The sequence below is a fragment of the Salinisphaera orenii subsp. orenii MK-B5 genome (genome assembly GCF_003788635.1).
GTDB classification, from domain to species: Bacteria; Pseudomonadota; Gammaproteobacteria; order Nevskiales; family Salinisphaeraceae; genus Salinisphaera; species Salinisphaera orenii.
Window position 1 is genome coordinate 1 of sequence record NZ_AYKH01000010.1, and the last position, 56,793, is coordinate 56,793.

Annotated in this window: 51 protein-coding genes, 2 tRNA genes and 1 other RNA gene (1 of these 54 only partly in view); 16 read left to right on the top strand and 38 right to left on the bottom strand. The window is 68.1% G+C overall.

The features are described 5' to 3' along the window. Positions 1-233: 233 nt before the first annotated feature. From recR to dapA, 11 genes are all read right to left on the bottom strand, one after another. Entirely contained in the window at positions 234-830 is a 597-nt protein-coding gene (gene recR / locus SAOR_RS06115) for a recombination mediator RecR (protein ID WP_123630653.1), read from the bottom strand. Between the two features lie 67 nt (positions 831-897). Continuing rightward, the gene (locus SAOR_RS06120) at positions 898-1,221 is read right to left on the bottom strand and encodes a YbaB/EbfC family nucleoid-associated protein (RefSeq protein WP_123590313.1); all 324 of its coding nucleotides are present in this window, start codon (positions 1,219-1,221) and stop codon (positions 898-900) included. Continuing rightward, the gene (dnaX, locus tag SAOR_RS06125) at positions 1,218-3,287 is read right to left on the bottom strand and encodes a DNA polymerase III subunit gamma/tau (protein ID WP_123630654.1); all 2,070 of its coding nucleotides are present in this window, start codon (positions 3,285-3,287) and stop codon (positions 1,218-1,220) included. The genes SAOR_RS06120 and dnaX overlap by 4 nt, the downstream gene beginning before the upstream one ends. A gap of 203 nt (positions 3,288-3,490) precedes the next feature. Further along, an RNA gene (gene ffs / locus SAOR_RS06130) (signal recognition particle sRNA small type) lies at positions 3,491-3,587 on the bottom strand. 50 nt (positions 3,588-3,637) lie between these two features. Then, positions 3,638-3,728, bottom strand: a tRNA-Ser gene (locus SAOR_RS06135). Between the two features lie 48 nt (positions 3,729-3,776). Then, a tRNA-Ser gene (locus SAOR_RS16775) sits at positions 3,777-3,941 on the bottom strand. An 821-nt stretch (positions 3,942-4,762) separates the two neighbouring features. Then, complete coding sequence (locus SAOR_RS06140) at positions 4,763-6,910, bottom strand: YjbH domain-containing protein (RefSeq protein ID WP_123630655.1); 2,148 nt, start codon at positions 6,908-6,910, stop codon at positions 4,763-4,765. Further along, positions 6,903-7,733: a capsule biosynthesis GfcC family protein gene (locus SAOR_RS06145; RefSeq protein ID WP_185015568.1), complete on the bottom strand. Its 831-nt coding sequence runs from the start codon at positions 7,731-7,733 to the stop codon at positions 6,903-6,905. Before SAOR_RS06145 ends, SAOR_RS06140 begins: the two co-directional genes overlap by 8 nt. Continuing rightward, a complete protein-coding gene (locus SAOR_RS06150) occupies positions 7,727-8,416 on the bottom strand; it encodes a YjbF family lipoprotein (protein WP_123630657.1) in 690 nt (229 codons plus the stop codon). The genes SAOR_RS06145 and SAOR_RS06150 overlap by 7 nt, the downstream gene beginning before the upstream one ends. A 21-nt stretch (positions 8,417-8,437) precedes the next feature. Next, complete coding sequence (locus tag SAOR_RS06155) at positions 8,438-8,761, bottom strand: hypothetical protein (protein WP_123630658.1); 324 nt, start codon at positions 8,759-8,761, stop codon at positions 8,438-8,440. 137 nt (positions 8,762-8,898) lie between these two features. After that, entirely contained in the window at positions 8,899-9,768 is an 870-nt protein-coding gene (gene dapA, locus SAOR_RS06160; protein WP_425472098.1) for a 4-hydroxy-tetrahydrodipicolinate synthase, read from the bottom strand. A 152-nt stretch (positions 9,769-9,920) separates the two neighbouring features. Between dapA and SAOR_RS06165 the strand changes: the two genes are divergently transcribed. The 6 genes from SAOR_RS06165 (at position 9,921) to glcF (ending at position 16,371) form a co-directional block, all read left to right on the top strand. Next, positions 9,921-10,460, top strand: coding sequence for a glycine cleavage system transcriptional repressor (locus tag SAOR_RS06165; protein ID WP_123630660.1), 540 nt, complete (start codon positions 9,921-9,923; stop codon positions 10,458-10,460). A 49-nt stretch (positions 10,461-10,509) separates the two neighbouring features. Continuing rightward, positions 10,510-10,980, top strand: a complete 471-nt coding sequence (locus SAOR_RS06170; protein ID WP_123630661.1) for a peroxiredoxin — start codon at positions 10,510-10,512, stop codon at positions 10,978-10,980. Positions 10,981-11,088: 108 nt separating this feature from the next. Then, a complete protein-coding gene (locus SAOR_RS06175; RefSeq protein ID WP_123630662.1) occupies positions 11,089-12,498 on the top strand; it encodes a PhoH family protein in 1,410 nt (469 codons plus the stop codon). A gap of 63 nt (positions 12,499-12,561) precedes the next feature. Next, complete coding sequence (locus SAOR_RS16900) at positions 12,562-14,067, top strand: FAD-linked oxidase C-terminal domain-containing protein (RefSeq protein ID WP_221179892.1); 1,506 nt, start codon at positions 12,562-12,564, stop codon at positions 14,065-14,067. After that, positions 14,064-15,125 carry a glycolate oxidase subunit GlcE gene (gene glcE, locus SAOR_RS16905; protein ID WP_221179893.1) on the top strand — a complete coding sequence of 354 codons (1,062 nt, stop codon included), beginning with the start codon at positions 14,064-14,066 and terminating at the stop codon, positions 15,123-15,125. The genes SAOR_RS16900 and glcE overlap by 4 nt, the downstream gene beginning before the upstream one ends. Before the next feature lies 1 nt (position 15,126). Beyond that, positions 15,127-16,371, top strand: a complete 1,245-nt coding sequence (gene glcF / locus SAOR_RS06185; RefSeq protein WP_123630663.1) for a glycolate oxidase subunit GlcF — start codon at positions 15,127-15,129, stop codon at positions 16,369-16,371. Between the two features lie 39 nt (positions 16,372-16,410). Here glcF and SAOR_RS06190 read toward each other — a convergent pair whose 3' ends face one another. Next, positions 16,411-17,496, bottom strand: coding sequence for an AI-2E family transporter (locus SAOR_RS06190; RefSeq protein ID WP_123630664.1), 1,086 nt, complete (start codon positions 17,494-17,496; stop codon positions 16,411-16,413). Between the two features lie 183 nt (positions 17,497-17,679). Between SAOR_RS06190 and SAOR_RS06195 the strand changes: the two genes are divergently transcribed. Next, positions 17,680-19,197, top strand: coding sequence for a M48 family metalloprotease (locus tag SAOR_RS06195; protein ID WP_185015569.1), 1,518 nt, complete (start codon positions 17,680-17,682; stop codon positions 19,195-19,197). Between the two features lie 303 nt (positions 19,198-19,500). Here the strand turns inward: SAOR_RS06195 and lapB are convergent, their stop codons facing one another. From lapB to gyrA, 12 genes are all read right to left on the bottom strand, one after another. After that, positions 19,501-20,703, bottom strand: coding sequence for a lipopolysaccharide assembly protein LapB (gene lapB, locus SAOR_RS06200; protein WP_123630666.1), 1,203 nt, complete (start codon positions 20,701-20,703; stop codon positions 19,501-19,503). Continuing rightward, the gene (locus tag SAOR_RS06205; RefSeq protein WP_123630667.1) at positions 20,696-20,986 is read right to left on the bottom strand and encodes a LapA family protein; all 291 of its coding nucleotides are present in this window, start codon (positions 20,984-20,986) and stop codon (positions 20,696-20,698) included. Before SAOR_RS06205 ends, lapB begins: the two co-directional genes overlap by 8 nt. Positions 20,987-21,044: 58 nt before the next feature. After that, positions 21,045-21,332: an integration host factor subunit beta gene (locus SAOR_RS06210; RefSeq protein WP_123590330.1), complete on the bottom strand. Its 288-nt coding sequence runs from the start codon at positions 21,330-21,332 to the stop codon at positions 21,045-21,047. 125 nt (positions 21,333-21,457) lie between these two features. Further along, on the bottom strand, positions 21,458-23,143 hold the full coding sequence (gene rpsA, locus SAOR_RS06215) for a 30S ribosomal protein S1 (protein ID WP_123630668.1): 1,686 nt from the start codon (positions 23,141-23,143) through the stop codon (positions 21,458-21,460). A 117-nt stretch (positions 23,144-23,260) separates the two neighbouring features. Continuing rightward, entirely contained in the window at positions 23,261-23,932 is a 672-nt protein-coding gene (cmk, locus tag SAOR_RS06220) for a (d)CMP kinase (RefSeq protein ID WP_185015571.1), read from the bottom strand. 14 nt (positions 23,933-23,946) lie between these two features. Then, entirely contained in the window at positions 23,947-25,269 is a 1,323-nt protein-coding gene (gene aroA, locus SAOR_RS06225; RefSeq protein WP_123630670.1) for a 3-phosphoshikimate 1-carboxyvinyltransferase, read from the bottom strand. Between the two features lie 3 nt (positions 25,270-25,272). Then, positions 25,273-26,178 carry a prephenate dehydrogenase gene (locus tag SAOR_RS06230; RefSeq protein ID WP_221179894.1) on the bottom strand — a complete coding sequence of 302 codons (906 nt, stop codon included), beginning with the start codon at positions 26,176-26,178 and terminating at the stop codon, positions 25,273-25,275. Further along, positions 26,156-27,280: a histidinol-phosphate transaminase gene (hisC, locus tag SAOR_RS06235; protein ID WP_123630671.1), complete on the bottom strand. Its 1,125-nt coding sequence runs from the start codon at positions 27,278-27,280 to the stop codon at positions 26,156-26,158. The genes SAOR_RS06230 and hisC overlap by 23 nt, the downstream gene beginning before the upstream one ends. A gap of 47 nt (positions 27,281-27,327) precedes the next feature. Continuing rightward, a complete protein-coding gene (gene pheA, locus SAOR_RS06240; protein WP_123590336.1) occupies positions 27,328-28,437 on the bottom strand; it encodes a prephenate dehydratase in 1,110 nt (369 codons plus the stop codon). A gap of 48 nt (positions 28,438-28,485) precedes the next feature. Further along, a complete protein-coding gene (locus SAOR_RS06245) occupies positions 28,486-29,679 on the bottom strand; it encodes a 3-phosphoglycerate dehydrogenase family protein (protein ID WP_123590337.1) in 1,194 nt (397 codons plus the stop codon). Positions 29,680-29,844: 165 nt separating this feature from the next. Beyond that, positions 29,845-30,927 carry a 3-phosphoserine/phosphohydroxythreonine transaminase gene (gene serC, locus SAOR_RS06250; RefSeq protein ID WP_123630672.1) on the bottom strand — a complete coding sequence of 361 codons (1,083 nt, stop codon included), beginning with the start codon at positions 30,925-30,927 and terminating at the stop codon, positions 29,845-29,847. A 53-nt stretch (positions 30,928-30,980) separates the two neighbouring features. Next, positions 30,981-33,569 carry a DNA gyrase subunit A gene (gene gyrA / locus SAOR_RS06255; RefSeq protein WP_123630673.1) on the bottom strand — a complete coding sequence of 863 codons (2,589 nt, stop codon included), beginning with the start codon at positions 33,567-33,569 and terminating at the stop codon, positions 30,981-30,983. A 216-nt stretch (positions 33,570-33,785) separates the two neighbouring features. Between gyrA and SAOR_RS06260 the strand changes: the two genes are divergently transcribed. From SAOR_RS06260 to SAOR_RS06275, 4 genes are read left to right on the top strand one after another with little or no spacing between them, the layout of a single operon-like run. Then, complete coding sequence (locus SAOR_RS06260) at positions 33,786-35,141, top strand: TRZ/ATZ family hydrolase (protein WP_123630674.1); 1,356 nt, start codon at positions 33,786-33,788, stop codon at positions 35,139-35,141. Next, entirely contained in the window at positions 35,138-35,848 is a 711-nt protein-coding gene (gene ubiG / locus SAOR_RS06265; RefSeq protein ID WP_123630675.1) for a bifunctional 2-polyprenyl-6-hydroxyphenol methylase/3-demethylubiquinol 3-O-methyltransferase UbiG, read from the top strand. The genes SAOR_RS06260 and ubiG overlap by 4 nt, the downstream gene beginning before the upstream one ends. Beyond that, positions 35,845-36,531, top strand: coding sequence for an HAD family hydrolase (locus SAOR_RS06270; protein WP_123630676.1), 687 nt, complete (start codon positions 35,845-35,847; stop codon positions 36,529-36,531). Before ubiG ends, SAOR_RS06270 begins: the two co-directional genes overlap by 4 nt. Then, positions 36,528-37,268 (top strand): SDR family NAD(P)-dependent oxidoreductase, encoded by a 741-nt coding sequence (locus tag SAOR_RS06275; protein WP_123630677.1) that lies wholly within the window; start codon positions 36,528-36,530, stop codon positions 37,266-37,268. The genes SAOR_RS06270 and SAOR_RS06275 overlap by 4 nt, the downstream gene beginning before the upstream one ends. Here SAOR_RS06275 and SAOR_RS06280 read toward each other — a convergent pair. The 7 genes from SAOR_RS06280 to SAOR_RS06310 all read right to left on the bottom strand — a co-directional run bounded on the left by SAOR_RS06280 (position 37,259) and on the right by SAOR_RS06310 (position 43,095). Continuing rightward, the gene (locus tag SAOR_RS06280) at positions 37,259-37,948 is read right to left on the bottom strand and encodes an endonuclease III domain-containing protein (RefSeq protein WP_221179895.1); all 690 of its coding nucleotides are present in this window, start codon (positions 37,946-37,948) and stop codon (positions 37,259-37,261) included. The genes SAOR_RS06275 and SAOR_RS06280 overlap by 10 nt on opposite strands. A 1-nt stretch (position 37,949) precedes the next feature. Beyond that, positions 37,950-38,693, bottom strand: a complete 744-nt coding sequence (locus SAOR_RS06285; RefSeq protein WP_123590344.1) for a pseudouridine synthase — start codon at positions 38,691-38,693, stop codon at positions 37,950-37,952. Between the two features lie 31 nt (positions 38,694-38,724). Next, positions 38,725-39,507, bottom strand: coding sequence for a ferredoxin--NADP reductase (locus SAOR_RS06290; RefSeq protein ID WP_123630678.1), 783 nt, complete (start codon positions 39,505-39,507; stop codon positions 38,725-38,727). Positions 39,508-39,632: 125 nt separating this feature from the next. Next, positions 39,633-40,484 (bottom strand): SMC-Scp complex subunit ScpB, encoded by an 852-nt coding sequence (gene scpB / locus SAOR_RS06295; RefSeq protein WP_221179896.1) that lies wholly within the window; start codon positions 40,482-40,484, stop codon positions 39,633-39,635. An 11-nt stretch (positions 40,485-40,495) separates the two neighbouring features. Continuing rightward, positions 40,496-41,326, bottom strand: coding sequence for a segregation and condensation protein A (locus tag SAOR_RS06300; RefSeq protein ID WP_123630679.1), 831 nt, complete (start codon positions 41,324-41,326; stop codon positions 40,496-40,498). 40 nt (positions 41,327-41,366) lie between these two features. After that, complete coding sequence (gene trpS / locus SAOR_RS06305; protein ID WP_185015572.1) at positions 41,367-42,368, bottom strand: tryptophan--tRNA ligase; 1,002 nt, start codon at positions 42,366-42,368, stop codon at positions 41,367-41,369. Between the two features lie 88 nt (positions 42,369-42,456). Then, positions 42,457-43,095, bottom strand: a complete 639-nt coding sequence (locus tag SAOR_RS06310) for an L-threonylcarbamoyladenylate synthase (RefSeq protein ID WP_123630681.1) — start codon at positions 43,093-43,095, stop codon at positions 42,457-42,459. Between the two features lie 128 nt (positions 43,096-43,223). On the opposite strand from SAOR_RS06310, the gene SAOR_RS06315 reads away from it, so the two are divergent. From SAOR_RS06315 to SAOR_RS06325, 3 genes are all read left to right on the top strand, one after another. After that, positions 43,224-43,526 carry a YciI family protein gene (locus SAOR_RS06315; RefSeq protein ID WP_123590349.1) on the top strand — a complete coding sequence of 101 codons (303 nt, stop codon included), beginning with the start codon at positions 43,224-43,226 and terminating at the stop codon, positions 43,524-43,526. Further along, positions 43,523-43,789 carry a BolA family protein gene (locus tag SAOR_RS06320; RefSeq protein WP_123630682.1) on the top strand — a complete coding sequence of 89 codons (267 nt, stop codon included), beginning with the start codon at positions 43,523-43,525 and terminating at the stop codon, positions 43,787-43,789. The genes SAOR_RS06315 and SAOR_RS06320 overlap by 4 nt, the downstream gene beginning before the upstream one ends. A 127-nt stretch (positions 43,790-43,916) precedes the next feature. Next, positions 43,917-45,977, top strand: a complete 2,061-nt coding sequence (locus SAOR_RS06325; RefSeq protein WP_123630683.1) for a TonB-dependent receptor family protein — start codon at positions 43,917-43,919, stop codon at positions 45,975-45,977. Between the two features lie 248 nt (positions 45,978-46,225). On the opposite strand, the gene SAOR_RS06330 is transcribed toward SAOR_RS06325, so the two are convergent. From SAOR_RS06330 to smc, 5 genes are all read right to left on the bottom strand, one after another. Next, positions 46,226-46,627 carry a hypothetical protein gene (locus SAOR_RS06330; protein ID WP_123630684.1) on the bottom strand — a complete coding sequence of 134 codons (402 nt, stop codon included), beginning with the start codon at positions 46,625-46,627 and terminating at the stop codon, positions 46,226-46,228. 94 nt (positions 46,628-46,721) lie between these two features. After that, positions 46,722-47,027, bottom strand: coding sequence for a hypothetical protein (locus tag SAOR_RS06335; RefSeq protein WP_123630685.1), 306 nt, complete (start codon positions 47,025-47,027; stop codon positions 46,722-46,724). Beyond that, positions 47,024-49,159, bottom strand: coding sequence for an NAD-dependent DNA ligase LigA (gene ligA, locus SAOR_RS06340; RefSeq protein WP_123630686.1), 2,136 nt, complete (start codon positions 49,157-49,159; stop codon positions 47,024-47,026). Before ligA ends, SAOR_RS06335 begins: the two co-directional genes overlap by 4 nt. Positions 49,160-49,435: 276 nt before the next feature. Next, positions 49,436-50,350 (bottom strand): cell division protein ZipA, encoded by a 915-nt coding sequence (gene zipA / locus SAOR_RS06345; RefSeq protein ID WP_123630687.1) that lies wholly within the window; start codon positions 50,348-50,350, stop codon positions 49,436-49,438. A gap of 36 nt (positions 50,351-50,386) precedes the next feature. Continuing rightward, positions 50,387-53,905: a chromosome segregation protein SMC gene (smc, locus tag SAOR_RS06350; protein ID WP_123630688.1), complete on the bottom strand. Its 3,519-nt coding sequence runs from the start codon at positions 53,903-53,905 to the stop codon at positions 50,387-50,389. A gap of 175 nt (positions 53,906-54,080) precedes the next feature. Between smc and queF the strand changes: the two genes are divergently transcribed. Beyond that, positions 54,081-54,470 carry a preQ(1) synthase gene (queF, locus tag SAOR_RS06355; RefSeq protein WP_123590357.1) on the top strand — a complete coding sequence of 130 codons (390 nt, stop codon included), beginning with the start codon at positions 54,081-54,083 and terminating at the stop codon, positions 54,468-54,470. Positions 54,471-54,500: 30 nt separating this feature from the next. Here the strand turns inward: queF and SAOR_RS06360 are convergent, their stop codons facing one another. Further along, the gene (locus SAOR_RS06360; RefSeq protein WP_123630689.1) at positions 54,501-55,172 is read right to left on the bottom strand and encodes a glycine zipper 2TM domain-containing protein; all 672 of its coding nucleotides are present in this window, start codon (positions 55,170-55,172) and stop codon (positions 54,501-54,503) included. Between the two features lie 119 nt (positions 55,173-55,291). Here SAOR_RS06360 and cysZ point away from each other — a divergent pair, with 119 nt between their 5' ends. Then, on the top strand, positions 55,292-56,080 hold the full coding sequence (gene cysZ, locus SAOR_RS06365) for a sulfate transporter CysZ (protein ID WP_123630690.1): 789 nt from the start codon (positions 55,292-55,294) through the stop codon (positions 56,078-56,080). Here cysZ and SAOR_RS06370 read toward each other — a convergent pair. Next, a protein-coding gene (locus tag SAOR_RS06370; protein WP_123630691.1) for an HAD-IA family hydrolase crosses the window boundary here: on the bottom strand, positions 56,040-56,793 show its 3' portion. It continues 50 nt past the right edge of the window; 754 of the gene's 804 nt are visible here — the last part of the coding sequence; the start codon falls outside the window, past its right edge — the gene reads right to left on this strand; the stop codon is at positions 56,040-56,042. The two genes, cysZ and SAOR_RS06370, sit on opposite strands and share 41 nt — an antisense overlap.

A 56,793-nucleotide genomic window follows, 5' to 3' on the forward strand; every position in this document is an offset into this window, starting at 1 on the left:
CGCGGCTGAGCGTTCCGTAGGTCCATAGCTCCGTAGGTCGGATTAGCCGACGGCGTCATACGACGGGCCGAAGCCGCGACCATCCGGGCATCTGCAGATCGCATCGAGCCTGGCGGGCGTTTCCGTCGGCTTACGGCCTGTGGCCTAAGCCGACCTATGCGGCTGTGTGGCTCCGCTCGCCGCTGATCGCGTCAGTCGATAGCTCGGCGCTTAATCGGCCGCAGGCATGTCGCTCAGACCGGCCGCCGACCGGAAAACGCCTGACTGAGGGTGCCGGCGTCGACATACTCCAGCTCGCCGCCCACCGGCACGCCGTGGGCGATCCGCGATATGCGGGCGCCGTTCTGACGCGCCAGGTCGCCGACGTATTGGGCGGTGGCCTCGCCCTCGACCGTCGCGCCCATGGCGAGAATCAGTTCCTCGACCGTGCCCGCCGCCAGGCGCTCGCGCAGAATGCCGAGGCCGAGCTCCTCCGGGCCCACGCCGTCCAGCGGCGACAGTTTGCCCATGAGCACGAAATAGCGACCGCGATAGTCGGTGTTCTGCTCGATGGCCATGACGTCGGCCGGGCTCTCCACGACACAGACGAGCGCGGGATCGCGGCGTTCGTTGGCGCAGATCTCGCAGCGTTCGCCTTCGGTGAACATGCGGCATTCGCTGCAGTGGCGCACGGTGGCGATGGCGTGTTCCAGCGTCGTCGCCAGATGCCGCCCGCCCTGGCGCTCCCGCTGCAGCAGATGAAACGCCATGCGTTGGGCGCTCTTGGCGCCCACGCCGGGCAGGACCCGCAGGGCGTCTATGAGCTGGGTCAGGGCCGGTGAAAAGGCCACGGTCAGCCAGACCCCATCGGCCGCGCGGCGCCTGTGTCCAGATACCGAAGGGTGCGTGCCATCGCGCTCAGAACGGCAGGTTCATGCCCGGCGGCAGATCCATGCCGCCCGTGAGCTCCGACATCTTCTCCTTGCTGGCGGCATCCACGCGCTGGACGGCGTCGTTGATCGCCGCCGCCATTAGATCCTCCGCGAATTCGCGATCCTCCTCGAAGACGCTCGGGTCGATGATCACGTTCTTGACCTCGTGCTTGCCGGTCATGACGACCTTGACCAGGCCGGCGCCGGACTCGCCCGTGATCTCCATCTTGGCGAGCTCTTCCTGCGCCTCCTGCATCTTGCCCTGCATCGCCTGGGCCTGCTGCATGATCTTGCCTATGGAACCTTTCATCGCTCTTCTCGCTGTTGCGCCGCCGCGCTGCGGCGGTTGGGCTTGATGGTATCGGCGCGCAGCTGCGCGCCCAGCCGATCGCGCAGCCGATGCACGAACGGATCGTTCTCGATCGAGGCGATCGCGTCCCGCTGCCTCGCCTCGGCGTCCTGTTCCTGCCGCTGGGCGGGCGTGTCCCGGGCCTCGTCCACGAATTCGACCGACAGTTTCGGTGCCGGCTGCGGCGCCCAGTACGCGGCCAGTGCCGCCTCCAGCTTTCGCTTTGCGCCGGCTGTCGCGAGGAACTCGTTGCTGCGCGCCAGCTCGAGCACCACCTGTTTCTCATCGAGATGGCGACAGACCCCGTTGTTTGCAAGCTGCGCACCGAATCCCGACACCTCCAGCCGCGGGACCAGCGCGTGCCAGTCCTCGGGGTGATCGCGGCCCGCGGCGTCGTCCCCGGTCGACGGTTGCTCGACGTCGCTGCCGGCGGGCTCGGCCGGTGTCGCTTCAGTGGCCGGGTCGGGCTCGGCCGCTGGTGTCGTTTCGGGGTCCGGAGTCGGCTCCGGCTCCGGCTCGGCAGCGGGCATCGCTTCGGTCGGCGTCGATGCTGTGGCCGCATCCGGTTTCGACTCGGTTCGCGGTGCCGGCGCACCCGGCTCGCTGTTCTCTGCCGACGGTTCACTGGCAGCGGCCGGGGTCAGCGTCTCCCGTGCCGGCGGCTCAGACGGCGCGGGCTCGGCGGCGGACGGCGGCGATGTCTCCTGAGTAGACGATTGCCGCGCCACGGGCTGCCCGTTCGGTTCGCCCGCCTGTCCCTTCACCACCGGCTGTTCAGCCGTGGCCTGCGGCGCCGCGGGCGCGGCGGCTTGATGTGAGCTGGTCGCGGTCGAACGCCCCAGCTGCTCGCGCAGCGCGGCGGGGCCGCTGCGGGCGGGCTCGGCGCTAGGCTTTGCCGGGCGCTCCGATCCGCCGGGTGCGTTCGAATGACCGGTGGCCGCGCCGGCCGGCACGAAGGCCAGCATCCGCAGTACCGTCATCTTGACGCCCACCAGCGGATCCGGCGCGTGCGCGAGATCGCGCACACCGGCCAGCGTGATGTCGTACAGCACCTGAACCGTCGCCGCGTCCGCCCGGGCCGCGGTTTCGCGCCAGGGCTCGGCCTCCTCGTCGACCACGTCACCGACGATCTGAATCGTGGCGATGTGCTGCCAGGCGGTGGCCAGCGCATCCAGCAGATAGCGCATGTCGATCCCCTGGGCGTAGAGCGCGGCGAGTGCTTCAAGTGCCGTCGCGGCATCCGCGTCCACGATCGCCGTGACCAGTTCGGCGACGCGGGCCTGGCCGAGCGTGCCCAGCATCTCGCGCACGGCTTCGGACTCGAGCCGGCCGCCGCCGAAGGCGATCGCCTGGTCCAGCAGCGACAGTCCGTCGCGCATGCTGCCGTCGGCCGCGCGGGCGATTTCGGTCAGTGCGCCCTCTTCCACGCTCAGCGATTCGGCGTCGACGACGGTCTGCAGCTGGGCGCTGATCTCGGCGACGGGCAGCCGCTTGAGCGGGAACTGCAGACAGCGGGACAGGATGGTGACCGGGATCTTTTCCGGTTCCGTCGTGGCGAGCAGGAACTGCACGCGCGGCGGCGGCTCCTCGAGCGTCTTCAGCAACGCGTTGAAGGAATGTTTGGACAGCATGTGCACCTCGTCGATGAGATACACCTTGCTGCGGCCGCGCGTGGGCGCGTACTGGACGTTGTCCATGAGGTCGCGGGTGTCGTCGACACCGGTACGCGAGGCGGCGTCGACCTCGATCAGGTCGACGAAGCGCCCTTCGTCGATCTCACGGCAGGTGCCGCAGGCGTCGTCGCCCCGACACGGATGCGCGGTGACACCGTGCTCGCAGTTCAGGCACTTGGCGATGATGCGCGCCAGCGTGGTCTTGCCGACGCCGCGCGTGCCCGAAAACAGCAGCGCGTGGTGGAGCTGGTCCTGTTCGAGCGCGTGGGTGAGCGCACGCACCACATGCGTCTGCCCCACGAGCTCGTCGAAGCGCCGCGGGCGCCAGGTTCGGGCGAGCGCCTGGAAACTCATGCGGCGGGGCCGGAGCGTGCCGTGTCGGCCGCGAGGATATGCACCATGATCTGCCTGATGGCCGGGCGGTCGATTGATCCGCGAACACACACTATCGCGGCCCGCCGGTGGAGTTTCAAGCCGCCCGATCGCCCATCCCGTTTCGCGGGATGGCCCGGCCCGCGCGGACCGAAGGCCGCGCCGCGTGAGACAAGGGTGGCGGCCCGCACCAGCGACACCCCGGCGCCCGAGTCCGCCGCTACCGCTGCTCCCTTCCGGGCCTGACGGGATTTGCGGCATGTCGTCGCGGGGGCACCGACACGGGCCACCATTGATTGGTCGGCGCGCGGCTAAGGCCGCCGCGCCATGTCTGGCGGAGAGGGAGGGATTCGAACCCTCGGTACGGGGTTACCGCACACACGCTTTCCAGGCGTGCTCCTTCGACCGCTCGGACACCTCTCCTAAAAAACGGCTGCAGATTGTAACTTATGCGTCGCCCTCGCGGGCGACCGGAGAGGTCGGGATTGCGAAAATCGCTTTTGGCGATTTTCGTCCTTCGGACTCACATGCTCGGCATGTTCGCGCCAGCCGCAGTGCGGCTGGTCAACCCTCGGTACGGGGTTACCGCACACACGCTTTCCAGGCGTGCTCCTTCGACCGCTCGGACACCTCTCCGTAGAGCGCGGCATTGTAACGCATGTGATCGGCCTCCGGGGATGATCCGTCCTACGGGGTAACGGCAAGGCTACAACGGACAGACACGGAAGACTGGCGAGCGCAACATTTGAGTTGCGCGCTTGTACGTTACCAGCGCCTGCCTTGGTCTGATCGCGCACGCGGCGCTACCGCGATACACCGGCCCCAAAATGCGCGCCAGCGCAGCGTCACCGACCCTATGCCGTGTCGGGCTATATTTCCCGTATGTCAGCCGACCGTATATCACACCATCGATATGCTTCGGATCGCTGTGCACAACCCCGCAAATCGTGTGCAGGCCGTTGAGATCGAGCTGCGGCCAACGTCTGAAGCCGCTGCCAGCTACAACGCTCTGCCAGGTCTAGCTGCTCATCGCCGGCGGTGAGGTTAGACAACGGGCTCTCGGGTCACTGCTGACCGAGTGAGCCGGTGCCTCATCGTATTTACCTACGGGGCCGCGTTCGACTTCCGGGATTTGCATCGCCGAGTCCGGCTCGGGAACATCGAGACCCGGCGGACTCTCAAGCGGCGGAAACGATTTCGCGTCCATGTAAGCCTGATTCTCAAGGCAGTCCGGGGTACCGGCACAGGCCGTCAGGCCCGTGGCGACGATACCCAGCATAAAGAGGAGAGTTGCCTTCACTGATACTCCCGTAACCATTCATTAAGTATGAGATGTGGCGTCCGCTATACGTATTGCGCCTGGATACCGGCGACGAACCCTATCACTGGGGCGGCCGAACAGCATAAGACAAGACACCGTCACGGACCGTAAGCCACCACGTCTGCCTCCCATTCGGTCACTGGAAGTCTTCCCAGTAATTGCCGAGATTCCTCAGAGACGTAAGGCCGTAAAGCGAGTAGCGACGTGACAACCGCGCGCCACCATCTCGTGTCAGCGGCCGCCAAGCAATACCGGCGCGTTGTGAACTCGACTCCGTGAAAAACAAGTCCAGGGGCATGCTGAGATATATCCCCTTGTCGAAGCTGCCTTCACCATACGCGTCGCCTGCGTCAGTGAACGTCGCATAGGCTCCTAATCGGACGCCATTGTCGAACAGGCGCGAGAAATCGAGGGTCGCCCCGATGTCTTTCGCTAGATAGCGCCCTACGCTGAGCTGAGCCAGCACATCCTTGATGCCCGTGTCGACATACGCTGTCGCGTGCCCCGTCCAGGTCGAATAATCGCGCAGGCCGAACTGGGTATCGAATTCGCGTTGACGCACCCAGTTGGCATTGAAGCCAAACGCGATATCGCTGTTGAACGGGCGATACAGAACTTCGCCACCCGCCCCGGCGTACATCTGCTCTAGATAACCGCCATACGCCATGCCGAACCAGTTATCGGACAAACGCGCCGTACGCGTATATTGCAAGTTATATATGCCGACTTCGGTTTCATCCAGATACCGAGTTACGAAGGTCCGCACGCGCGGCAAGTCGGAAGGTGCGATGTAATCGGCGTTGTCCAGGTTGTCGAACAGCGTATAGCCGAGGCTGCCGGAGAACCACCCATGTTCGTCTGTACGGAACTGCGCACCGAGTTTAGCCAGAACTTGATAAAGATAACCGTCCGGGCCACCGTAGTTCTGATTCACGTCCGGCCACAAGCTCCAGGAAAAGCGATCGCCGAACGATTCGTAGAGCGCTTGTTCCTGAGACGACGACGCAGGCTCGCCAACCGTGTTCACTGCGGCGACACCACGCCGATAGTCGAGATCCGCAAAGGCGCTGCCGGGCTCGACCAATATCGGTGCATGCGGCAGCGGATCACGCGGCATGACGTCCTCGCGCAGATGGAACCCATTACTGATCCAACGATAGCGAAACGTATCAATATCGGGGCCGGCCGCGTTGTGCAGAATACGATTCGCCCGCATCTCGGCTTCTGGCATTCGACGGTACTTTGCCGCCACACCCTCTACGACGAGGGCGTTCCCATCCCGAGTGATACGGCTGGCGCGGATACCGGCGTTGTCAGCCAAGGCATCAGCGACTTCGGACCAATCATTCGTATTGTGATCCCGACCCGGTTTGGGAGGCACCGGAGCCGGATCATTCTTGGGTTGCGACAGTCCGGCAAGGTTCGCGCTGAGCGTCATACCGAACATTGCGGTGTTGCCCCGTTCCCATGCGGCCGAAAGCGTCACGTTGTCGTGGACGCGCAGCCGCGCACCCACATTGATCGGTGAATCCTGCTCCTGTGGATTATCGAGCGGCTCGCTCGAATAGTCATTGCCATCGTATTCGAGCTGCAACGTCAATGGTTCGAACGGAGTCTGATACTGGATCCCGCCGAATAAAGCCGCTTTGCCCGTAAACAATTCATTGAGATTGAAGTCACCGCCGCCATCAGCACTGCGCCCGGTGCGCTCCTCGAACCGCTCGCCGGCTACACGCAACGGATTCTCCAAATCCGCCCGCGAGCCGAGATAGCCCCACGCCAGCCCCAGGCTAAAATCGAAGTTATACCAACGCTTGTTTGCTACAACGTACTCGCTGCCAAACAAGCCAGTCCCGCCGAAATCGCGAAACCCCAACGCGACCTCAGGCACATACCGGCTCTCATCGATGAGCGATAGCTTTAAATCCACTCCTTTGTCGAGATATTCCAACTCCCGTTGCCCCGAAGCCGGGTACAGTCGGTCGGATATCTGAGTATAGCGAAAGCCGGCTTCCAACCACTCGAAAGGTTGCAGGCTGAATGCGTAATGCGTGTAAGGATCCACTTGGTCGTACGTGAACGACATCTGTGCGGTCGGCTTCATGCGGGCTGTCGGCGTCTGCATGAGCCCGACGCCACCAAAATCGCTCTGAAACAGGTTCAGCGAATAATCGCTACTGGCGGCCAACGCACGCCCCGACAGACAGGGCACTACAACCAAACCACTGATTACAGCGGCTCGCGCAACGCCCAAGGCGCAACCATAGATCCGGGTCTTACTCATGGCGGGCCGAATCCTGGCGGAATTCCGACTCTCGGCACTCGGTCCCCGTCGGGGTGCGCGCCGTTAGACGGGCGATCGCATCCCGTATCCACGGAAACGCATCCCCCTTAAACGGCAACGCTACGATCACCCTGGAGCCTGGCATCAAATCCATGTCTGTGTAATTCCAGGCTTGAATCCCCCGGTGTACTACATGGCCCATCGGTGTAACCACAGCGACTTGGCCATCGCCCGTCGCCGAAATTACATCGTCGTCGACAAGATCACCGAGCGAGCGCGCCGAAGGCCAATCCAGACGGCGAATGCCCTGAACATCCCAGACTTCCACCCAGTTCGGCGGCTGACAGCTTCCGATCGCTGAAATACGCGAAAGCGGGACATTGTGCTCAGGTTGAGCCAAAAGTTGCGCGGCACCCCAGTCGCCAGGCAATCGAAATGCCTGTAGCGATTCGATTCGTCTACGCCATGCGGCAACGGTCTCGACCGGCCTGACGTATCCCATTTCCTCAAGACGCCAGGACAGGTTATCCAGCTCCCCCAGCAGGTCACGTTTTATTCGCCGCGCTGTCTCTGCCGCATCGATCTCGCGTATGTAGGCGTAAGGCCAATCAACTGACGCCAGATCGGGGTATGCCAGCCATGCTTGCAACAGTCGTGGCCCGTCTGTTCTCGACGTCGCCGCTGCGGAGGTAAAGAAGACGCCACCGACTATGGCAATGAGCAAACCAGCCGAAGCCGCACGCAGACATCCGAAGAGAGACGACATCAAGCTCCCAGTAATCGCATGAATGCCGTTTACCGGCGCTGAAACAAACACTACCACCAGGGTCTGGCCACGCGCCAAGCAATAACAGGCCCGCCCGGCCACGGTACGACTTCTGCCGCCCAAATATGACGATCCCCGGGAGAACGCCAGATCACGGAGGCAGTCTGTTTGCCATTGGACCAGGAAACGACCTCGCGACAACGCTCAAGCCGTATCGCGGCCAGGGGCAGGTCAAGCTTCTCGCGCTCCGGGCCGCAAGTGAGGGTTGCGTTACCCTGCCCGGCTTTTTCGCGACCCTCGCTGTCTCGCCAGGATCTTTCAACCTTATAAGACACGGGATCACCCACCGCGCCGTGCCATGGCGGCGACGATTCCCCTACAACTCGTGCAGAAAGCAGATCTCGACTCAACCCCCTTGTGGCTTCAAGATACTCGTTAGCGAGAACAACAGTCTCGCCGGTACTTGTTTGCCAGAAGGTTACCCGATCGCTTTTCTCTGCGAGCACCAGCAGCCCGCCATGACCGGCGACTGATAACGCGATCGAAGCATAGGGGATTGATTCAGCCTGACGAGAATAATCGCCCTCGCCCGGAATGAATGTCGCGACCGTGGACGAAAACGGACCACCGTTACCACCGGCGCATGCGCTCAGCGCAATACCGACCCAAAAAAACCACCCACAAAGAAAGGCCGCCCGAAGGCGGCCTTTCGATTTGTTCGCGATATCTGGCAGCTGCATTAGACTGCGAACGTTACTGGGTCAGTTCGTGCCAACCGTCCCAGTCGTGCCTGTCGTACCCGTCGTACCCGTCGTACCAGTTGTACCCGTAGTTCCGGTGGTGCCACCCAAGTTCACGTCTTCATCACCACTGTCCGCCAGCGCGAGCGCGCCGCCGATGAGTGCAGCCGCACCACCGGCCGCCAGCGCGCCGTGCGCAACCGTCTGAGCATTGTCAGAACCCGCCGCGCCGCCAGAGGCAACCGGCTGCTCGTCACTGCTGTCTGCGTCGGAGCTGTTCTGTGCCATGGCGACTGGCGCCATCAGCAGCATGGCGATACTGGTTGCAGCCAGAATATTTTTCATCGTTCTGTCTCCCAAGAAGGGCATAAGTTTTTGCGCAGCTTGAAAACTACAACAGCCTGGGCTGAAACGCAAACCGCTGTACAAGACACTACGCCAAGGACAGGAGTCTTGCTCACAATTACTCCGAACGCAAGCGATCACGAACCGGTCAACAGCCTCAACTGGCGCAATGCCTCCCGCACCGGCTCGTGGAAATGCTCGGCCAGCGGCGTCATCGGCAGGCGGATGCCGGGCCCGATATAGCCCATCTCACCGAGCGCCCACTTGACCGCGATCGGATTGGGTTCGAGAAACAGTGCGTTGTGCAGCGGCAGCAGCTCGGCGTCGAGTGCCTCCGCCCGCTCGCGATCGCCGGCGACCGCGGCCTCACACATGTCGTGCATCAGGCGCGGCGCGACGTTGGCGGTGACCGAGATGTCGCCCTTGCCGCCGACGAGCATGGTCTCCATGGCCGTGCCGTCGTCGCCGGAGAAGATGCGGATGTTGTCGCCGACCTCCTCGATCAGCGCATGGATCCGTTCGATGGAGCCCTTGGCCTCCTTGAGCGCGACGATGTTGTCGATCTCGGCCAGGCGCCCGACCGTCTCGGGCAGCATGTCCACGCCCGTGCGGCTCGGCACGTTGTAGAGCACCTGTGGAATGTCGACGGCCATGGCGATGGCATGGAAGTGCCGGTACAGGCCTTCCTGCGTGGGCTTGTTGTAGTACGGACAGACGAGCAGACAGGCATCGGCACCCACGCGCTTGGCGTGGCGCGTCAGGCGGATGGCTTCGTCGGTGGCGTTGCCGCCCGTGCCGGCAATCACCGGTACGCGCCTGTCCACGATCTCGACCGCGCGCTCGATGACCTCATCGTGCTCGCGAAAGCCGAGCGTCGAGGATTCGCCGGTGGTACCGACCGCGACGATGCCGTCGGTGCCCTCGCTGATGTGCCAGTCGATGAGCCGTTCGAAACTCTCCCAGTCGACGCTGCCGTCGGCGTGCATGGGCGTGACGATGGCGACCATGCTGCCGCCCAGTTCCTGATTGCCTTTTACCACGTTGTCTCCTGTCGTACCCGTGCACGGGCGACGGATTGTAACCGCGTGTGCGCGTGCCTTGTAGTGCTAACATAGCCGGCTTTTCCAGTCGCCGACGTTCTTCGAGCCGAGCTCTGCCCATGCCGGAAATCAAGAAGTATCTTTCGATCGTGGCAGTAGGCGCGAGTCGCGACAAGCTCGCGCGCGATCTCGTCGATGCCGTCGTGCAGCGCGGCTGCGAGATTTCGGAATGCCGCATCACCCCGCTGGGGGATCAATTCTCGGCCGCGCTGCTGCTGTCGGGCAACTGGAGCGCCATGGGCAAGATGGAAAGTGCCCTGCCCGGGCTGGCCGAACAGCTCGGTCTGGCGATCCAGTCCCGACACAGCCGGCCGGCGGAACCGGAGACCGCGTATCGCCCCTATGCCGCCGAGGTCGTCGCGCCGCAGCAGACACGGCTGCTCGGCGAGTTGCTGGATTTCTTCGCCGAGCAGGAGACCCGCGTGGTCGAGATCAGCGCCCAGGCCTACGAATCCGGGCTGACCGGCGCGCCGATGTGCACGCTGCATATCGCGCTGCAGGTGCCGCTGAACCATCATCCGCAGACGCTGCGCGATGCCTTCATGGATATCTGCGACGACCTGCATGCCGACGGCCTGCTCGACCCGGTCAAGACCTGACGGCCCAATCGCGACAGCCACCATCGCGACATCCAGAGGAGACCCGCCGATGACCGCCGAAACCGGGGCGCAAGCGCCCGATTTCTCCGCTCCCGCGACGGGCGACAAGACACTGTCGCTGTCGGAGTTCGCCGGCCGCACCCTGGTGCTGTATTTCTATCCGCGCGACAACACGCCCGGCTGCACCCAGGAAGGCGAAGCGTTTCGCGATGCCTACGACGACTTTCGCGCCGCGGGTGCCGATATCGTGGGCGTCTCCCGCGACTCGCTGCGCAAGCACGAGAATTTCCGCCGCAAGTATGGCTTTCCCTTCGATCTCGTCAGCGACCCGGACGAAAAGCTCTGCCGCGCCTACGATGTCCTCAAGGAGAAGAACATGTACGGGCGCCGACATATCGGCATCGAGCGCAGCACCTTCGTGATTGACGGTGACGGCGTCATTCGCCACGTCTGGCGCGGGGTCAAGGTCGCCGACCACGCGCAGGAAGTGCTCGACGCGGTGCGCGCCCTGGCCGCTTAGCGGCACGGGTCGCCGCTCTGTCGCGACAAAGGCGGCATCGGTCGACGCCGTCTTCCGATAACACGGCCCGGCCGCGCCCGGGCTCCACTCGTCCGACCGGATCGCTCCATGTCCAAACGAGTCTTCGTTCTCGACACCAACGTGCTCATGCACGACCCGACGGCGCTGTTCCGCTTCCAGGAGCACGACATCTTCATCCCGATGGTCGTGCTCGAAGAGCTCGACGCCGGCAAGAAGGGCGTGTCCGAGGTCGCGCGCAACGTGCGCCAGGTCAGCCGTTTTCTCGACACGCTGATGGCGCGCCACACGCACGCCGAGATCGACGCCGGCCTGGCGCTCGACCAGGGCGTCGAATTCGCGGCCAGCGCCGACGAGGACGCCCCGCGCGCCAGCGGCCGGCTGTACTTCGAGACCCGCCCGGCCGAGGGCAGCCTGCCGACCATGCTGCCGGGCAACAAGGCCGACAACTCGATCCTGCTGTCGGCGCTGTCGCTGCGCGGCGTGTTCACCGGCGCCGAGGTCGTGCTGGTGTCCAAGGACATCAACCTGCGGATCAAGGCGTCGGTGATCGGCATCGAGGCCGAGGATTACATCAACGACAAGGTGCTCGAGGACCTCGACCTGCTCTACACCGGCTACGCCGAGCTGCCGGGCGATTTCTGGAGCACGCACGGCCAGAACATGGATTCCTGGCAGGAGGCCGGGCGGACCTTCTACCAGCTCAGCGGCCCGGAAGTCACCGACTGGCATCTCAACGAGCTGCTCTATTTCGGCCGCGAGAACGACATCGAGCTCATCACCCGCGAGCTCGACGGCGACACCGCCACCCTCGAACTCGCCGACGACTACCGCCCCGGCAAGGGCTCGGTCTGGGGGGTGAACGCGCGCAACCGCGAACAGAACTTCGCCCTCAACCTGCTCATGGACCCGGAGATCGATTTCGTCACCCTGCTCGGCGCGGCCGGCACCGGCAAGACGCTGCTCACGCTCGCCGCAGCGCTGGCGCAGACGCTGGACGAATCGCGCTATCGCGAGATCATCATGACCCGCGTGACCGTGCCGGTCGGCGACGACATCGGCTTTCTGCCCGGCACCGAGGAAGAGAAGATGACGCCCTGGATGGGCGCGCTCATGGACAACCTCGAGGTGCTCACCGGCAACGGCGGCGGCTCCGACTGGGAGCGCGCGGCCACCAACGAGCTGCTGTCCAAGCGCATCAAGATCCGTTCGGTCAACTTCATGCGCGGTCGCACCTTCCTCGAGCGCTTCATCATCCTGGACGAGGCCCAGAATCTGACCCCCAAGCAGATGAAGACGCTGATCACCCGCGCCGGGCCGGGCACCAAGTTCGTCTGTCTGGGCAATCTGGCCCAGATCGACACGCCCTATCTCACCGAGACCACCTCCGGGCTGACCAACGTGGTGGACCGGTTCCGGAACTGGCGCCATGCCGGCCACGTGACGCTCGCACGCGGCGAACGCTCGCGTCTGGCCGACTACGCCTCTGATAAACTCTGAATCGAATCAGGCTTCAAGAACCGCCTGCAACGCTCACAGCGCGCGCAGGCGCCAGGAGTTTCCATGGCCCATGCCGATCTTGCCGCGTCGACCGAGCAGGCGCTCGGTGGCGCGCCCCGGAAACAGCAGCTCATCGAGCGGCTCACGGCGGAGCTGCCCGCCGATATCGTGCTGCACGCGGACGAGGATCTGCGCCCGTTCGAATGCGACGGCCTGTCGGCCTATCGCCAGGTGCCGATGATCGTGGTGCTGCCGTCGACCATCGCCCAGGTCCAGACGACCATGCGCATCTGCCACGACAACGACGTGCCGGTGGTCGCCCGCGGCGCCGGCACCGGCCTGTCGGGCGGCGCGCTGCCGCTGGACGACGGCGTGCTGCTGTCGCTGGCCAAGTTCAACCGCATTCTGGACATCGACACCGACAACCGGCGGGCCACGGTCCAGCCCGGCGTGCGCAACCTCGCGATCTCCGAGGCGGTATCGCATCTCGGGCTCTACTATGCGCCCGACCCGTCCTCCCAGATCGCCTGTTCGATCGGCGGCAACGTCGCGGAGAACTCCGGCGGCGTTCACTGTCTGAAATACGGCCTGACCACCCACAACATCGTCCAGATCGAGATCGTGACCGTGGAGGGCGAGCGCCTGACGATCGGCAGCAGCGCCCTGGACAGCCCCGGTTTCGACCTGCTCGCGCTGATGACCGGCTCCGAGGGCCTGCTCGGCGTGATCGTCGAGGTCACGGTCAAGCTGCTGGCCAAGCCGGAGCTGGCGCGGGTCGCGCTGGTGGCCTTCGACGACGTCCGCAAGGCCGGCGACGCCGTGGCCGCAATCATCCAGGCCGGGATCGTGCCCGCGGGCCTGGAGATGCTGGACAACCCGGCGATCGTGGCCACCGAGGAATTCGTGCACGCGGGTTATCCCAAGGACGCCGCCGCCATCCTGCTCTGCGAGGTCGACGGCACCGAGGCCGAGGTGGAGGAGGATATCGAACGCGTGCGCGAGGTCGTCGAGCGCGAGGGCGCGACCGAGGTCCGCATCTCGCGCGACGACGGCGAGCGCGCCCTGTTCTGGGCCGGGCGCAAGGCCGCCTTCCCGGCCATGGGGCGTATCTCGCCGGACTACTACTGCATGGACGGCACGATCCCGCGCAAGGCGCTCGCCGAGGTGCTGATCGGCATCGGCGAGCTGTCGGAAGAATACGGCCAGCGCGTGGCCAACGTCTTTCACGCCGGCGACGGCAACCTGCATCCGCTGATTCTCTACGATGCCAATCAGGAAGGCGAGCTGGAACGCACCGAAGCCTTCGGCGGCGCGATCTGCCGGCTGTGCCTGGAGCACGGCGGCTCGATCACCGGCGAGCACGGTGTCGGCGTGGAGAAGATCGATCAGATGTGCGTCCAGTTTCCGTCGGCCGAGCTGACCCAGTTCCACGCGGTCAAGGAAGCCTTCGATCCGAAGGGCCTGCTCAATCCGGGCAAGGCCGTGCCCACGCTGCACCGCTGCGCCGAATTCGGTGCCATGCATGTCCACAACGGCGAACTGCCCCACCCCGAACTGGAGCGACTGTGAGCGAGCACGCCGATCTGAGCCGGGAGCTGAGCGAACGCGTCGCCGACGCCGCGGCCCGCGAGGCGCCGCTGGCGATCCGCGGCGGCGGCACCAAGGCGTTTCTGGGCGAGCGCAGCGAGGGCGAAGCGCTGGACGTGACCGGCCACCGCGGCATCGTGTCCTACGAGCCGGGCGAGCTGGTGCTCACCGCACGCGCCGGCACGCCGCTGACCGAGATCGAGGCCGCGCTCGCCGACGCCGGTCAGATGCTGCCCTTCGAACCGCCGCACCACGGCGCCAACGCGACCCTCGGCGGCACCATCGCCGCCGGCGTCTCCGGGCCCGGCCGGCCGTTCTTCGGTGCCGCCCGCGATCTCGTGCTGGGCACGCGCATCGTCAACGGCCGGGGCGAGGATCTGCGCTTCGGCGGCGAGGTCATGAAAAACGTCGCGGGCTACGATCTGTCGCGGCTGATGGCCGGCGCCCACGGCACGCTCGGCATGCTGCTGGAGATCAGCCTCAAGGTACTGCCGGCCCCACGCGCCCGCGCCACGCGGGTGTTCGAGCACGACGCCGCCACGGCCATCGAGCAGATCAACGCCTGGCAGCGCAAGCCGTGGCCGATCACCGCGGCCTACTGGGAGGACGGCCGGACCTATCTACGGCTGGCCGGCGCACAGTCCTCAGTGGACTCGGCCATCCGGGCCCTGGGGGGCGAGGCGCTGACCGACGACGGCACCTTCTGGCAGAGCGTGCGCGAGCAGACGCGCAAATTCTTCGAAGGCGACGACCCGCTGTGGCGCTTGTCCGTGGCCCCGGCCACACCCATGATGGATCTTGAGGGGCCGACGGCGCTCGACTGGGCCGGCGCCCAGCGCTGGCTGCGATCGGCCGCACCCGCGGAGACGGTCCGCGCGGCGGTATCGAGCCACGGCGGCCACGCCAGCATTTATCGCGGTGACGCGTCGCCGCGTTTTCATCCATTGCCCAAGGCGCTGATGGCGCTGCATCGGCGCGTCAAGCAATCCGTCGATCCGGCCGGTATTCTCAACCGCGGCCGGCTCTACCCGGACTTCTGATATGCAGACATCGATCATCCCGCAACTGCGCGACACCGCCGACGGCCAGGAGGCCGACCGCATCCTGCGCGCCTGCACCCACTGCGGCTTCTGTACCGCCACCTGCCCGACCTACCAGCTGGTAGGCGACGAGCGGGACGGCCCGCGCGGGCGCATCTACATGATCAAGCAGGTGCTGGAAGGCGAAGAGCCGACCGAGAAGACCCAGCGTCATCTCGACCGCTGCCTGACCTGCCGCGCCTGCGAGACCACCTGCCCGTCGGGCGTGGAGTACGCCAAGCTCGCCGACATCGGCCGCGAACTGGTCGATCAGAAGGTGCAGCGGCCGCTGCCGCAGCGGGTCGTGCGCTGGCTGCTGCGTCATATCGTGGCCTACCGGAACCGTTTCGGTTTCGTCTTCGCGCTCGGCCATTTCTTCAAGCCGCTGCTGGTGGGGCCGCTGGCGCCGCTGCGCCAGAAGATGCCACCGAAACAGGAGCGCATCGACTGGCCGCAGGCGGACAACACCCAACGCACCATGCTCGTCCATGACGGCTGCGTGCAGCCGGTGGCCGCGCCCAACACCAACGCCCACGCCGCGCGCATTCTCTCGAAACTCGGCGTGCGCCTGATCGCGCCGAAGGCCAGCGGCTGCTGCGGCGCGCTGTCCCAGCATCTGAGCCACCGCGAGGAGGCGCTGGATTTCGCGCGCGCCAACATCGATGCCTGGTGGCCGCATATCGAGGCCGGCGCCGAGGCGATCGTGATCACCGCCAGCGGCTGCGGCGCCTCGGTGGCCGAGTACGGCTACATGCTGCGCAACGACCCGGTGTACGCGGACAAGGCCGCGCGGGTCTCGGAACTCACGCGCGATCTAAGCGACGTGCTGGCGCAGGAGGACCTGACCTCGCTCGGCGACATCGGCGACGGCCGCAAGGTCGCCTATCATCCGCCGTGCACGCTGCAGAACGCCCCCGGCCTGCACGACAACGTCGCCGAGATCCTGACCCAGGCAGGCTATCAGCTCACCCACGTGCAGGATCCGCATCTGTGCTGCGGCTCCGCGGGGACCTATTCGATCCTGCAGCCGACCATGGCCAACGAGCTGCGCGACAACAAGCTCGCCTCGCTCAATGCCGGTGCCCCGGACGTGATCGTCACCGCCAACATCGGCTGCCAGCTGCATCTGGAAGCCGCCGCCGGCATCCCGGTGCGGCACTGGATCGAGCTGCTGGAACCGCGGATGGCCCAGCCCGCGGCGGCCTGAGACTCCGGGGGGCCTGAGGGCCCCTGGCGCCGCCGCGGCTCAGCCGGCCCCCAGGCCGCGCGTGTCACCCTCGAGCGGCGCGTGTGTTCGCGGCCAGGCCTTGATCACGGCGTGGACGACGGTCGCCAGGGGTATCGCGAAGAACACGCCCCAGAAGCCCCAAACGCCGCCGAAGAAGAGCACGGCCGTGATGATGGCCACCGGATGCAGGTCCACCGCCTCCGAGAAGAGCACCGGCACCAGTATGTTGCCGTCGATCATCTGCAATACGATATAGGCGACGAGCACGTACAGCGTCTGGGCCTCCATGCCCCACTGCGCGTAGGCGACCAGCATCACCGGCACGGTCATGCCGAAGGCGCCGATATAGGGCACGAGCACCGAGAACCCGACCAGGGCGGACAGCAGCATCGCGTACTTGAGCCCGAGCAGCGTGAACGTCGCGTAAGCGGCGACCCAGACGATGGCGATCTCCACCGCCTTGCCGCGGACGTAGTTGCTCAGCTGGGCGTTGACGTCGGTCCAGACCGACTGCACCAGCCCCCGGTTACGTGGCACGAAACCTGCGACCCACGTCAGAATCAGGTGCTTGTCGCGCAGCATGAAGAACACCATCAGCGGCACGAGCAGGATATAGACACCCAGATACAGCAGGCCCATGCCCACCACCAGCGACCGCGTGACCAGCGACTGGCGCCAGGAGGCGACGTCGATCGTGGTGGTGTTCAGCAGCGCATCGATCTGCTCGCCCGTGATCAGCGCCGGATAACGTGAGGGCAGCGACGCGATCCATGTCTGGATGCGATCGATCAACGCCGGCAGTTCCTGCACGATCTGGCCGGCCTGCCGGGTGAGCAGCGGCAGCAGCGCGAAGCTCACCCAGACCACGCTCAGCAGCAGGGCGGTCGAGAGCAGCGCGGCCGCCACCCAGCGCGGCACCCGCAGCCGCTCGAGCCGACAGACCGGGCCATCGAGCAGATAGGCGACCACCACAGAGGCCAGCACGGGCGTGAGCAGCGTGCCGAAGAGCATGAGCAGGACAAGGCCGCTGAGCAGAATCAGCGCCAGCGCGACCACCTGCGGATCGGAGAAATGCCGGGCGAACCAGGAGCGGATGATGTTCATGCCGCGAGCCCGTCGACCCGGCGCGCTCCGCCGGAGGCACCCCGCGGATGATGCCTGTTGCGCTGTTGACCCAACTCTGTCTCCTTGTCTCGCATCGGTGCAGACGCTTGGCGGGCAGTTTAATGGAATGAACGAATCACGCTAACCTGAGTCTCACTGGGACCGATGTCGGAAAGGCTCTTCGTGCGCGCGACCCCCACCCTCGTCCGCTGGCTCGCGGGCTGCCTGGCGTGTTTCATCGTCATGGCGACCGCCGGCGCGGCCCGCGACTATCAACTGCCGACCATCGGTCAGCCCGCCGACGCGTATATGTCGCCGGCCAAGGAGGACAAGCTGGGTCGGCAGGTCGTCTCCGAACTGCTCGGCCGCGGCATGATCATCGAGGACGCGCTGCTGTCCGAATACGTCAACCAGGTCGGGAACCGGCTGGTCCGTCACACCTCGGGCAACGCCGGCAACTTCCGGTTCTACGTCATCGACAGCGCGCAAGTGAACGCCTTCGCCCTGCCGGGCGGTTATGTGGGCATCAATGCCGGCTTGCTCACCGAGACCGATAACGAGAGCGAACTCGCCGGCGTCATGAGCCACGAGATCGCGCACGTCACCCAGCGCCACATCGCCCGCCAGATCGAGGCGACGTCGGGGATGGGCTGGGCGACCGCCGCAGCGGTTCTGCTCGCGGCCGTCGCCGGCGGCGGCGACCCCGATGCCATCTCGGCGGCCGTGGCCGCCGGCGTGTCCAACCTCGGCCAGCAGCAGACGAACTACACCCGCTCGCACGAATACGAAGCCGATCGCCTCGGCATCCGTACGCTGGCCGCGGCCGACTACGATCCCGACGCCATGTCGAGCTTCTTCGCGAAGATGCAGCGCCGCGCCCGGCTTTACGGGACCCAACTGCCACAGATCCTACTCTCGCATCCGGTGAGCACCACGCGCATGGCCGAGGCCGAATCGCGAGCCGCCGACTACGGCGCGATCGACGTTCGCGAGTCGCCCCAATACGCCCTGATGAAGGAGCGCGCCCGCGTGCTGGCCGGCCGCCAGCTGAGCGATCTTGCGCGTTATTACGAGAACCGGCGCGCCGACGGGCGCCCGGCGCCCGCGCTGGACTACGGCTACGCCCTGGTGCTGAATCGACTCGGCCGCAACCAGGAGGCGGCCGATCTGCTGCGGCCATTGGCGCGGGCCCATCCCGACATGCTCGCCTATCGACTGGCGCTGGCGCACACCTATTCGCGCGCCGGGCAGCTCGCCACGGCGCGGCGCCAGCTCGACGCCATCCGGGCGGATTTTCCCGACAGCGCAGCCGCCAAGCTCGACTACGCGCGCACGCTCATCGAAGCCGGCGAGCCCGGCGCCGCGCGCGACTACCTGCTCGGCGAGACCCAACTGCTGGCCAGCGCGTCCGAAGCACAGGAGATGCTCGCCCGCGCCGCCAGCCAGCAGGGCCGCCTGGGCGAGGCCTACTATCGCCAGGCCCGGTTCCACGAGATGCGCGGCGCCTACGCGCCGGCCATCAATCAATTGCGCGCCGCGCTGCAGACCGCCGACCTGAACGCCTTCGACGAAAGCCGCCTGCGCGCGCAGCTCGACCAGATCGTCCGCGCCTGCCATGACGCCTGGTCCGAGCGCGAATGTCGCGAGCGCGTCAACGAGGACGCACGACCCGCTTCGACGCGCCCCGGTTCCGCACGATGACTCAGCACGCAGTGCCCGGCGGGCACTTAAAGGCCTGTTAATACTTCATGCGAACGCCGCGTTGGAGACCGCACATCGTGTGCGGCAAGGCACGAGTCGCCGATCGCGGCGAGCCACGATCAAGACTGGCAATGCCGCCGAGTGCCCATGGTCGTTTCATGCGCGGTCCAGCCCCTGGGGCCAGGCGCTGTTGTACAGCAACCCAGCGTTTTCGCATGCTCGCGCAGACCGACTGCGCGGCGCGTACTGCGCCTTGCCTTGTCGCACGACAGCGCTTGACGCGGCTCATAATGTTGACACGCCCTAGAGCAGGCGCGCACTCCGGGTCGGCGCTGTCTCACCGGGACGCACATCCCGCACGGGCGTGACCGTGTTCCATTGCCGGCAGCTCGGGCACTGCCAATGCAGATAGCGCCCCGCGAACCCACACTGCCCGCAGTGATAGAGGGACTGACGTTCGATGATGCGGCCCAGCGACTGCCGCAGACTGTCGAGCGGACCGGTGAGATTGCTGCGCGTCTGCGACCAGGTCAGGTCGAGCAGATGATAGAAACCGATCCAGTTCGGTTCGGATTGCAGATACTGCGAGATGTGCGCGATCGCTTCGTCCACCCGCCCCTGGCGCTGCAGCAGGCGCGCATAGGCCACATGCGGGTGAGCGCCGTCGCATAGCGGCATCAGCTCCCGCAGGAACTGGGCGTAGCCGCGCTCGTCATGCAGTGCCGCGTGACAGCGCCGCATTGGTTCGACGATTTCGGAGATGAACGCGGCGTCCTGGCGCAGGATCTGGCGGTAGGCGCGAATCGCGGCCCGGTGTTCGCCGCCCTGTTCCGCGACCGCGCCCGCGATCAGGCTCGCCCGGGCACAGTCCCGAAAGGAATGGCGCGCGGCCTTGAGATGGCGTTGCAGCGCCTCGTGCGCGCCTTCACTGCGCGCCTGTTCCGCCAGCTCGCAGAAATATTGCGCGATCACCGGGCGTAGCGAGGTCCCGCGTACCGTCTCGAGACGACGCGTCGTCTCGATGGCCTGTGACCAGTCCCGCTCCTGCTCGTAGATCGCGATCAGGCCGGTCAGGGACCGGTCCAGAAACAGGTTCTGGTCGGCGAGCTCGCGGAACAGATTCTCCGCCCGGTCGAGCACGCCGGCCCGCAGATAATCCTGGGCCAGTTCGTAACGTGCCTGATTGCGATGCGCCGCTTTCAGATTCGGACGCGCCACCAGGTTCTGGTGAACACGCAGGGCCCGGTCGACTTCACCCTGGCGACGAAAGAGATTGCCGAGCGCGATATGAGTCTCGGCGGTATCGTTATCGACGTCGAGCAGACGCACGAAGGCGGCAATCGCGCGATCCGCATCGTCGTTGACGAGATGACTGATGCCGCGCAGATAGTCGGCGTTGACCGGTGCAGCCGACTCGTCCGGATCCCGGCTTCGACCCCGTGCATACCACCCGGACGCCGCCGCGACGGGCAGCAGGAGCAGCACGACCCAGATGCCGTCAAGCATCGTGGATAGGCAGGCTCCGCAGGTTGGATATCTCGGACCGGGCGTCCTTCAGCTTGCGCTGGGCGCTCGACAGCTGACTCCGCAACCGTGCGATACGCACGCCGCAGACGAGCAGCGTGATGAGAAAACCGATCACGAACGCCACGGCCAGCAGCACGACGAGCGGCGCCTCCGTCGTCGTCCAGAGCAGATCGACGCTGACCAGGTCATAGTTGAAAAAGCCGAATGCGACGCCGAGCACCAGAGCGACAATCACAACCAGGTTACGTATCAGGCGCAGCATTGAGACACCGTATTATTGCCATGGTCGAGCGGCGTCTGAGAGGCGCGCCACCGCTCGGCTATGAGTGGTTCGTATTGACGCGCTCGCGCAGTTCCTTGCCGGGCTTGAAGTGCGGCACGTACTTTTCCGGAATGTCCACGGACTCCCCAGTCTTCGGGTTGCGCCCCCGCCGTGCCGGCCGATGGTGTACGGAAAAGCTGCCGAACCCGCGGATCTCGACCCGGCCGCCGTCGGCCAGTTCTCCGATCACGTTGTCCAGCAACAGCTTGACGGCCAGTTCCACGTCCCGGTGCGACATATGCGCCTGACGTTGGACCAACCGCTCGATCAACTCCGATTTAGTCATGCAGCGCTCTCCCTCGAAACGCCGACCCCCGATCATGCGCCGCAATGACGCACCCCTAGCGAGAGGCTATTTAAAACGCGGGGCGCGCGCAAGCGCCCCGCGTCGCCGCACCGGGCGAACCCCGACTAATCGGTGCGATCGTTGGCGTCGATCTGCTCCTTGAGCAGCTCGCCCAGGCTGGTCGTGCCGGTCGACGCGTCGGTATCCGCGTATTCGCGCATCGCCTGCTGCTCGTCCTTCTCTTCCTTGGCACGAATCGACAGGCTGATGGTGCGGTTGCGGCGATCGACGCCGACGAAGCGGGCCTCGACCTGCTCGCCCTCGGAGAGCACCGAACGCGCATCCTCGACGCGGTCGCGCGCGATGTCCGACGCGCGGATGTAGCCGGAGACGTCGTTGCCGAGGTCGACCACCGCCCCGCGCGCGTCCACGCTCGAGATGGTCCCGGTGACGATGCTGCCCTTGGGATGATCGGCGACGAAGCTGCCGAGCGGATCCTGCGCCAGCTGCTTGATGCCCAGCGAGATGCGCTCGCGATCGGCGTCGATCGACAGCACCACGGCCTCGACCTCTTCACCCTTCGAGTAGTTGCGCACCACTTCCTCGCCGGCCTCGTTCCAGGACAGGTCGGACAGGTGCACGAGACCGTCGATGTTGCCCGGCAGGCCGACGAAGATGCCGAAATCCGTGATCGACTTGATCTGGCCGGAGACCTGATCGCCACGCTGGTGGTTGGCAGCGAAGTCCTCCCACGGGTTCGACTGGCACTGCTTCATGCCCAGCGAGATGCGGCGGCGCTCCTCGTCGATCTCCAGCACCATGACCTCGACCTCGTCGCCCACCGACACGAGCTGGCCGGGATTGACGTTCTTGTTGGTCCAGTCCATCTCGGAGACGTGCACCAGGCCTTCGACACCCGATTCGATCTCGACGAAGGCGCCGTAGTCGGTGATATTGGTCACGTTGCCGAACAGGCGCGTGTTCTCCGGATAGCGGCGCGCGATGTTGACCCACGGATCGTCGCCGAGCTGCTTCAGGCCGAGCGAGACGCGGGTGCGCTCACGATCGAACTTGAGCACCTTGACCTCGATCTCCTCGCCGACGTTGACGACATCGGTCGGGTCCTTGATGCGCTTCCAGGACATGTCCGTGATGTGCAGCAGGCCGTCGATGCCGCCGAGGTCCACGAAGGCGCCGTAGTCGACCAGGTTCTTGACGATGCCCTTGAGCACGATGCCTTCCTGGAGCGTGTCGAGCAGCTGCTTGCGCTCTTCGCTGTACTCTTCCTTGAGCACATCGCGACGCGACACGACCACGTTGTTGCGCAGACGGTCGAGCTTGATGACACGGAATTCGAGCGGCTTGCCTTCCAGATACGTGGTGTCGCGCACCGGGCGCACGTCGACCAGCGAACCCGGCAGGAAGGCGCGGATGTTGCCGACATCGACGGTGTAGCCGCCCTTGACCTTGCCCGAGATGTGTCCGACCACGGATTCGCTGTTCTCGTAGGCGCTGGTGAGGAAGTCCCAGGTGCGGATCCGCTGGGCCTTTTCCTTCGACAGCCGGGTGGCGCCGAAACCGTCCTCGACGGCCTCCAGCGCGACTTCGACCTTGTCGCCCTCCGAGACCGACAGTTCGCCGTTCTCGTCGTAGAATTCATCGACCGGGATCACGCCTTCGGACTTGAGGCCCGCGTCGACGATCACGACGTCGTTCTTGACTTCCAGCACCTCGGCGTTGATGAGGGAACCGGGCTGCATGGTGCGACCCTGCAGACTTTGCTCGAATAGTTCGGCGAAACTTTCAGACATGGGTGGGACTTGATCCTGCGGCGCACGAGAAAGGCGCCATCGGTGGTTGAAAAAACAATCCGTGAAACGGCCTTGCGCCGCCTCCGGCCCTGAGTTTGCGCGACTGGACCCTATAGATTAAAGCCAGCCCTTTTCGCGCACAAGACCGCGGACGCGCTCGATCGAGGCGGCCACGGTCTCGCCGGTGGTGTCGATGACGTGGGCATCGACCGCCGGCTTGAGAGGCGCAACGGCACGCGATGCATCGCGCGCGTCCCGCTCCACAATCTCCTGATATATTCGGTCAAGGTTAGCATCGGCGTGCAACTCGGACAACTGCGCGTATCGCCGCGCCGCGCGTTCGGCGGCCGAGGCGGTCACGAACAGCTTCAGGTCGGCCTCGGGAAAGATCACGGTCCCCATGTCACGGCCGTCGGCGATCAGGCCCGGCGGAACCGCAAATGCGCGCTGACGCTGCAGCAGCGCGTCGCGCACGGCGGCCTGCACCGCCCACTGCGATGCTGCCTCCGAGACGAGATCGCTGCGGATCGCCTCGGTGACGTCCTCGCCGGCCAGATGGACGCGCTGCCCGTCGCCACTGTCGGGCTCGAAATACAGCTCGAGATGCCGCGCCGCCTCGGCGCCCCGTTCGCGATCCGTCTCGGCTGCCGGGTCCAGGCCGCGGCGCAGGGCCGTCAGCCCCACCAGACGATACAGCGCCCCGCTGTCCAGCAGATACCAGCCCAGCTCCCGCGCCAGGGCCGAGGCCAGCGTCCCCTTGCCGGCGCCGCCGGGCCCGTCGAGCGTCATCACCGGCGAGGAATTCACGACGCCGCCCGCTCGCTACGGATCGCCAGCCCGGCCGCGGCGGCCACCGACACGAAGCCGGGAAACGAGGTGTCGACGTAGTCGCAGTCATCGATCGTGATCGCGGCGTCCGCACGCAGCGCGGCGATCGCGAACGCCATGGCGATGCGATGATCGGCATGGCTGGCGACATGCCCTCCGCCGAAGCTCGGCGCCTGCGGCCGGCCGACGATCGTGAGCCCGTCCTCGGCCACGGTCACGTCGACACCCAGCGTGGCCAGGCCGTCGGCCATGACCGCGATCCGATCCGATTCCTTGACCCGCAACTCGGCGGCGCCGGTCAGGCGCGTGGTGCCCTCGGCGCAGGCCGCGGCGATGAAGATCGCCGGGAACTCGTCGATCGCCAGCTCGACCTGATCGCCGCCGATGGCGATGCCTTTAAGGGGCGCGCTGCGCACCCGGATGTCGGCCACCGGTTCGCCGGCCTGCTCGCGCTCGTTGCCGAGGACGATGTCCGCCCCCATCGCCAGCAGGATGTCGATCACCCCGCGGCGGGTCGGATTGATGCCCACCCCCGGCAGCCGCAGCTCGCTGTCCGGGGCGATGCTGGCCGCCACCATGAAGAAGGCCGCCGACGACAGGTCGGCGGGCACGGCGACATCGGCGGCGCGCAGCCGCTCGACCGGCTGCAGCGCCACCCGGCGATCGCCGCGTCGCAGCGGCACGCCGAAGGCGGCGAGCATGCGTTCGGTATGGTCGCGACTGACGCCGGGCTCCTCGATGCGCGTCTCACCGTCGGCGTAGAGACCGGCCAGCAGCACGCAGGACTTGATCTGGGCACTGGCCACGGGCGGACGGTAGGTGATGCCGCGCAGGGGCCGACCGCCCCGGATGTGCAGCGGCGCGCGGCCGGCCGCGTCGCCGCGGATATCGGCCCCCATCCGGGTCAGCGGCTCGATGACCCGCGCCATCGGGCGCCGCGACAGACTGGCATCGCCGGTGAGCACGCTGTCGAACGCCTGCCCGGCCATCAGGCCGGACAGCAGTCGCATGGAGGTACCCGCGTTGCCGAGATCCAACGGTGCATCGGGCGCCTGAAGCCCGTGCAGGCCGACGCCGTCGATGACCAGGGCATTGCCCTCGCGTCGATGTGCCACGCCCATCGCGGCGAAGGCCGCCAGGGTCGCCAGGCAGTCCGCACTCTCCAGGAAGCCGGTCACGCGGGTCGTGCCCGAGGCGAGCGCCGCGAACATCACCGCCCGGTGGGAGACGGACTTGTCGCCGGGCACCTGCACCTCACCCTGCAGATGGCCGCCGGGCTCGATCCGGAAACGACGCACGACTCAGCCGCCCCGCGCGGCGGTGAAGCGGTCCCGCGCCTGCTTGGCGCGGCCGAAACAATCCATCAACGGCGCCCGCTCGCCCTGTTCGATGGCCGCCCGCAGGGTCTCCAGATCGCCGATGTAGCGCGAGAGCACCGGCAGGATCGCGTCCCGGTTGGCCCCGACGATATCGCTCCACAGCGTGGGATCGCTGGAGGCGATGCGGGTGAAGTCGGCGAAGCCGCCGGCCGCGTAGTCGAAGATCTCGGTGCGCTCGGCCATGCGCGCGAGACTGTCGACCAGCGCGAAGGCCAGCACGTGCGGCAGATGGCTGGTGGCCGCCAGCACCTCGTCGTGGTGGGCCGCGCCCATCTCGGTGACACGGGCGCCGAGGCCGTGCCACAGCCCGGTCACCGTCGCCAGCGCGTCGGCGTCGGTCTCCGCCGTCGGCGTGAGAATCACGCGGCGACCCGCGTAGAGTTCCGCAAAGCCGGCCTCCAGCCCGCTGTGCTCGGTGCCGGCGATCGGATGACCCGGCACGAAACGGGCAAAGCGCTCGCCGAGCCCGGCGCGGGCCTCGGCGATCACGCTCAGCTTGGTGCTGCCGACATCGGTGACCGCGGCCGCCGGCGCCAGGGCCGGCGCGATCGTCGCGAGCGTATCCGCCATCGCCCCGATCGGCACCGCCACGACCACCAGATCCGCCCCGGCCACGGCGACGGCGGCGTCGGTTCCGGCTTCGTCGACCAGCCCCAGCGCCAGCGCCCGATCGGCGTCAGCGGGCGTGCGCACGCAGCCGACCAGCACGCCCTCGTGACCGCGGGCGCGCAGACCGCGCGCGACCGATCCGCCGATCAGGCCGAGGCCGATGATGGCGATGCGCTCGGGCAATGCCGGCGCAGGCTCAGCCACGGTCCCGCACCACATCGAGCGCGGCCAGAAAACGCGCGTTGTCCTCGGCCGCACCGACGGTCACCCGCAGATGTTCGGGCATGTCGTAACTGGCCAGCGGGCGCACGATCACGCCCTCGCGCAGCATCGCCTGGAACAGCGGCGTCGAAGCCTCGCCGCAGTCGAAGGTGATGAAGTTGGCCTGCGACGGCAGGCAGGACAGCCCGCGCGCCTGCAGCTCCGCGGCGAGCGCGGCCCGTTGCACGGTGTTGGTCCCGATCGACCGGTCGATGAACGCCTTGTCGTCGAGGGCGGCCTCGGCGCAGTGCAGGCCGATGGTGCTGACATTGAAGGGCTGACGCACCCGGTTGATGTAGTCCGCGACCTCGGGCGACGACAGTCCGTAGCCAACCCGAAGCCCGGCCATGCCGTAGATCTTGGAAAAGGTCCGCGTGACGATCAGGTTGGGATAGCGTTCCAGCCAGGCGCGGCTGTCCGGCCGCTGGTCGCGGTCCTGGTACTCGAGATAGGCCTCGTCGAGCACGACCACAACATGGGCGGGCAGCGCGTCCAGAAAGGCTTCGATCGCCGCCGGCGCGAGCCAGGTCCCGGTCGGGTTGTTCGGGCTGGCGATGAACACCACGCCGGTGTTGTCGTCGACGTGATCCATAAAGGCGTCGAGATCGTGTCCACGCGGCATCTCGGCGCTCGCGCCGAGCGCCGGCACCACGCGGGTCTCGGCGTTGACCGCGCGGGCCACGATCGGATAGACGGCGAAGGCGTACTCGGAGAACACGGCGTTCTTGCCCGGCCCGAGAAACACGCGGGCGGTGAGCTCGAGCACGTCGTTGGAACCGTTGCCGAGGGTGATCCGGCCGGGCTCGATGGCGTGCCGCGCGGCCAGCTTCTGCTTCAGCGCGAAGCCGTTGCCGTCCGGGTAGCGATGCAGCTCACCGGCGAACTCGGCCAGCGCCCGCGTCGCCGCCGGGGCGGTGCCGAGCGGATTCTCGTTCGACGCCAGCTTGATGATCGAGGACAGGCCGAGCTCTCGCTTGAGGTCCTCGATCGGCTTGCCGGGCTCGTAGGCGTGCAGGCTGCGAATCCCGGCATGCGCCTGATCGGTCAGCGTAAGACTCATGGCATCAACCGCTTGCGTTTCGTATTCAAAGTCGTTTCGAGATTGCGTCAGGGGCTGCCGGCGCCGAAACCGACCGAACGCGGATAGGAGCCCAGAACCTTGAGGAAAGCCGCCTCGGATTCGATTGCATCCAGCACCTGGCGTACGCGCGGCTCGTCCACGTGGCCCTCGATGTCGATGAAGAAATTGTAATCCCAGGCCTGGCGCCGCGACGGCCGCGACTCGATGCGGGCCAGGTCGACGCCCGCCTCGGCCGCCGGTGTGAGCAGCCGATGCAGCATGCCCGGCCGGTTGCGGATGGCCACGAGTATGGACGTCATGTCGGCCCCGGTGGCGGGCACCGACTGCCGGCCCAGGACCAGAAAGCGCGTGGTGTTGTTGGGCTCGTCCTCGATGTTGGAGGCGAGCATCGGCAGCGAGTAGAACTCGGAGGCCGCGCGCCCGGCGATCGCCGCCGCACTGTCCTCGCGCGCGACCATGCGCGCCGCCTCGCCGTTGCTGGACACGCCTTCCCGAACGACGCCGGGCAGATGCGCATCCAGCCACTTGCGGCACTGTGCCAGCGACTGCGCATGGGCGACCACGCGGCGCACGCCGTCCAGGGTTCCGGCGTTGGACAGCAGATGGTGATGCACCGCGAGCGCGACCTCGCCGCAGATCGACAGCGAACTGCCCACGAGCTGGTCCAGCGTATGGCTGACCACGCCCTCGGTGGAGTTCTCCACCGGCACGACGCCGAAATCGGCGTTGCCGGCCTCCACCTCGCGGAAGATCTCGTCGATGGCCGCCCGCGGCAGTGCATCCACGGCGTGCCCGAAGTGGCGATACACCGCCGCCTGGGTATAGGTGCCCTCCGGACCGAGGTAGGCGACCTTCAGCGGCGATTCGAGCGCCAGACAGGCCGACATCACCTCGCGCATGAGGCGGGTGAGCGTGGCGTCGTCCAGCGGGCCGGCGTTGCGCTCGGCCACCCGGCGGAGCACTTCGGCCTCGCGCTCGGGGCGATAGAAATCCGAACGCCCCTGCGCCTGCTTGATGCGGGCGACCTCGAGCGCGATCTCCGCCCGCTCGCCGATCAGCGCCTGGATGCGCGCATCCAGCGCGTCGATACGCTCGCGCGCGCCGGCCAGGGCGTCGCTGTCCGATGAATTGCTCATGCCGATCCTGTCCTCACGCTCGCCGCCATGCGCCGGCCGGGCCGCCGGTCAGGCGGCCTCGCTGCCGACGGCCCCGAGATAGCGCACGCACAGCACGCCGTCGATGCCCTCGATCTCGGCCACCGCATCCTCGGCGATGGGCGCATCGACGTCCACCAGCGTGTAGGCGACGTCGCCCTTGGACTTGTTGAGCAGGTCGGCGATGTTGTGGCCGTGGCGCGCCAGCGCCGAGGAGATCTGCCCGACCATGTTCGGCACGTTGTTGTTGACCACCGCCATGCGGTGCGCCCGGGCTGTGGGCGGCATGATCGCTTCCGGGAAGTTCACCGAATTGCGGATGTTGCCCACTTCCAGATAGTCGCGCAGCTGATCGGCGACCATGACCGCGCTGTTGTCCTCGGCCTCGTCGGTGGACGCGCCCAGATGCGGCAGCGTGACCACGCGCGCGTGGCCGCGCAGTTTCTCGGAGGGGAAATCGCAGATGTAATAGCTCAGCTTGCCGGCATCCAACGCCGCCAGCACCGCGTCCTCGTCCACGATCTCGGCGCGCGAGAAGTTCAGCAGCACGGCGTTCTTGCGCATGAGCTTGAGCCGCTTGGCGTCGATCAGCCCGCGGGTGTCCTCGACCAGCGGCACGTGCAGGGTGACGAAGTCGGAACGCGAGAGCAGCTCGTCGATCGACAGCGCCTCGGAGACCCCCGCGTGCAGCCGCCAGGCGTTGTTGACGGTGATGCCCGGGTCGAAGCCGAGCACGCTCATGCCCAGCGACTGCGCGGCGTTGGCCACGTTGACGCCGATCGCCCCCAGGCCGGCGATGCCGAGCGTGCGCCCGGGCAGCTCGATGCCCTTGAAGCGTTTCTTGCCGGCTTCGACCTCTTTCTTGAGATCCTCGCCGCTGCTGGTCAACTCCTCGACGTAGCGCCAGGCGCCCATCAGATTGCGCGATGAGAGCAGCAGACCGGAGAGCACCAGCTCCTTGACCGCGTTGGCGTTGGCGCCGGGCGCGTTGAACACGGGCACGCCGCGCTTGCTCATGTCCGCGACCGGGATGTTGTTCACGCCGGCGCCGGCGCGGCCGATCGCGCGCACCGAAGCGGGAATCTCCATCTCGTGCATGTTGGCCGAACGCAGGATGATCGCGTCGGGGCGCGACAGTTCGGAGGCGATCTCGTAGAGCTCGCGCGGGAGGCGATCCAGGCCCTTGCTGGAGATGTTGTTGAGCGTCTGTACCTTGTACGTCATCGAAAACCTTTATCGATCAAACCGATTGAAAATGCATCCGGGTGCGCGCGGCCGCCGGGCCGAGGCGACGGCGTCGCCCGCCCGCAGCGGCGGCGCGCGGCCGAGCATGCACCGGCCGTCGTGTCATCGTGGCGACAGCCGATGCCGCTCGCGGCGGCGTCCCCGTCAGCCGTTGTCCTTCTCGAAGCCGCGCATGAAGTCGATCAGCGCGTCCACGCCCGCTTCGGGCATCGCGTTGTAGATCGATGCGCGCATGCCGCCGACCGAGCGGTGACCCTTGAGCGTCGACAGGCCGGCTTCCTCGGCCTGTGCCAGGAAGGTCTTGTCGAGGCTGTCGTCGGCGAGCAGAAACGGCACGTTCATGCGCGAGCGCGCCTCGGGCGCCACCGGGTTGCGGTAGAAGTCCGAGCCGTCGATGAAGTCGTAGAGCTTGCGCGCCTTGCGCGCGTTGCGCTCGGCCATGCCCTCGACGCCGCCGTTGGCTAGGATCCACTCGAAGGTCAGCCCGCACATGTACCAGGCGAAGCACGGCGGCGTGTTGAGCATGGAATCGGCGTCGGCCTGCTGCTTGTAGTCCAGCACCATGGGCGTCTGCGCGTTCGCGCGGCCCATCAGCTCGTCGCGCACGATGACCATGGTCACGCCCGCCGGCCCGGCGTTCTTCTGCGCACCGGCATAGATGACGCCGAACTTCGACACGTCCACCGGCTGCGACAGGAACGACGAGGACATGTCCGCCACCAGCGGCGTATCGCCGACGTCGGGCACCTCGGGGAACTCGACGCCCTGAATGGTTTCGTTGGGCGTGTAATGGACATAGGCGGCGTCATCGCGCAGCTGCCAGTCGGCGCGCGGCGGGATACGCGTGAAGGCGTCGGCCTCGCCGGTCGCCGCCACCTGCGCGTCGCCGTACTTGCCGGCCTCCTTGACCGCCTTCTTGCCCCAGTTGCCGGTGACGATGTAGTCGGCGCGACCGGCATCGCCCATCAGGTTGAGCGGCACGCCGGCGAACTGGCCGGCCGCCCCACCCTGCAGGAACAGGACGCTGTAGCCCTCCGGCACGTCGAGCAGCTTGCGCAGGTCCGCCGTGGCCTTCTCCGCGATCGAGACGAAGGCATCGCCGCGGTGGCTCATCTCCATCACCGACATGCCCGTGCCGTGCCAGTCCAGTAGATCGGCCTGGGCGGTTTCGAGCACTTCGACCGGCAGCGTTCCCGGTCCGGCGCTGAAGTTGTAGACACGTGCCATATAGCTCTATCTCCGGTTCAAGAAATCGTTGAAGGCGGCGCGCGCGGACCGGTTCAGTCGATCGCGTCGTCGTCCGCAGCCTCCGGATCATCCGCGGCGTCGTCGGCATCGTCGGTGGCGATGCGATCCACGCCGACCAGGCGCTGATCGTCGGCGACGCGGATGATGCGCACGCCCTGGGTGTTGCGTCCCAGCACCGAGACTTCGGCGACCGCCGTGCGGATGAGCGTGCCCATGTTGGATATCAGCATGATCTCGTCGTCGCCCAGCACCTGGGTCGCGCCGACGACGGCGCCGGTCTTGTCCGACTGCTTGAGGGCGAGCACGCCCTGCCCGCCGCGGCCGCGCAGCGGATAGTCGGTCGCCGGCGTGCGCTTGCCGTAGCCGTGTTCGGTCACGGTCAGGATCTCGCCCTCGCGCACGACGATCAGCGCGATCACCGCCGCGTTCTCGCCCTCCGGCAGGCGGATGCCGCGTACGCCGGCGGCGTTGCGGCCCATCAGGCGCACGTCGGCCTCGGCGAAGCGGATCACCTTGCCGCTGGAAGCGAACAGCATCACCTGATCGTTTCCGGCGGTGCGGTCGACGCCCACCAGAGCGTCGTCCTCGCGCAGATCGATGGCGATGATGCCGTTGGAACGCGGCCGCGAGAACTGTTCCAGCGCGGTCTTCTTGACCGTGCCGTTGCGGGTGGCGAAGAACACGTTCTCGTCGGTGTTGAAGTCCTTGACCGGCAGCACCTGCGAGATGCGCTCGTCGGACTCCAGCGGGAGCAGGTTGACGATCGGCTTGCCTCGGGCCCCGCGGCCCGCGCTGGGCAGCTCGTAGACCTTGAGCCAGTACGCCTTGCCCGCGGACGAGAAGCACAGCAGCGTGTCGTGGGTGTGGGTCACCCACAGCTTGTCGATGAAGTCGGCGTCCTTGGTGGCCGTGGCCGACTTGCCGCGGCCGCCGCGGCGCTGGGCGCGATAGGCGTCCAGCGGCTGCGACTTCACATAGCCCTCGTGGGTGAGCGTGACCACCACGTCCTCGGGCGTGATCAGATCGGCGGTGGTCAGATCCAGATGGTCGCCGATGATCTCGGTCGCACGCGCATCGCCGTACTCGCGCTTGATCGCCTCGAGCTCCTCGCGGATCACCTCGAACAGCCGATCCATGCTCGACAGAATCTCGATGTAGTCGGCGATCCGGTCGAGCAGCTGCTCGAACTCCTCGATGATCTTGTCCTGCTCGAGCCCGGTGAGCCGGTGCAGGCGCAGATCGAGAATCGCCTGGGCCTGGGTCTCGGTCAGCCGATAGACGCCGCTGTCCTGCAGGCCGTAGGCGCGCGACAGATCGGCCGGGCGCGAGGCCTCGGCGCCGGCCCGCTCGAGCATGTCCACCACCTGCCCCGGCGGCCACTCGCGGCCGATCAGCGCCTCGCGCGCCTCCGACGGCCCGCTGGAGGCCTTGATCAGTGCGATCACCTCGTCGATGTTGGCCAGCGCGATGGTCAGGCCTTCCAGCACGTGCGCCCGGGCGCGGGCCTTGGCGAGATCGTACTGGGTGCGCCGGGTGACGACCTCGCGCCGGTGGCGGATGAACGCCTCCAGCATCTGCTTGAGATCGAGGGTGCGCGGCTGGCCGTCGTCGAGCGCGACCATGTTGATACCGAACACGGTCTGCATCTGCGAGTGGCGATACAGGTTGTTCAGCACCACCTCGGGGGTCTCCCCGCGGCGCAGCTCGATCACCATGCGCATGCCGTCCTTGTCGGATTCGTCGCGCAGTTCGGTGATGCCCTCGATGCGCTTGTCCTTGACCAGTTCGGCGATCTTTTCCAGCAGGCGGGCCTTGTTGACCTGGTACGGCAGCTCGGTGACCACGATCGCCTGCTTGCCGCGCTCGTCCACGTCCTCGAAATGCGCCCGCGCCCGGATATAGATGCGCCCGCGACCGGTCTCGTAGGCCTCGCGGATGCCGTCGGCGCCATTGATCACGCCGGCCGTGGGAAAATCCGGGCCCGGCACGTAGGCCATGAGATCGGCGACGGTAACGGTCTCGTCGTCGATGACCGCCAGACAGGCGTCGATGATCTCGCCGATGTTGTGCGGCGGGATGTTGGTCGCCATGCCCACCGCGATGCCGGTGCCGCCGTTGACCAGCAGGTTCGGCAGCTTCGTCGGCAGCACGGCCGGCTCGGATTCCGACTCGTCGTAGTTCGGAATGAAGTCGACCGTGTCCTTGCCGATGTCGGCCAGCATCTCGTGGGCCAGCTTGGCCATGCGCACTTCGGTGTAGCGCATAGCCGCCGGCGCGTCGCCGTCAATGGAGCCGAAATTGCCCTGGCCGTCGACCAGCACATAGCGCATGGAGAAGTCCTGCGCCATGCGGACGATGGTGTCGTAGACTGCCGAGTCGCCGTGCGGGTGGTACTTACCGATGACGTCGCCGACCACGCGCGCCGATTTCTTGTACGGCCGGTTCCAGTCGTTGGACAGCTCGTGCATGGCGTAGAGCACGCGCCGGTGCACGGGCTTGAGCCCGTCCCGCACGTCGGGCAGCGCACGGCCGACGATCACGCTCATCGCATAGTCGAGATACGACTGGCGCATCTCGTCCTCGAGGTTGATCGACAGAATCTCTTTTGCGACGTCGGCCATAGGCGTTATCTGGTGGTGCGCTTTCCGGCCCCGACCACGGTCTTCGACTGCAGCGGAGCGTCAGCACACGGGCTGGCATCCGACCGCCGCGGCACCGGCTGAAACCGGCGCGGGGGCCGTCGCGTAAAGCATGCGATGTTACCACAGCCGGTGTGCCAAAACGCCCCGACTACGCTAGAGTGGCCGCCGTCATCGCCCCGCGCAGTCAACCGTTTCATGACCCCGATCGACACACTCATCCTCGCCCGCCGGGTCGTGCCCGTGGCCGGGCCGACGCGGGTTCTGGAGGACCACGCCGTGGCCGTGCGCCACGGCCACATCGAGGCCGTGCTGCCGGCGGCCGAGGCCCGCGAACGCTTCGAGGCCGTCGAAGTCGTCGAGCTCGACGATCACGTGCTGCTGCCGGGCTTCATCAACGCCCACACCCATGCGGCGATGAACCTGATGCGCGGCATCGCCAATGACATGCCGCTCATGCCGTGGCTGACCGAACACATCTGGCCCATCGAGAGCGCGTTCATGTCGCCGGGCTTCGTCGCCGAGGGCACCGACCTGGCGATGGCCGAGATGCTGCGCAGCGGCACGACCTGCTTCAACGACATGTACTTCTTCCCCGACGTCGTCGCCGAACGCGTCGACGCCGCCGGCATGCGCGCCGCCGTGGGCATGATCGTGATCGATTTCCCCACCGTCTGGGCCGCCAACGCCGCGGAGTATCTCGACAAGGGGCTGGCCGTGCGCGACGCCTGGCGCGGCCACGAACGCATCACGCCGGTGTTCGCCCCGCACGCGCCCTACACCGTCTCCGACGAACCGCTGGAAAAGATCCGGACCTACGCCGACGAGATGGATCTGCGCGTGCACATGCACGTCCACGAGACCGCCTTCGAGGTGAACGACGCGCTCGAAAAGACCGGCGAGCGCCCGCTGGCGCGGCTCGACCGCCTGGGCCTGCTCACCCCGAATTTCCTCGCCGTGCACATGACCCAGCTGACCGACGACGAGATCGATCACTGCGCCCGTACCGGGGTGCATGTGCTGCACTCGCCGGAGTCCAACCTCAAGCTCGCCAGCGGGCTGTGCCCGGTGCAGCGGCTCATCGACGCCGGCGTCAACGTGGCGCTCGGCACCGACGGCGCGGCCTCCAACAACGACCTCGACATGATCGGCGAGATGCGCACCGCCGCCTTCAGCGGCAAGCTCGCCGGCGCGCAGCCGGATGCGGCCGCGGTCTCCGCCGATACCGCACTGGAAATGGCCACACTCGGTGGCGCCCGCGCGCTGGGCCTCGACGAGATCACCGGCTCGATCGAACCCGGCAAGGCCGCGGACCTGTGCGCCGTCGACCTGTCCGCCATCGAGACGGCACCGATGTTCGATCCGGTCGCGGCCGTGGTCTACAACGCCTCGCGCGAGCGCGTGACCGACACCTGGGTGGCCGGCCGCCGCCTGCTCGCCGACCGCCGGCTGACCACCCTCGACGAGGCGCAGCTGCTCGACACCGCCGCGCGCTGGCGCGACACCCTCGCCGGACACGCCCGGCAGCCCGCCGCACGGAGATCCTCCGAATGAGTCCGACCGACCAGAACGCCGAACTCGCCAAGTTCGCCCGCCTGGCCGAGCGCTGGTGGGATCCCGACGGCGAGATGCGGCCGCTGCACGACATCAACGGCCTGCGGACCGACTACATCGACCAACGCGCGCCGCTGTCCGGAAAGCGCGTGCTCGACGTCGGCTGCGGCGCCGGCCTGCTCGCCGAGGCCATGGCCGCGCGCGGCGCCGAGGTCACCGGGCTGGATCTGTCCCCCGAGCTGATCGAGGCCGCGCGCGCCCACGCGGCCGAGTCCGGCCTGGCGATCGACTACCGCTGCGTGGCCACGCGCGAGCTGGCCGCCGACATGGCCGGGGCCTTCGATATCGTGGTCGCCTACGAAATGCTGGAGCACGTCGACACGCCGGCCTACGTGGTCGACGACTGCGCGCTGCTCACGCGCCCCGGCGGCGACCTGTTCTTCTCGACCATCAACCGCAGCCCCAAGGCCTGGGCGCTGGCCATCGGCGGCGCGGAATACGTCCTCGGCCTGCTGCCGCGCGGCACGCACGACTACACCAAGCTCATCCGCCCGGGCGAGCTCGCGCGCTGGTGCCGCGACGCCGGCCTGACCGTGGCCGACGTCGACGGCATGCACTACAACCCGCTGACGCGGCGTGGGCGGCTGGCCGCACGTCCGGACGTGAACTACTTCCTGCACGCGACGCGCCCGGACAGCGACCGATGAGCGCACGCCCCGATCGCGCGGTGCTGTTCGACCTGGACGGCACCCTGCTGCACACGGCGCCGGATCTGGCCGGCGCGGTCAACGACATGCGCGTCGAACGCGGCCTGGAGCCGCTGCCGCTGTCCGAGCTCGAGCCGCTGTGCTCCTACGGCGGGCGCGGCATGCTCGGCCGCGGCCTGGACCTGACCCCGGACGACGCCGAGTACGCGGCCACGTTCGATGCCTTCATCGAGCGCTATCGCGCCCGCATGACCCGGGATACACACCCGTACGAAGGCATCCGCGAGCTGGTGCGCGCCATCGTCGGCGACGGCTGCGCCTGGGGCGTGGTCACCAACAAGATCGAATCCCTGGCGACGCCGCTGATGGATCACATGGCCTTCGACCCCGCGCCCGGCTGCGTGGTCGGCGGCGACTCCGCCGGGGTCCCCAAACCGGATCCGGCGCCGCTCTATCTGGCCTGCGAGCGCATCGGCGTGGCGCCCGCGCGTTGCATCTACATCGGCGATTCGGATCGCGACATCGACGCCGGCCGGGCCGCGGGCATGGCCACCATCGGCGTCGCCTACGGCTATATCCCGCCCGGCGATGACATCCACGGCTGGCAGGCGGACCGCGTCGGCGCCCGCGTGGCCGACCTCGCCGGCCTCATCCGCGAACTCAAGGACCACGGAAGCGCATGACCGGAACGAGCACCGACACCACCACGCCCGGCCCCCTGGCCGGACGCGTGATCCTGATCACGGGGGCCGGCGGCGCCATCGGCGCGGCGGTCGCACGCGCCGCGGCTGCGGCCGGCGCCGAGTGCATTCTGCTCGGGCGTCGCGAACGCACCCTGACCCCGGTATTCGACGCCATCCGGGCCGACGGCGGCCCGGAGCCGGCGCTGTTCCCGATGGACGTGACCAAGGCCGGGGAGGACGACTATCAGCGCCTGGTGGACGGCATCGCCGCGGACTGCGGCCGTCTCGACGGCGTGGTGCATACCGCGGCCCGCTTCGACGGCCTGATGCCGCTGGCCACGCACCCGATCGACGGCTGGCAGCGGATCATGCACGTCAATCTCACCGCGGCCTTCGCGCTGACCCAGGCCTGCCTGCCCCTGCTGCAGGCCGCCGAGGATGCCTCCGTCGTGTTCACGCTGGACGAGACCGCGGCCGCACCGAAGGCGTTCTGGGGCGCCTACGCCGTGAGCAAGGCGGCGCTGGAATCGATGCTGCGGCTGTTCGCGGTCGAACACGAACAGAGCGACGCGCTGCGTTTCAACGGCGTCGATCCGGGCGCGCGGGCCACCGGACTGCGCCGCAAGGCCTTTCCCGCCGACGATCCGGCCGCCGCCCCGGCCGAGGACATCGCCGGGCAGTACATCCATCTGCTCTCGCGCGCCGCGCGCGGCACCACCGGCACCGTTCAGCGCTGAAGCGTCGCCCGCCCGTGGTCGCAGCGATCGCGGAGCGCGCAGTGGGCGCAGTCGGGGCGACGCTTGTGGCAGCGCCCTCGGGCGTGCGCCACGATCAGCGCGTGCAGCTCGTCGTAGAACGCGGCCGTCGCCGGGCCGACGGACTCGACCGCCTGCCGCAGCTGCTCGTAACGGCGCGGGCCAAACCACCAGCCGTAGCGCTCGAACAGACGAAACGCATAGGCATCGGCCACGAACTGCGGCCGACCGAAGGCATAGAGCAGGATCGCGTCAGCGGTCTCGGGACCCACGCCGCGCACCGTGAGCAGATCGCGCCGCAGCGCCGGCGTCCGCCAGGCATCGAGGACCTCGAGGCCACCGTGGGCGAGCAGCCACCGGCACAGCGCGCGCAGCCGTTCGGCCTTGACGTGATGCGGCCCGGCGCGTCGGATCAGGGTGGGCAGATCCGCATGCGCCAGCAGCGCATCCGGCGTGAGCGGCCCGGCCGCGCGCAGGCTCGCGATCGCGCGCTCGACGTTGGTCCAGGCCGTGTGCTGGGTCAGCACGGCGCCGACGAGCACCTCGAACCGCGGCTGTTCGGCGTCCTGGGTCGGCCACCAATGCTGGGGCCCGTAAGCACGCAGCAGGGTATCGTGAAAATATCGCAGCCCGCGCGCAGTGGGCGCGCCCCGACCGTCCACGTCAGCGCTTGAGATCGACCGTCGCGGCCAGTTCGCGGATCTGCTTGCGATCGAGCTCCCGATAGCCGCCGGCCTTGACGCCGCCGGGCAGCGCCACCGGACCGAAGCCGGTGCGCATCAGCCGGGATACGGTCACGCCCTGCGAGGCCCAGAGTCGGCGGACCACGCGATTGCGGCCCTGACGGACCGTCACCTCGAACCAGCGGTTGGCACGCTGGGCATCGTCGCTCACGCGGATCGAATCGAAGCGGGCCACGCCGTCGTCGAGCATCACGCCGTCCATCAGCCGTTCCAGCATGGCGTCGTCCACCGCGCCACGAACCCGCACCGCGTAGGTCCGCACGATCTCGTAGCTGGGATGCTCCAGCCGGCGCTTGAGCTCGCCGTCGGTGGTCATCAGCAGCAGACCGGAGGTGTTGACGTCCAGACGGCCGACCGCCAGCCAGCGGCCGGCCTTCATGCGCGGCAGGCCCTTGAACACCGTGGGCCGGCCGTCCGGATCGCGGCGGCTCACGACCTGGTCGACGTGCTTCTTGTAGGCCAGCACGCGACACGGCGCCTTGAGGCGCTCGCCGAGATTCAGCCGCTTGCCGTCCATGCGGATCTCGTCGCGCGGGTCGGCCTTGTCGCCGAGCGTGGCCACCCGGTTGTTCACGCGGATCCGCCCGGCCTCGATGACCTGCTCGAGCTGTCGCCGCGAACCGTAACCGGCGCGGGCGAGCAGTTTCTGGAGACGTTCAGACATGGTCGCTTCCGGACGGTGGGCGGGGACGGCGCTACTTGGCCACGAAGGCGCGCTCGATGACGTAGTCGCCGGGCGCGCCGATATGCGGCGAGACCTCGAAGCCGCGCGCGTCCAGCAACGCCGCGGTGTCGTCGAGCATGGCCGGGCTGCCGCAGATCATGGCCCGGTCGTGTTCCGGGTCCATCGGCGGCAGATCGAGGTCCGAGAACAGCCGACCGCTGTCGATGGCGTCGGTCAGGCGGCCCTCGTTGCGGAACGGCTCCCGGCTCACGATCGGGTAATAGAACAGCCGATCGGCGATCAATTCGCCGAGCAGATCGTCGTTGGGCAGGTTCTCGGTGAGCAGCGCGTCGTAGGCCAGATCGTCGACGTAGCGCACACCGTGGACCACGATCACGCGCTCGAAGCGCTCGTAGGTCTCCGGATCGCGCGCGATCGACAGGAACGGCGCCAGACCGGTGCCGGTGGACAGCAGATACAGATTGCGGCCCGGATGCACGTCGCTGATCAGCAGCGTGCCCGTCGGCTTGGTGCTGACCAGCACCTCGTCGCCCTCCTTCAGATGCTGCAGCCGCGAAGTGAGCGGGCCGTCCGGCACCTTGATGGAGAAGAATTCGAGATATTCCTCGTAGTTCGCCGAGACGATGCTGTACGCCCGCATCAGCGGCTTGCCGCCATTATCGCCGGGCAGGCCGATCATCACGAACTGGCCGTTGTCGAAACGCAGGGCGCGGTCGCGCGTGGTGGTGAACGAAAAGAGCGAATCGTTCCAGTGGTGCACGCTGAGCACGCGCTCGGTATTCAAAGCTGCCATGGTCTCCGTCGAAATTCGGCGCGGGCCGGCGCCTGCGAGGGCGCGCCCGCGGATGAATCAGGATGACGCAAGGCTACATGGGTTCGCGGGCAATGCAATCCAAGGCCCGCCGCCCGGCGCCCGTCTCAGCGCGACGGCGAGACGCTGTCGGACGGCCCCGCGTCGCCGTCGGCGGCCCGGTCCGGCCCGGTCGCAGTGGGCGTGTCCGGCGTGTCCGGCGTGTCCGGCGTGTCCGGCGTGTCCGGCGCGTCGGGCGACGGCTGCACCGCGGCGTCGTCGGCATCCGGGCTCGCGGCGGGATCCTCGGCGTCAGGGGTTGAAGCCTCCTCGTCCGTCGGCGCCGCCGCGTCGCCGCCCTGCAGCCGGGCCACGGCCGCATCCAGCGCATCGAGATCCTGCAGCTCCGGCAGGCTCGGCAGATCCGACAGTCGCCGGACGCCGAAGTCGTCGAGAAACGCCGGTGTGGTGCCGAACAGCGCCGGGCGGCCCGGCACCTCGCGATGGCCGACGACCTTGATCCAGTCGAACTCCTGAAGCGTCTTGATGATGTTGGACGACACCGACACGCCGCGCACGGCCTCGATGTCCGAGCGTGCGATCGGCTGGCGGTAACAGATCAGCGCCAGCGTCTCCAGCATCGCCCGCGAAAGCCGGGGTGGCCGCCCCTCCCAGAGTCGGGAGACCAGTCCGGCGTAATCGGGCCCGACCTGGAACCGCCAGCCGCCGGCCACCTCCACGAGATTCACCGCCGCGTCGGCATAGCGGGCGGCGAGCGCGTCCAGGGCCAGGCGCACGTCCTTGCGCTCGACCGCCTGCGTCGTCTCCAGAAGCTGCACCAGGCGATCGGCCGACAGCGGCCCGTCCGCGGCCATGAGCAGCGCCTCGACGCAGCGCAGCAGCGCCTCGGCCACCAACGGCTCGTCGGCTTCACCTCCAGCGGCCACCCGGTCGTCCGGCTCGTGTTCCTGTTCGCTCACCCCGGCCTCCGTCAGTTGTCGCCGGACCCGGCCGCCAGCCGCAGCGCGACCGGCGCGCGCGGATCGGTCTGTTCGATCACGATCAGCGCCTCGCGCGCCAGTTCCAGAATCGCGAGAAACGAGACCACCACGCCCAGCCGCCCCTCACCGGTATCCACGAGCGCCACGAAGGCCGTCGCTGCGCCGCCGCCCAGCCGCTCCAGGATGCGGCTCATGTGTTCGCGCACGGACAGCGGCTCCCGCTCGATGCGATGTTCGGAGAACAGCTCGGCGCGGGAGAACACGTCGCGCAGCGCGGCCAGCAGCGCGCGCAGATCGGCCTCGGGCTCGGGGCGGACGATATCCAGCCGGGCCGGCGGATGCTGGACGGGCACGAGATCGCGCCCGGCCCGCGGCCAGGCATCGAGGTGCTCGGCCGCCGCCTTGAAGCGTTCGTATTCCTGCAGCCGGCGCACGAGTTCGGCGCGCGGGTCCTCGCCCTCCTCGGCCTCGTCCGCCGCCGGGCTGGGCAGGAGCATGCGCGACTTGATCTCGGCCAGCATCGCGGCCATGAGCAGATATTCGCCGGCCAGTTCGATGGCCATGTCCTCCATGAGTTCGATGTAGGCCATGTACTGCTGGGTGATCGTGAACACCGGGATGTCGAGAATGTCGAGATTCTGGCGCCGGATGAGATAGAGCAGCAGGTCGAGCGGCCCCTCGAAGGCCTCGAGGAACACGCGCATGGCGTCCGGCGGGATGTAGAGGTCGTCCGGGAGCGCTTCGAGCGGTTCGCCCGCCACGCGTATCGACTGCGCCTGCGGCTCACCGCCCTCGGCCGGCTCGGCCGCCGCGGCGCTCATGCACGCGCCCCCGGACGGCCGCGGCGGGCGGCTGCAGCCTTCATGCCGAGGGCAGGAAGCCAGTCAGTGCGAACGCGCGCTCAAGCGTCGGTTCGGCGCGCTGGCGCGCCGCCGCGGCCCCGCGCGCGAGGATCGCGTCGAGGCCTTCGGGATCGGCACGAAAATCCGCGTAGCGGGCCTGCAGCGGCTCCAGAAAGGCCACCACGGCATCGGCCAGATCACCCTTGAGAGCGCCGTAGCCCTGGCCGGCGTAGCGCGACTCCAGGGTCGCGATGGACTCGTCGGTGACCGCCGAATAGATCGACAACAGATTGGCCACGCCGGGCTTGTTCTCCTCGTCGAAGCGGATCTCGGCGTCGGAATCGGTCACCGCCCGCTTGATCTTCTTGGCCACCTTCTTCGGCTCGTCGAGCAGTTTGATGACGTTGGCCTCGACGTCGTCCGACTTGGACATCTTCGCGGTCGGATCGCCCAGGCTCATGATGCGCGCGCCGACCTCCGGAATGAACGGTTCGGGCACGGTGAACAGGTCTTCGCCAACGCGCGCGTTGAAACGCTCGGCCAGATTGCGGGCCAGCTCCAGATGCTGTTTCTGGTCGTGGCCGACGGGCACCGCGTCGGCCTGGTAGAGCAGGATGTCGGCGGCCATGAGCACCGGATAGTCGAACAGGCCGGCATTGATGTTGTCTTCGTTCTTCGCCGACTTGTCCTTGAACTGGGTCATCCGGTTCAGCTCGCCCATGGAGGTGTGGCAGTTGAGCAGCCACGCCAGCTGGGCGTGCGCGGGCACGTGCGACTGCACGAACAGGGTCGCCCGCTCCGGGTCGATGCCGGCGGCGAGATACAGGCACAGGAACTCGTGGCAGCGCTCGCGCAGCGCGGCCGGGTCCTGGCGAACGGTGATCGCGTGCATGTCCACCAGCGCGAACAGGCAGTCGTGGCTGGCCTGCATGGACACCCAGTGCTTGAGCGCGCCGATGTAATTGCCGAGCGTCAGCGCGCCCGACGGCTGGATGCCGGACAGGACGACGGGTTTCGCGATCTCCGAACTCACGCGGTGCAGCCCCTGGTCAACGGATGTTCAAGCGCGACAGTATACGCAAGCGCCTGCCGGGCGTGGCCACAGGCCGCTACGCCTCGGCGGGGTCCAGTCCCAGCGCTTCGGCGCTGCCCTTGCCGGCTCGCAGGATCTTCGGCACCGCATCGGTGAGATCGACCACCGTGGTCGGCTCGACGCCGGTCGCACCCGCGTCGACGATGTAGTCCAGCTGGCGATCGAAGGCGTCGCGCACGTCCAGCGCCTCGGACAGCGGCATATCCTCGCCCGGGGCCTGGGCGGTCACCGACATCATCGGCGCGTCGAGCGCCTCGGCGATCGCGCGCGCCACCGGATGCCCGGGCACGCGGATGCCGATGGTCTTGCGCTTGGGATGCGCGAGCCAGGCCGGCACCTCCTTGGTCGCCGGCAGCACGAAGGTGTAGGCGCCGGGGGTCGCGGCCTTGAGCAGCCTGAAGCTCGTGTTCTCGACTCGGGCGTAGGTCGAGATCTCCGACAGGTCGCGACAGACCAGGGTGAAGAAATGATCATGCCCGAGGCCGCGCATCGCGCAGATCCGCTCGATCGCGTCCTTGTCGCCCATGGCGCAGGCCAGGCCGTAGGAGGAGTCGGTCGGATAGGCGATCACCTTGCCCGCGCGCAGCGCCTCGGCGATCTGGGTGATGCGCCGCGGCTGCGGCGTCTCGGCGTGTACGTGGATTATGTCTGCCATGCTTCGATTATGAATCGCCTGGAGCGCGCAGGCAAAGCGCCGGCGGCGCTGTGGCCGCGGTCCGGCCGGATACGGCACACTGACGGGCACTGAACGAACGTCGATTCACCAGCCAGGACGCAACGCCCATGGACTATTTCGCAATCGTTTCCTTCGACGTGGCCGAGAGCGCGGAAGCCCGTGCCAAGGCGGTCGAGGAGCATCGCGCCCGCCTGACCGAGCTCGACGCGGAGGGCCGCCTGCTCACGGCCGGTCCGCTGCCGCGCACCGACGCCTACGGCCGCGTCACCGAAGGCTTTCAGGGCAGCATCATCATCGCCCAGTTCGAAAGCCTCGAGCAGGCGCGGGCCTGGGCCCAGGTCGACCCGTACAACGCCCAGGGCGTGTACATGGAAACCAATGTCTATCCCTACAAGAAGGTGTTCGGATGAGTGACCGGGTCCTGCGCATCCGCGAAGCCCTGGCCGAAGGGCTCGACACCGACGACATCGCCATCCGCGACGACAGTCACCTGCACCGCGGTCACGAAGGCGCCAAGACCGGCCTGGGCCATTTCCACGTGACCATCCGCTCGCCGCGCTTCACCGGCACGTCGCCGATCGAGCGCCATCGGCTGGTCTACGAAGCCCTGGGCAGCCTCATGCAGACCGACGTCCACGCGGTCCAGATCCGCGCGCTCGCACCCGAGGAATAGCGCGGCCCGCGCGCGGCACTGGGCGCGCGCAACCGATACAGGCCGGCCCGGGCGTCGCGTCCGGGCCGGCCGCAGAACGACAACGATACGGCGCCGCGACCGGCGCACCGCGAGGGGGACAATCGAGATGAACCGAATCCACGTACTGCGCTGCGCGGCCGTCAGCGGACTGCTGGCGTCGAACCCCGCCTGGGCTCAGGCGGACACGGCGGCGGGTAGCGAGACGCTCGCGCCGATCGAGGTCGAGAGCGTGCGTCTGAACACCGAGGTGCTCGAGACCCCGGCCGCCGTCGACGTGATCGAGGGCGAGGACGTGACCCGCGGCCGCCGCAAGACCCAGCTCGACGACGCCCTCAACCGCACGCCGGGCGTCTACGCCAACAACGGCTCCAATTTCGCCCAGAACCTGCGCGTGTCGATCCGCGGCTTCGGCGCGCGCTCGGCCTTCGGCGTGCGCGGCGTGCGGGTGCGCGTCGACGGCATCCCCGAAACCCTGCCCGACGGCCAGGCCCAGACCGACAGCATCGACCTCGGCGCCATCGAGCGCCTGGAGGTGGTACGCGGGCCGTTCTCCGCCCTCTACGGCAACGCCACCGGCGGCATCATCGATATCACCACGACCGCACCCTCGGACGGGCCGCTCGACCGCGGTGAACTCGCCGCCGGCAGCAACGGCTATCGTCGCGCCAGCGTGTCCTCCGCCCGCCAGCTCGACGACTGGGGCTATGCCATCACCGCCTCACGCCTGGACCTGGACGGCTACCGGGAGCACAGCGAGGTCGAGAAGAACCAGCTCACCGGCAAGTTCGAACGCGCGGTGGGCGACACCGGCACCCTGCGCCTGATCACGCGTGTGCTGGATGCCCCGGACACGCTCGACCCCGGCGGCGTGACGCGCGCCACGGCCCTGGCGGACCGCCGCGCCGCCCGCGACGCCAATCTGGACTTCGATGCCCGCCAGTCGGCTTCGCAGCAGACCGTCGGCGCGGTCTACGAGGATCAGCTCGGCGACAGTCAGAGCTACCAGGCCAACCTGTTCTACACCAACCGCGACTTCATTCAGTTCCTGCCGTTTGAGGACGGCGGCGTGGTCACCTACGACCGGGACTTCTTCGGCGGCGGCCTGCAGACCACCCGCTTCGACACCCTGTTCGGGCACGAGAACCAGCTGGTCGCCGGCGTCGACGTGAACGTCCAGCAGGATGATCGCCAGCGCTATGACAACCTCGGCGGCGACCGCGGCGTGCTCGGCCTCGACGAGGACCAGCATGCGACCAGCGTGGGCGTGTTCGCACAGAACGTGTTCTCGATCACCGACGACCTCGAGCTCACCACGGGCCTGCGCTACGACTGGCTCGACTTCGATATCGACGACGCATTCGTGACCGCGAACGATCCCGACGATTCCGGCAGCCGCACCTATCGGGAACTGTCCGCCAACGCCGGCCTGAGCTACGCCTGGGCCGAGCGCCAGCGCGTGTACGCCAACGTCGCCAACGCCTTCGAGTCGCCCACGTTCACCGAGTTCGCCGATCCGGCCGGCAACGGCGGCTTCAACAGCGAACTCGAACCGCAGAAGGCGACCCAGTACGAGATCGGCGCCAAGGGCGAGATCGCGGCGCGCGGGCGCTATCAGCTCAGCGCCTTCTGGATCGACGTCCGCGACGAACTCGTGGTATTCAACGACGACGGCCGGCGCGATTTCTACGAGAACTCCGGCGAGTCCCGCCGCCGCGGCCTCGAAGCCAAGCTGGCCTGGCAGTTCACCGACCGGCTGTCGGCCACCGGCAGCTACACCCTGGCCGAATACGAGTACCGCGAATTCGTCGACCAGAGCGGCAACGACTACGCCGGCAACCGGCTCCCCGGGCTGCCCGAGGAGACACTGTTCGGGGAACTGGCCTGGCGCGACCCGGACATCGGCTACGCGAGCCTCAACGCCCGCTGGATCGGCTCGATCTACGCCGACAACGCCAACGACAGCCGCATCGGCAGCTATGCCGTGGTCGACGGCCGTATCGGCAAGACGATCCCGGCCGGGCGCGAATCGCTGACCGTCTATCTCGGCATCGACAACCTGCTCGATAAGGAGTACTACGACAACATCCGCATCAACGCCTTCGGCGGGCGCTATTTCGAGCCGGCACCCGACCGGACCTTCTACGCAGGGCTGGTGTACGAACTCTAGGAATAGGTCGCCCCATCCGCGCCGTCACGCCCGGCGCCGTGCCCAGAGTCGGCGGTGTCGCGAGACGCTATCGACCACGGCCCGGCGTGCCGGCGGCTACGCCGGGCGCTCGCGCAGGTCATGACACGGCCTCGGGAGAAACACGGCGGGTACACGGCCGTCCCGCCGGCGGGCAAGGTCGGGCATGCGGGCAGCAGCGATCGTCATCCCGCGGTGCGGCAGCGACGGGCGGACATGCGCCGGCGCCCTCAGGCGTCCTTGAGAAACGCCTCCACGGTGTCGGCGTCGAGCGCGTCCAGCCCGACGGTGCGCGAATGCGGCAGCGCGCCGGCCCCGGGGGCCTTGCGACGGAGCACCACGAGCGGCTGATAGGCATCGAATTCGGCGACGAAGAAGGCCACGCGCGGATCGCGAGTCGCGTCACCTGGGCCGTAGATCCCACAGCGGGCGACCGACCATTCGGTCTCGACATCCTCGCGATACGTCCAGTCGCCGCGCTCGGCCGCGGCCCGGAACGCCGGTTCCACGCACTCGGTCAGCACCGCCCGGGCGCGCTCGGCGATCGTGCCGCGCCGTTCGGCCAGGCGCTCGCGAGCGCCCTGCTTGGACTGCACTTCATCGGTGGTGACTTCGAGCCAGCTGCGCGCCACGTATCTGTCCTGCCTGCGGGTTGCGGTCGGCGGCCAAGCGTAAGCGCTGGCGCGCCGCCGCACAAGCGCATCGGGCGCTGCCGCGGCTCGGCGTTCAGCCCGGCTTGGGGCGGCGCGCCCGTTCCATACCCGGGCTGTCGGGCGTACGGCCGTCACCGCAGCTCGCCCGTGCACGCCGGGCGAGATCGACCATCCGATCCAGCGTCGGCTGGCGCCCGGCATCGGTGACGCCGCCCTCCAGCTCGGCCCGGGCGTGGGCCGCGCTATCCTGTACCGCGGTCAGATCGTGCGCGCAGCGGCGATCGCTGGCGCCGACGAACAGCGTGCTGCAGCCGGTGACGAGCGCGGCCAACGCCGCCAGACAAAGGATGCGTGCCGCATCTCGCTTGGATCGATTCATGATTGCGTGTCCTCGGTGTCGGCCGGGGGCCCGGTCGGCGCCTCCAGCAGGGCCGTGAAAGCGGCCTCGTCGAGCAGTGTGACCCCCAGCTTCCGGGCCTTGTCGCGCTTGCTTCCGGGGGCGTCGCCGACGACCACGTAGTCGGTCTTTTTCGACACGCTCGACGTGACCCGGCCGCCCAGCGCCTCGATGCGTTCGCTCGCCGCCTCGCGGCTCAGCTCCGCCATGCTGCCCGTGAGCACGAAGGTCCGCCCCGCCAGCGGCCGGGGGGCGTCGTCGACCGCGATCGTCTCCCAGGTCACGCCGGCCGCGATCAGCGCGTCGATGACCTCGCGGTTGCGCGGCTCCGCGAAGAAGTCGGCGATGCAGCCGGCCACCCGGGCGCCCACGCCGGGTACGGCCTGCAAGCCCTCCGCGGTCATGATGCGATCGCGGGCGGCGCGATTGTCGGGTTCGCTGTGGGCCGCGCGCGCCAGCCGCTGCCGATAGGCGGTGGCCTCGTCCTGCAGGGCTTTCAGACTGCCGAAATGACGCGCGAGATCGCGTGCCATCGTCTCCCCGACCTCGCGGATGCCCAGCGCGAAGATGAAGCGCTCGAGCGTGGTCTGCTTGCTGGCCTCGATGGAGGCCAGCAGATTGGCCACGGACTTCTCGCCGTAGCCCTCGCGCGCGACCAGGTCCTCGCGATGCTCGCTCAGCCGGAAGATGTCCGCTGGCGAGGCCAGCAGCCCCTCGGCGACGAACTGCTCGATCTGGCGCTCGCCGAGGCCGTCGATGTCCAGCGCACGCCGGGAGGCGAAATGCTTGAGCGCCTCGCGGCGCTGCGCGGCACAGACCAGGCCGCCGCTGCAGCGCGCGATCGCCTCGCCCTCGACGCGCTCGATGCCGGAGCCGCAGACCGGACAGGCCTCGGGCAGCGTGATGGGCTGAGCGTCCGCCGGGCGTCTGTCGACCAGCACTCGGGGGATCTCGGGGATGACATCGCCGGCGCGCCGCACCACCACCGTGTCGCCCACGCGCACATCCTTGCGCGCGATCTCGTCCATGTTGTGCAGGCTGGCGTTCGACACCGTCACCCCGCCGACGAACACCGGCTCGAGCTTGGCCACCGGCGTCAGCGCGCCGGTGCGGCCGACCTGGAATTCCACCGCGTTGAGCCGGGTGGTGGCTTCCTCGGCCGGGAACTTGCGCGCGATCGCCCAGCGCGGCGCGCGGGCGACGAAGCCCAGTTCGGCGCGCACGTCGGCGGCGTCGACCTTGAACACGCAGCCGTCGATCTCGATGTCGAGGCCGGCGCGGCGCTCGGCCATCGCCGCGTAGTAGGCCTTGCAGCCGTCCAGTCCCTCGACCCGCTCGACGTGCTCGCTGACGGTGAATCCCCAGGCGGCGAGCCGATCGATCTGGGCATACAGGCTGCCCGGAAGACGGGCGCCGTCGATGCGGCCGATGCCGTAGGCCATGAACGCCAGCGGCCGGGTCGCGGTCACCCGGGAGTCGAGCTGGCGCAGGCTGCCGGCGGCCGCGTTGCGCGGATTCACGAACGGCTTCTGTCCGTCCTCGCTCAGGCGTGCGTTGAGGGCCTCGAAGCGCGAGCGGGCGAGCACGACCTCGCCGCGCACCTCGACGAATTCCGGCGGCGCGTCCCCGGCCAGCCGCAACGGCAGATTGCGGATGGTGCGGGCGTTCGCGGTGATGTCCTCGCCGGTGACGCCGTCGCCGCGGGTCGCCGCCAGCTGCAGCACGCCCGCCTCGTAGCGCAGGTTCAGCGCCGTGCCGTCGAACTTCGGCTCGGCGCAGTAGGTCAGCGCCTCGGCGTTCACGCCCTCTCGTGCGCGCCGGTCGAACTCGGCCAGTTCGTCGTCGTCGAAGCAGTTGGCCAGCGACAGCATCGGCGTCGCGTGATCCACGGCGTCGAACTTCTCCGACGGCGGTGCCCCGACCCGCTGGGTGGGCGAATCGGTGCCCACGAGGTCGGGATGCTCGGCCTCCAGCGCCTGCAGCTCGCGGAACAGCCGGTCGTATTCGGCGTCCGAGACCGCCGGGTCGTCGTCCTGATAGTAGGCACGATTGTGCGCGCGCAGCATGCGTGCCAGTTCGTCGGCCCGCGCGCGCGCCTGCCGGTCCGCGGCCACTAGGGAACCTCCGATTGAATCGTCGCGATCGCGCCGGCGTGCTTTGCGCGCGGCTGGCAAGGAATCGCGAGCGTGGCGTGCTCATTGCACGGTAGCGAGTGATGACGCCGTCCAGACGCGCGCAAAGCCCCGGCCCCGACGGGGTTCGGCCTCAAATGCACTGCGACGGCGTTGCCAAGCTTGACCTGGCAATGAGCCAGGCGCGGCGCTTGGGCGCCTTGTCGCAACGCATTTGAGGACACGAACACGAGCCGCGAGAATTCAAACGGAGGTTCCCTAGCGGCGCTGGGCGATACGCGCGCGGCGGTCCAGATCCGCGATCTGGTCGAGCATGTACTGCGCGGTCTGGGCCTTGAGCAGCGCCCGCTTGTCGTCGAGCACGTCGCCGCCGAGCGCCTTGGCGAGGCCGTTGGCCGTCTCCATCATGTCGCGCATGGCCTGCACGCCCTCGACCGGCCCCGGCAGGACGAGAAACAGCGTCAGGCCCGGCGTGGCGAGCTGATCGCGCTCCGCCGGGTCGAGGGTGCCCGGCTTGAGCATGTTGGCGACCGCGAACACGGACTCGGGCACGCCGTTGGCCTCGGTCACGCGGTGATAGATGTCGTTGAGCCCGAACTTGAGATCCTGCGCCTTGAGCGCGGCGTGTATCGCCGGCCCCTCGAAGGCGCGGCCGTCGGGGCTGGCGACATGCAGCTGGAAGATCTGCTGTTCGCCGTCCGGTGCCCGCTGCGGGCGCATGTTCTCGACCCGCTCGCTGTCCGGCGGCGCCGGAGCCGCCGGCGCCGGCTCGGGCGCCGCGCTCGCTTCCGTGGCCGACGGCTCGCCGGCATCGGCATCCAGCCCGGACTCGCTGTCGGCCGGGGCCTCGGGCGGCGCGCTCTTGTAGGCCTGCCAGGACGCCTCCGCAGTCTCCTCGGGCAGCTCGGGCTCGGGCGCCGACTCGGACGCCGAACGCCCCTGCCCGTTCGCGGCCTTGCGACTGGCCGGGGTGCTCGAGGAAAGCGTGCGCACGCCGACGATGTAGGAGTCGCCGCCAAGCGCCTCACCGCGCGCCTCGGCGCCCTCCTGGTCGGCGGTTTCGTCGTCCATGCCCTGCCAGGGATCGCTCTCGGACTGACGGCGCAGGTACCAGTAGGCACCGGCCACCACCGCGATCACCAGAATCAGGAGAAGCCATTGCACGATAGACATAGGCGGATTGCGTGATGAAAGTGGACCGAACCGGGCCTAGCCGGCCATGTCGAGGGCTTGATCGATATCCACACTGACAAGCCGGGAGACGCCGGGTTCAGCCATCGTCACGCCGTGCAGCTGCTCGGCGAGCGACATCGTCAGCTTGTTGTGCGTGATCACGATGAATTGGACCTGTGTCGACATCCGGCGCACGAGCTCGCAGAAGCGCGACACGTTGGCATCGTCGAGCGGCGCGTCGATCTCGTCAAGCATACAGAACGGCGCCGGATTGAGCTCGAACAACGCGAACAGCAGCGCCACGGCCGTGAGCGCCTTCTCGCCGCCGGACAGCATCTGGATGGAGGCGTTGCGCTTGCCCGGCGGCCGCGCCATGACGCGGATGCCGGTGACCAGCCAGTCGTCTTCGGTCAGCTCCAGCGCGGCCTCGCCGCCGCCGAACAGGTCGGGGAACATGGCCGCGAAGCGGCCGTTGACCTGCTCGTAGGTGGCACGGAAGCGCTGTCGCGTCTCGCGGTCGATCTTGGCGATGGCCTGCTCGAGCGTCTCCAGCGCCTCGCTCAGGTCGGCGTGCTGCTCCCCGAGATAGGCCTCGCGCTCGGCCTCGGCGTCGTATTCCTCGATCGCGGCGAGGTTGATCGCGCCGAGACCCTGGATACGGCGCTCGACCGCCTCGATCTCGCTGCTCCAGGCGTCGGCCGTGGCGTCGGCGGGCAGCTGTTCGACCAACGACGCCGGTGACTCGCCCAGCTCCTCCAGCTGTTCGACCACGCCGGCGCGCCGCACACCCGCGGTCTCGACCGCGATCTGGGCCTGCTGCAGCGCCTCGCGCGCGCTCTCCATGCCCTGGTCGGCCTGCATGGCCGTCTCGGACTGGGTCTCGAGGCGCTTCTCGCAGTCGGCCAGCCGCTCGCGGGCGCCGCGCAGCTCGCGCTCGGCGGCCTCGCGCGCCGCCACCGCCCGTTCATGGGCGTCGCTGTCGTCGGCCTCGTCGCCGTCCGGCGCGGCCTCGGCATCGAACGCCGCCAGGCGCTCGGCCACGTCCGCCCGGGCGGCGGCCGTGTCGCGCCGGCGGGCATCGAGACTCTCCACCCGCCCGGCCAGCGCCGTCTGCTGCGCCTCGACGTCGCGCAGGCGCTGCTCGGCTTCGCCGTGGCGCTTGCGGGCGGTCTCGCGGGCGGCGCGCGCTTCGCCCAGCTCGGCCTGAGCCTGACGCCGACGCGCCTGGAAATCCTCGGCCGCTTCGGCGAGCCGCTCCAGGCCCGCCTCGCGCGCGGCGGCCTCGTCCTTCGCGGTCTCGATCTGCTCGTTCAGGTCGGCGAGCTCGGTGTCGATCTCGGCGCGGCGCTCGCGGCGCTGGCGCGCGCGTTCCCGTTCGCCCTGATGCCGCGCACGCCGGGATTCCAGTTCGCTTTCGGCCGCGGCGATCGACTGATCGAGCGCCCGGCGACTGTCGCGGGCGGTCTTCAAGGCCTGCCGCTGCTCGTCCAGCGCCGCTACTCGGGCCTCGAGATCGGCCTCGGCCTGGGCCACGGTCGCCGTGAGGGTCTCGATCCTCGCTTCGCGCTCCAGCACCCCGCGTTCGGCGGCCTCGCCGGCCGGCGTGACCAGCATCCCCCGGCCCACCCGGGCACCGTCCAGGGTCACCAGCCACTGATCGGCGGCGAGTTCATCGCGCCGGGCCAGCGCCTGGCCGATGTCATCGACCACGTAGATTTGGCGAGCCAGTGACCGGATGGCGGCCGGCGCGTCGAGACCGTCGGCCAGGCAGGCCAGCCCTGCCGGCCCGGCCGCGGGCGCTTCCGGCCCGTCGGCCGGCTCGGCGTCCGCCTCGGTTTCGACGAGGGTGAGCGGCTCGGCCGGCCACTCGCCTTCGACTGTCGGCAGGCGCGCGACCGCGAAGCCCTGGAGCCAGGGGCCCAGGGCCGACTCGACCGCGGTCTGCCAGCCCTCGCGGACCTTGATCCGGCGGGCGATGCCGGGCGCTTCGGCGCGCTCGTGCGCGGCCAGCCAGTCGCGCACGCCGGCATCGTCCTCGCGCAACACGGACTGCTGGAGCTGGCGTTCGGAGGCCAGCCGCGCGCGACTCTCGCCGAGCTCGGTGCGCAGGCGCTCCACGGTCTGCTCCGACTCGGCCACACGCTGCTCGAGCGTTTCGACTTCCTCGGCGTGCCCGCGGGCGGCGCGCCGGTCGGCCTCGATCGCCGCCGAGCGCGTCTCGAGATCCTGTTCGGCGGCCGCCAGAGCTTCATCATCCTCGCCGCCGAGACCTTCGCGCTCGCCGGTGCGGGCGTCGCGCCGCTGAATGAGCTCGTCGCAGCGCTCGCGGGCATAGCGTGCGCGGGTGCGCTCGGCCTCCAGCCGCTGGGCGGGGTTGTCGTCGCTGGCGTTGTGCTCGTCCCAGACGCGCTCGGCGTCGACCGCGGCCTGTTCGGCCGCATCCAGCGCCCGGCGGGCCTCGGAGCGTTCCGCCTCGGCCTGCGCCCGCGCGCGTTCGGCCGCGTCCCGCTCGGCGGCGAGATCCTCGGCCTGCCGGTGGTCCTCGGCCTCGCGCGCATCCAGCGTCTCGAGGCGCTCGACCAGTTCCGCGCGCTCGCGTTCGCGCAGCTCGCGCATTTCGCGGGCGTGGGCCCGCCGCTGCTCGATGCGTGCGGCTTCGCTCTGGGCGTCGTAGAACGCCGCCTGAGCCTGCTGGACCGCGGTCATCGCCGCCTGCTGGTCGGCGGCCAGCGCCTCGCGGGCCTCGCGGGCCTCGCGCTGGCCGGAGATCGCGCGGCGCAGCGCGTCCTCGCATTCGCGCTGCCGGGCCTCCGCGCCCTCGACCTGTTCGCTCTGGGCGGCCCAGCGCAGTGCCAGCAGCTCCGCGCGCAGACGGCGTTCGTCGGCCTTGAGCCTCTTGTATTTCTCGGCGTTGGCCGCCTGGCGCTTGAGCACGCCCAGGCGCTGGGTCACCTCGCCGATGAGATCGTTCAGGCGCTCGAGATTCTCGCGGGTGTGGCGGATGCGGTTCTCGGTCTCGCGCCGGCGCTCCTTGTACTTGGAAATGCCGGCGGCCTCCTCCAGCACCTGCCGCATTTCCTCCGGGCGGGCCTCGATCAGGCGGTTGACCGCGCCCTGCTCGATCACGGCGTAGTTGCTGCGCCCGCCGAGACCGGTCCCCAGGAACAGATCGATGACGTCCCGGCGCCGCGACTTCGCGCCGTTGATGAAATAGCGCGAGCCGCCGTCGCGGGCCAGTTCGCGCTTGATCGAGATTTCGCTGAATGCCCCGTACTCGCCGCCGAGCGTGCCTTCGCTGTTGTCGAACTTGAGTTCGACCGAAGCGCGGCCGACCGGCTTGCGCGCGCGCGAGCCGTTGAAGATGACGTCCTCGAGCGCCTCGCCGCGCAGCTGGCGCGCGCTGGATTCCCCGGTCACCCAGCGGACTGCGTCGATGACGTTGGACTTGCCGCAGCCGTTGGGCCCGACGACGGCCGACAGGTTGGAATCCAGCACGATCGTGGTCGGATCGACGAAGGACTTGAAGCCGGCGAGACGGATCGAACTCAGACGCATGAGGGGCGCTCGATCGCGGGCCGCCCGGGGCCGCGGCGGCTGGTCGCATTGTGGCTGGCCCGGATCACATCGGCCTCCGCAGGCGGCATCGAGTCGGTGCGGCGCTTGGACGCGCGCCGAGCCGGCTAGTGTACCCTAGCGATTCACACGCGTTACAAAGCCGCCGACATCGACCATGCCGAGCCAGCCCAGCCGCGACCTGCAGACCTTCGACAATCCGACCCCGGAACGCGACTACACGATCCGCATGCGAATCCCGGAATTCACCTGCCTGTGTCCGGTCACCGGGCAGCCGGACTTCGCCACGATCCATCTCGAGTACGTGCCGGAAGCCCGGTGCGTGGAGCTGAAGTCGCTCAAGCTCTACATCTGGTCCTATCGCGACGAGGGCGCGTTTCACGAGGCCGTCACCAACCAGATCCTGGCGGATCTGGTGGCGGCGACGGACCCGCGATTCATGCGCGTTAGAGCCGAGTTCTGGATGCGCGGCGGCATCGATACGAGCGTGATCGCCGAGCACCGCGCCGACAACTGGCACCCCGGCACGCCGGTCGCTCTGCCGTAAGCGGCAGGCCGGCCGCCTGCACGGCCGGCATCAGCGCATCAGCACCAGGTTGTTGCCCTGCACACGCACCCGCGTTCCGGTGTCGATGGTATCGGCGGTGGCGACATCGACCCGGCGACTGCCACCGGCATCCATGGCCACTTCGACCTGGTAGTAGGTCTCCTTGCGGATGCGCTTCTCGACCTCGTTGCCGGCGAAGGCGCCGCCCAGCGTGCCGGCGATCTGCGCGATCGTCTTGCCGGAGCCGCTGCCGATCTGACTGCCCACGACGGCGCCGGCCACGCCACCGGCCACCGCGCCCACGCCGGAACCGCTCTGGGCGTTGCGGGTCACTGGCGTGATCGATTGCACCGTGCCGCAGTCACCGCATACCGGCTCCTGCTCGCGCGCCGCGGCCTCACCGGTATCGCCGGTCTCGGCCTGCGCCTGCCCGGTATCGGCGTCGGAGTCATCGCGGGCCTCGGCCTGGCGCTGTTCGGCCTCGCGCTTGTCGGCGGCCGCCGCCTCGATCTCTTCGCGGGCCTCGGCTTCGGCCTTGGCCTGCTCGGCGTCCTCGAGACGCTGTCGGGCCTCGGCCAGCTCGGCGTCGGCCTGCTCGATATCGGTGCGGGCGTCTTCGGCGCCGCTGTCGGAACAGCCCGCGAGCATGGTGAGCGCCAGCATCAGCGCGAAGCATACGGCGGGCATACGAATCGTTGTCATGACGTGCTTCCCCTTGAATCTTCTACACTGTCGCGGCCATTGACGGTGTCTCGACCGGGCCGGTCGAGTCGCCGCCCTTGCGCCATCATCAGAGTCTATTCGCGCCAACCGAACGCAGCATGAATCCGATCGCCGAATTCTCGTCGGGCCCGACGTATCTGCTCCGCGGCTTCGCGCTCCTGCGCGAACGCTCGCTGCGGCGCTACGTCGTCATCCCCATCGTCATCAACATCCTGCTGATCGCGGCCATGGTATCGCTGCTCGGCTGGGGGCTGGATCGCTGGCTGGACGCCTGGCTCGCCGGGCTGCCGGACTGGCTCGCCTGGCTGGAGGGCGTGCTCTGGTGGGTCGGTATCGTGCTGTCGACGCTCGCCTTCTGCTACGTGTTCACACTGCTCGCCAATCTCATCGCGAGCCCCTTCAACGGCCTGCTCTCCGGGCGCGTCGAGGAGCTCGTGACCGGCCGGGCCCCGGATTCGGGCATGAGTCTCACGCGCGAGATGGCCGACGGCGTGTTCGGCGAACTGCGGCGGTTGCGCTGGTACGCCGGCAAGGCATTGTCGCTGGGACTGGTCAGCCTGGTGCTGCTGTTCCTGCCGCTGGTCAATCTGGCGATCGCACCGCTGTGGTTCGCCTTCGGCGCCTTCATGCTCGCCTTCGAATATCTAGACCAGCCGATGGGCAATCGCGGCATGGCCTTCGACGCCAAGATCGCGCGTCTGCGGGCCCACCGCTGGCGTCACCTCGGTTTCGGCAGTCTGGTGACGCTGGCCACGGCCGTGCCCCTGGCCAATCTCGTCGTGATGCCGGCCGCCGTGGTGGGGGCGACGCTGCTCTATCTGGAGACCGATACGAGCGAAGATGCGGTCAACCGCGCCGCGACGAGCGCTCCTGCCAGGCGTCGCTGACCGCGCGCACGAGTGCCAGCGTGACATGATCGAAATCGTAGTCGGTCGCCGTCCGCAGTCGCTCCGCGGGGCGGCCCGGCTCACCCAGCGAGTCCAGCACGAGCACGGCATCGTCGAAACGCTGGCGCCGCGTATCGTCGTTGACGGTCACGATCGACGCCACCCCGGCGCCCGTGGCTGCGGTCACGCCGACCGCGGAATCCTCAACAGTGACGCAGCGCTCGGGGGCGCAATTTAGCCGGCGGCAGGCCTCGCGATAGAGATCGGGCGCGGGTTTCTTGTGCTCGACCTCGTCGCCGCAGACACAGAGCGCGATGTGGCGCACGAGAGCCGGGCCCAGTGCATGGGCCAGAAACGGCTCCAGGGTCGGCCGGCTGGCGTTGGTGACGATGGCCACCGGCACGCCGGCATCGCCCGCCTCCGCGATCAGGCGGGCCACGCCGGGCCGCAGCGGGATCTCGCCCCGCTCGAGGCGACTGCGGAAATGATGCGTCTTGCGCTGATGCAGTTCACGCACCCAGCCAGCCGCGTCGTCGTCGATCGCCGCGTCGTGATGGCCGAGCGACGGATCGAACTGCTCGATGTAGTGATGGATACGCTCACGCCCGCCGGAGACGCGCAGCAACCGGCGATAGAGTTCCGGCGTCCACCGCCAATCGAGACCGAAGTCCTCGAAAGCGCGATTGTAGGCGGGCAGATGGCCCTGGGGTTCG

Excerpts from the sequence above, each read along its gene's own strand:
- SAOR_RS06120 (WP_123590313.1), bottom strand. The coding sequence starts at position 1,221 with ATGAAAGGTTCCATAGGCAAGATCATGCAGCAGGCCCAGGCGATGCAG.
- dnaX (WP_123630654.1), bottom strand. The coding sequence starts at position 3,287 with ATGAGTTTCCAGGCGCTCGCCCGAACCTGGCGCCCGCGGCGCTTCGAC.
- SAOR_RS06140 (WP_123630655.1), bottom strand. The coding sequence starts at position 6,910 with ATGAGTAAGACCCGGATCTATGGTTGCGCCTTGGGCGTTGCGCGAGCC.
- SAOR_RS06150 (WP_123630657.1), bottom strand. The coding sequence starts at position 8,416 with ATGCAGCTGCCAGATATCGCGAACAAATCGAAAGGCCGCCTTCGGGCG.
- SAOR_RS06155 (WP_123630658.1), bottom strand. The coding sequence starts at position 8,761 with ATGAAAAATATTCTGGCTGCAACCAGTATCGCCATGCTGCTGATGGCG.
- dapA (WP_425472098.1), bottom strand. The coding sequence starts at position 9,768 with ATGGTCGCCATCGTCACGCCCATGCACGCCGACGGCAGCGTCGACTGG.
- SAOR_RS06165 (WP_123630660.1), top strand. The coding sequence starts at position 9,921 with ATGCCGGAAATCAAGAAGTATCTTTCGATCGTGGCAGTAGGCGCGAGT.
- SAOR_RS06170 (WP_123630661.1), top strand. The coding sequence starts at position 10,510 with ATGACCGCCGAAACCGGGGCGCAAGCGCCCGATTTCTCCGCTCCCGCG.
- SAOR_RS06175 (WP_123630662.1), top strand. The coding sequence starts at position 11,089 with ATGTCCAAACGAGTCTTCGTTCTCGACACCAACGTGCTCATGCACGAC.
- SAOR_RS16900 (WP_221179892.1), top strand. The coding sequence starts at position 12,562 with ATGGCCCATGCCGATCTTGCCGCGTCGACCGAGCAGGCGCTCGGTGGC.
- glcF (WP_123630663.1), top strand. The coding sequence starts at position 15,127 with ATGCAGACATCGATCATCCCGCAACTGCGCGACACCGCCGACGGCCAG.
- SAOR_RS06190 (WP_123630664.1), bottom strand. The coding sequence starts at position 17,496 with ATGAACATCATCCGCTCCTGGTTCGCCCGGCATTTCTCCGATCCGCAG.
- lapB (WP_123630666.1), bottom strand. The coding sequence starts at position 20,703 with ATGCTTGACGGCATCTGGGTCGTGCTGCTCCTGCTGCCCGTCGCGGCG.
- SAOR_RS06205 (WP_123630667.1), bottom strand. The coding sequence starts at position 20,986 with ATGCTGCGCCTGATACGTAACCTGGTTGTGATTGTCGCTCTGGTGCTC.
- SAOR_RS06210 (WP_123590330.1), bottom strand. The coding sequence starts at position 21,332 with ATGACTAAATCGGAGTTGATCGAGCGGTTGGTCCAACGTCAGGCGCAT.
- rpsA (WP_123630668.1), bottom strand. The coding sequence starts at position 23,143 with ATGTCTGAAAGTTTCGCCGAACTATTCGAGCAAAGTCTGCAGGGTCGC.
- cmk (WP_185015571.1), bottom strand. The coding sequence starts at position 23,932 with ATGACGCTCGACGGGCCCGGCGGCGCCGGCAAGGGGACGCTGGCCTCG.
- SAOR_RS06230 (WP_221179894.1), bottom strand. The coding sequence starts at position 26,178 with ATGTGGTGCGGGACCGTGGCTGAGCCTGCGCCGGCATTGCCCGAGCGC.
- hisC (WP_123630671.1), bottom strand. The coding sequence starts at position 27,280 with ATGAGTCTTACGCTGACCGATCAGGCGCATGCCGGGATTCGCAGCCTG.
- pheA (WP_123590336.1), bottom strand. The coding sequence starts at position 28,437 with ATGAGCAATTCATCGGACAGCGACGCCCTGGCCGGCGCGCGCGAGCGT.
- SAOR_RS06245 (WP_123590337.1), bottom strand. The coding sequence starts at position 29,679 with ATGACGTACAAGGTACAGACGCTCAACAACATCTCCAGCAAGGGCCTG.
- serC (WP_123630672.1), bottom strand. The coding sequence starts at position 30,927 with ATGGCACGTGTCTACAACTTCAGCGCCGGACCGGGAACGCTGCCGGTC.
- gyrA (WP_123630673.1), bottom strand. The coding sequence starts at position 33,569 with ATGGCCGACGTCGCAAAAGAGATTCTGTCGATCAACCTCGAGGACGAG.
- SAOR_RS06260 (WP_123630674.1), top strand. The coding sequence starts at position 33,786 with ATGACCCCGATCGACACACTCATCCTCGCCCGCCGGGTCGTGCCCGTG.
- ubiG (WP_123630675.1), top strand. The coding sequence starts at position 35,138 with ATGAGTCCGACCGACCAGAACGCCGAACTCGCCAAGTTCGCCCGCCTG.
- SAOR_RS06270 (WP_123630676.1), top strand. The coding sequence starts at position 35,845 with ATGAGCGCACGCCCCGATCGCGCGGTGCTGTTCGACCTGGACGGCACC.
- SAOR_RS06275 (WP_123630677.1), top strand. The coding sequence starts at position 36,528 with ATGACCGGAACGAGCACCGACACCACCACGCCCGGCCCCCTGGCCGGA.
- SAOR_RS06285 (WP_123590344.1), bottom strand. The coding sequence starts at position 38,693 with ATGTCTGAACGTCTCCAGAAACTGCTCGCCCGCGCCGGTTACGGTTCG.
- SAOR_RS06290 (WP_123630678.1), bottom strand. The coding sequence starts at position 39,507 with ATGGCAGCTTTGAATACCGAGCGCGTGCTCAGCGTGCACCACTGGAAC.
- SAOR_RS06300 (WP_123630679.1), bottom strand. The coding sequence starts at position 41,326 with ATGAGCGCCGCGGCGGCCGAGCCGGCCGAGGGCGGTGAGCCGCAGGCG.
- SAOR_RS06310 (WP_123630681.1), bottom strand. The coding sequence starts at position 43,095 with ATGGCAGACATAATCCACGTACACGCCGAGACGCCGCAGCCGCGGCGC.
- SAOR_RS06315 (WP_123590349.1), top strand. The coding sequence starts at position 43,224 with ATGGACTATTTCGCAATCGTTTCCTTCGACGTGGCCGAGAGCGCGGAA.
- SAOR_RS06320 (WP_123630682.1), top strand. The coding sequence starts at position 43,523 with ATGAGTGACCGGGTCCTGCGCATCCGCGAAGCCCTGGCCGAAGGGCTC.
- SAOR_RS06325 (WP_123630683.1), top strand. The coding sequence starts at position 43,917 with ATGAACCGAATCCACGTACTGCGCTGCGCGGCCGTCAGCGGACTGCTG.
- SAOR_RS06335 (WP_123630685.1), bottom strand. The coding sequence starts at position 47,027 with ATGAATCGATCCAAGCGAGATGCGGCACGCATCCTTTGTCTGGCGGCG.
- zipA (WP_123630687.1), bottom strand. The coding sequence starts at position 50,350 with ATGTCTATCGTGCAATGGCTTCTCCTGATTCTGGTGATCGCGGTGGTG.
- smc (WP_123630688.1), bottom strand. The coding sequence starts at position 53,905 with ATGCGTCTGAGTTCGATCCGTCTCGCCGGCTTCAAGTCCTTCGTCGAT.
- queF (WP_123590357.1), top strand. The coding sequence starts at position 54,081 with ATGCCGAGCCAGCCCAGCCGCGACCTGCAGACCTTCGACAATCCGACC.
- SAOR_RS06360 (WP_123630689.1), bottom strand. The coding sequence starts at position 55,172 with ATGACAACGATTCGTATGCCCGCCGTATGCTTCGCGCTGATGCTGGCG.
- cysZ (WP_123630690.1), top strand. The coding sequence starts at position 55,292 with ATGAATCCGATCGCCGAATTCTCGTCGGGCCCGACGTATCTGCTCCGC.